The 55,784-nt window shown below is 60.3% G+C and carries 56 protein-coding genes and 2 pseudogenes (2 of these 58 running past the window's edge); 31 read left to right on the forward strand and 27 right to left on the reverse strand.

The features are described 5' to 3' along the window. The 6 genes in view from lptM to HYI44_RS04780 are tightly spaced (at most 13 nt apart) and all read left to right on the forward strand, a layout consistent with a single transcriptional unit that may run on beyond the window. On the forward strand, window positions 1–96 hold the 3' portion of the coding sequence (gene lptM, locus HYI44_RS04755) for an LPS translocon maturation chaperone LptM (RefSeq protein WP_045059691.1). It extends 81 nt beyond the left edge of the window; only the last 96 of its 177 coding nucleotides appear in the window; the start codon falls outside the window, past its left edge; its stop codon occupies window positions 94–96. Window positions 97–105: 9 nt separating this feature from the next. Further along, window positions 106–1,353 (forward strand): diaminopimelate decarboxylase, encoded by a 1,248-nt coding sequence (lysA, locus tag HYI44_RS04760; protein ID WP_122841017.1) that lies wholly within the window; start codon window positions 106–108, stop codon window positions 1,351–1,353. Between the two features lie 4 nt (window positions 1,354–1,357). Continuing rightward, window positions 1,358–2,188: a diaminopimelate epimerase gene (dapF, locus tag HYI44_RS04765; RefSeq protein WP_122841016.1), complete on the forward strand. Its 831-nt coding sequence runs from the start codon at window positions 1,358–1,360 to the stop codon at window positions 2,186–2,188. A gap of 13 nt (window positions 2,189–2,201) precedes the next feature. Beyond that, window positions 2,202–2,927, forward strand: a complete 726-nt coding sequence (locus tag HYI44_RS04770; protein ID WP_122841015.1) for a DUF484 family protein — start codon at window positions 2,202–2,204, stop codon at window positions 2,925–2,927. Between the two features lie 2 nt (window positions 2,928–2,929). Further along, entirely contained in the window at window positions 2,930–3,829 is a 900-nt protein-coding gene (xerC, locus tag HYI44_RS04775; RefSeq protein ID WP_045059695.1) for a tyrosine recombinase XerC, read from the forward strand. Next, window positions 3,826–4,533, forward strand: a complete 708-nt coding sequence (locus tag HYI44_RS04780) for an HAD family hydrolase (RefSeq protein WP_122841014.1) — start codon at window positions 3,826–3,828, stop codon at window positions 4,531–4,533. Before xerC ends, HYI44_RS04780 begins: the two co-directional genes overlap by 4 nt. Window positions 4,534–4,608: 75 nt before the next feature. Here the strand turns inward: HYI44_RS04780 and sutA are convergent, their stop codons facing one another. The 4 genes from sutA to glnK all read right to left on the reverse strand — a co-directional run bounded on the left by sutA (window position 4,609) and on the right by glnK (window position 7,388). Next, the gene (gene sutA, locus HYI44_RS04785; protein WP_045059697.1) at window positions 4,609–4,932 is read right to left on the reverse strand and encodes a transcriptional regulator SutA; all 324 of its coding nucleotides are present in this window, start codon (window positions 4,930–4,932) and stop codon (window positions 4,609–4,611) included. A 102-nt stretch (window positions 4,933–5,034) separates the two neighbouring features. Next, window positions 5,035–5,460 (reverse strand): secondary thiamine-phosphate synthase enzyme YjbQ, encoded by a 426-nt coding sequence (locus HYI44_RS04790; protein ID WP_225568883.1) that lies wholly within the window; start codon window positions 5,458–5,460, stop codon window positions 5,035–5,037. 214 nt (window positions 5,461–5,674) lie between these two features. Then, window positions 5,675–7,012: an ammonium transporter gene (locus HYI44_RS04795; RefSeq protein WP_122841012.1), complete on the reverse strand. Its 1,338-nt coding sequence runs from the start codon at window positions 7,010–7,012 to the stop codon at window positions 5,675–5,677. A gap of 37 nt (window positions 7,013–7,049) precedes the next feature. Further along, window positions 7,050–7,388 (reverse strand): P-II family nitrogen regulator, encoded by a 339-nt coding sequence (glnK, locus tag HYI44_RS04800; RefSeq protein ID WP_002555808.1) that lies wholly within the window; start codon window positions 7,386–7,388, stop codon window positions 7,050–7,052. 417 nt (window positions 7,389–7,805) lie between these two features. Here glnK and HYI44_RS04805 point away from each other — a divergent pair, with 417 nt between their 5' ends. Next, window positions 7,806–8,066, forward strand: a complete 261-nt coding sequence (locus tag HYI44_RS04805; RefSeq protein ID WP_122841011.1) for an accessory factor UbiK family protein — start codon at window positions 7,806–7,808, stop codon at window positions 8,064–8,066. A gap of 561 nt (window positions 8,067–8,627) precedes the next feature. After that, on the forward strand, window positions 8,628–9,149 hold the full coding sequence (locus HYI44_RS04810) for a Bro-N domain-containing protein (protein ID WP_225568884.1): 522 nt from the start codon (window positions 8,628–8,630) through the stop codon (window positions 9,147–9,149). Window positions 9,150–9,153: 4 nt separating this feature from the next. Here the strand turns inward: HYI44_RS04810 and HYI44_RS04815 are convergent, their stop codons facing one another. The 3 genes and pseudogenes from HYI44_RS04815 to HYI44_RS04825 form a co-directional block, all read right to left on the reverse strand. Beyond that, complete coding sequence (locus tag HYI44_RS04815) at window positions 9,154–9,417, reverse strand: helix-turn-helix transcriptional regulator (protein ID WP_225568885.1); 264 nt, start codon at window positions 9,415–9,417, stop codon at window positions 9,154–9,156. A gap of 311 nt (window positions 9,418–9,728) precedes the next feature. Beyond that, window positions 9,729–10,034 (reverse strand): HigA family addiction module antitoxin, encoded by a 306-nt coding sequence (locus HYI44_RS04820; RefSeq protein WP_045059703.1) that lies wholly within the window; start codon window positions 10,032–10,034, stop codon window positions 9,729–9,731. 8 nt (window positions 10,035–10,042) lie between these two features. Then, window positions 10,043–10,318 (reverse strand): annotated as a pseudogene (locus tag HYI44_RS04825) (type II toxin-antitoxin system RelE/ParE family toxin); the annotation flags it as partial. 221 nt (window positions 10,319–10,539) lie between these two features. Here HYI44_RS04825 and HYI44_RS04830 point away from each other — a divergent pair. Then, a complete protein-coding gene (locus HYI44_RS04830; RefSeq protein ID WP_225568886.1) occupies window positions 10,540–12,033 on the forward strand; it encodes a YifB family Mg chelatase-like AAA ATPase in 1,494 nt (497 codons plus the stop codon). 124 nt (window positions 12,034–12,157) lie between these two features. On the opposite strand, the gene HYI44_RS04835 is transcribed toward HYI44_RS04830, so the two are convergent. Both HYI44_RS04835 and HYI44_RS04840 read right to left on the reverse strand, forming a co-directional pair. Further along, window positions 12,158–14,134 (reverse strand): methyl-accepting chemotaxis protein, encoded by a 1,977-nt coding sequence (locus HYI44_RS04835; RefSeq protein ID WP_225568887.1) that lies wholly within the window; start codon window positions 14,132–14,134, stop codon window positions 12,158–12,160. A 185-nt stretch (window positions 14,135–14,319) separates the two neighbouring features. Beyond that, a complete protein-coding gene (locus HYI44_RS04840; protein WP_225568888.1) occupies window positions 14,320–15,240 on the reverse strand; it encodes a LysR substrate-binding domain-containing protein in 921 nt (306 codons plus the stop codon). A 159-nt stretch (window positions 15,241–15,399) separates the two neighbouring features. Here HYI44_RS04840 and HYI44_RS04845 point away from each other — a divergent pair, with 159 nt between their 5' ends. Next, on the forward strand, window positions 15,400–16,797 hold the full coding sequence (locus tag HYI44_RS04845; protein WP_122841003.1) for a NorM family multidrug efflux MATE transporter: 1,398 nt from the start codon (window positions 15,400–15,402) through the stop codon (window positions 16,795–16,797). A 45-nt stretch (window positions 16,798–16,842) separates the two neighbouring features. Here HYI44_RS04845 and HYI44_RS04850 read toward each other — a convergent pair whose 3' ends face one another. Further along, complete coding sequence (locus tag HYI44_RS04850; RefSeq protein WP_225568889.1) at window positions 16,843–18,513, reverse strand: putative bifunctional diguanylate cyclase/phosphodiesterase; 1,671 nt, start codon at window positions 18,511–18,513, stop codon at window positions 16,843–16,845. 264 nt (window positions 18,514–18,777) lie between these two features. Between HYI44_RS04850 and rep the strand changes: the two genes are divergently transcribed. After that, window positions 18,778–20,787, forward strand: coding sequence for a DNA helicase Rep (gene rep / locus HYI44_RS04855; protein ID WP_122841001.1), 2,010 nt, complete (start codon window positions 18,778–18,780; stop codon window positions 20,785–20,787). 70 nt (window positions 20,788–20,857) lie between these two features. Then, a complete protein-coding gene (locus HYI44_RS04860) occupies window positions 20,858–21,430 on the forward strand; it encodes a xanthine phosphoribosyltransferase (protein WP_016772573.1) in 573 nt (190 codons plus the stop codon). A gap of 129 nt (window positions 21,431–21,559) precedes the next feature. Here the strand turns inward: HYI44_RS04860 and HYI44_RS04865 are convergent, their stop codons facing one another. From HYI44_RS04865 to dadA, 6 genes are all read right to left on the reverse strand, one after another. Further along, window positions 21,560–23,482, reverse strand: coding sequence for an acetyl-CoA hydrolase/transferase C-terminal domain-containing protein (locus HYI44_RS04865; protein ID WP_205891726.1), 1,923 nt, complete (start codon window positions 23,480–23,482; stop codon window positions 21,560–21,562). Between the two features lie 212 nt (window positions 23,483–23,694). Beyond that, complete coding sequence (locus tag HYI44_RS04870) at window positions 23,695–24,108, reverse strand: c-type cytochrome (RefSeq protein ID WP_122840998.1); 414 nt, start codon at window positions 24,106–24,108, stop codon at window positions 23,695–23,697. 182 nt (window positions 24,109–24,290) lie between these two features. Then, entirely contained in the window at window positions 24,291–24,839 is a 549-nt protein-coding gene (locus HYI44_RS04875) for a cupin domain-containing protein (RefSeq protein WP_122840997.1), read from the reverse strand. 128 nt (window positions 24,840–24,967) lie between these two features. Continuing rightward, window positions 24,968–26,041 (reverse strand): alanine racemase, encoded by a 1,074-nt coding sequence (alr, locus tag HYI44_RS04880; protein WP_122840996.1) that lies wholly within the window; start codon window positions 26,039–26,041, stop codon window positions 24,968–24,970. An 87-nt stretch (window positions 26,042–26,128) separates the two neighbouring features. After that, window positions 26,129–26,482 (reverse strand): RidA family protein, encoded by a 354-nt coding sequence (locus HYI44_RS04885; RefSeq protein WP_045059176.1) that lies wholly within the window; start codon window positions 26,480–26,482, stop codon window positions 26,129–26,131. Beyond that, a complete protein-coding gene (gene dadA / locus HYI44_RS04890; RefSeq protein ID WP_045059199.1) occupies window positions 26,454–27,758 on the reverse strand; it encodes a D-amino acid dehydrogenase in 1,305 nt (434 codons plus the stop codon). Before dadA ends, HYI44_RS04885 begins: the two co-directional genes overlap by 29 nt. Window positions 27,759–27,915: 157 nt before the next feature. Here dadA and HYI44_RS04895 point away from each other — a divergent pair, with 157 nt between their 5' ends. Then, the gene (locus tag HYI44_RS04895; protein WP_010465173.1) at window positions 27,916–28,404 is read left to right on the forward strand and encodes an Lrp/AsnC ligand binding domain-containing protein; all 489 of its coding nucleotides are present in this window, start codon (window positions 27,916–27,918) and stop codon (window positions 28,402–28,404) included. Window positions 28,405–28,422: 18 nt separating this feature from the next. On the opposite strand, the gene HYI44_RS04900 is transcribed toward HYI44_RS04895, so the two are convergent. Then, entirely contained in the window at window positions 28,423–28,776 is a 354-nt protein-coding gene (locus tag HYI44_RS04900; RefSeq protein WP_045059177.1) for a YkgJ family cysteine cluster protein, read from the reverse strand. Between the two features lie 149 nt (window positions 28,777–28,925). Here HYI44_RS04900 and HYI44_RS04905 point away from each other — a divergent pair, with 149 nt between their 5' ends. Beyond that, a complete protein-coding gene (locus HYI44_RS04905; RefSeq protein WP_225568890.1) occupies window positions 28,926–30,239 on the forward strand; it encodes an NAD(P)/FAD-dependent oxidoreductase in 1,314 nt (437 codons plus the stop codon). 136 nt (window positions 30,240–30,375) lie between these two features. Here HYI44_RS04905 and HYI44_RS04910 read toward each other — a convergent pair whose 3' ends face one another. Beyond that, window positions 30,376–30,621, reverse strand: a complete 246-nt coding sequence (locus HYI44_RS04910) for a DUF1127 domain-containing protein (RefSeq protein WP_122840994.1) — start codon at window positions 30,619–30,621, stop codon at window positions 30,376–30,378. 178 nt (window positions 30,622–30,799) lie between these two features. Between HYI44_RS04910 and HYI44_RS04915 the strand changes: the two genes are divergently transcribed. Further along, window positions 30,800–32,233, forward strand: a complete 1,434-nt coding sequence (locus tag HYI44_RS04915; protein WP_225568891.1) for a PLP-dependent aminotransferase family protein — start codon at window positions 30,800–30,802, stop codon at window positions 32,231–32,233. Window positions 32,234–32,293: 60 nt separating this feature from the next. Beyond that, window positions 32,294–33,862, forward strand: a complete 1,569-nt coding sequence (locus tag HYI44_RS04920) for a phospholipase D family protein (protein ID WP_225568892.1) — start codon at window positions 32,294–32,296, stop codon at window positions 33,860–33,862. Between the two features lie 101 nt (window positions 33,863–33,963). On the opposite strand, the gene HYI44_RS04925 is transcribed toward HYI44_RS04920, so the two are convergent. Beyond that, window positions 33,964–35,106 (reverse strand): MFS transporter, encoded by a 1,143-nt coding sequence (locus HYI44_RS04925; protein ID WP_122840991.1) that lies wholly within the window; start codon window positions 35,104–35,106, stop codon window positions 33,964–33,966. Window positions 35,107–35,292: 186 nt separating this feature from the next. After that, entirely contained in the window at window positions 35,293–36,786 is a 1,494-nt protein-coding gene (locus tag HYI44_RS04930) for an aldehyde dehydrogenase (RefSeq protein WP_045059183.1), read from the reverse strand. Window positions 36,787–37,014: 228 nt separating this feature from the next. Here HYI44_RS04930 and HYI44_RS04935 point away from each other — a divergent pair, with 228 nt between their 5' ends. Then, window positions 37,015–37,377, forward strand: a complete 363-nt coding sequence (locus HYI44_RS04935; RefSeq protein WP_045059184.1) for a cupin domain-containing protein — start codon at window positions 37,015–37,017, stop codon at window positions 37,375–37,377. Between the two features lie 83 nt (window positions 37,378–37,460). On the opposite strand, the gene rpmG is transcribed toward HYI44_RS04935, so the two are convergent. Both rpmG and rpmB read right to left on the reverse strand, forming a co-directional pair. Further along, the gene (rpmG, locus tag HYI44_RS04940; RefSeq protein WP_007894709.1) at window positions 37,461–37,616 is read right to left on the reverse strand and encodes a 50S ribosomal protein L33; all 156 of its coding nucleotides are present in this window, start codon (window positions 37,614–37,616) and stop codon (window positions 37,461–37,463) included. A gap of 11 nt (window positions 37,617–37,627) precedes the next feature. After that, window positions 37,628–37,861: a 50S ribosomal protein L28 gene (gene rpmB / locus HYI44_RS04945; RefSeq protein ID WP_003176907.1), complete on the reverse strand. Its 234-nt coding sequence runs from the start codon at window positions 37,859–37,861 to the stop codon at window positions 37,628–37,630. A 446-nt stretch (window positions 37,862–38,307) separates the two neighbouring features. On the opposite strand from rpmB, the gene HYI44_RS04950 reads away from it, so the two are divergent. Then, window positions 38,308–39,894 carry an ABC transporter substrate-binding protein gene (locus tag HYI44_RS04950; protein ID WP_122840990.1) on the forward strand — a complete coding sequence of 529 codons (1,587 nt, stop codon included), beginning with the start codon at window positions 38,308–38,310 and terminating at the stop codon, window positions 39,892–39,894. Window positions 39,895–40,014: 120 nt separating this feature from the next. Here the strand turns inward: HYI44_RS04950 and radC are convergent, their stop codons facing one another. Then, window positions 40,015–40,689 carry a RadC family protein gene (radC, locus tag HYI44_RS04955; protein ID WP_122840989.1) on the reverse strand — a complete coding sequence of 225 codons (675 nt, stop codon included), beginning with the start codon at window positions 40,687–40,689 and terminating at the stop codon, window positions 40,015–40,017. Window positions 40,690–40,824: 135 nt separating this feature from the next. Here radC and coaBC point away from each other — a divergent pair, with 135 nt between their 5' ends. The 4 genes and pseudogenes from coaBC to argB all read left to right on the forward strand — a co-directional run bounded on the left by coaBC (window position 40,825) and on the right by argB (window position 45,168). Next, window positions 40,825–42,033, forward strand: coding sequence for a bifunctional phosphopantothenoylcysteine decarboxylase/phosphopantothenate--cysteine ligase CoaBC (gene coaBC / locus HYI44_RS04960; protein WP_122840988.1), 1,209 nt, complete (start codon window positions 40,825–40,827; stop codon window positions 42,031–42,033). A 5-nt stretch (window positions 42,034–42,038) separates the two neighbouring features. Continuing rightward, complete coding sequence (dut, locus tag HYI44_RS04965) at window positions 42,039–42,494, forward strand: dUTP diphosphatase (RefSeq protein WP_225568893.1); 456 nt, start codon at window positions 42,039–42,041, stop codon at window positions 42,492–42,494. A 352-nt stretch (window positions 42,495–42,846) separates the two neighbouring features. Further along, a pseudogene (locus tag HYI44_RS04970) lies at window positions 42,847–44,223 on the forward strand (phosphomannomutase/phosphoglucomutase); the annotation flags it as partial. Window positions 44,224–44,262: 39 nt separating this feature from the next. Beyond that, a complete protein-coding gene (gene argB / locus HYI44_RS04975) occupies window positions 44,263–45,168 on the forward strand; it encodes an acetylglutamate kinase (protein ID WP_045059191.1) in 906 nt (301 codons plus the stop codon). 101 nt (window positions 45,169–45,269) lie between these two features. Here the strand turns inward: argB and pyrE are convergent, their stop codons facing one another. Further along, complete coding sequence (gene pyrE / locus HYI44_RS04980) at window positions 45,270–45,914, reverse strand: orotate phosphoribosyltransferase (protein ID WP_045059192.1); 645 nt, start codon at window positions 45,912–45,914, stop codon at window positions 45,270–45,272. An 82-nt stretch (window positions 45,915–45,996) separates the two neighbouring features. Between pyrE and HYI44_RS04985 the strand changes: the two genes are divergently transcribed. Continuing rightward, entirely contained in the window at window positions 45,997–46,776 is a 780-nt protein-coding gene (locus tag HYI44_RS04985; RefSeq protein ID WP_007934608.1) for an exodeoxyribonuclease III, read from the forward strand. An 86-nt stretch (window positions 46,777–46,862) separates the two neighbouring features. Here HYI44_RS04985 and HYI44_RS04990 read toward each other — a convergent pair whose 3' ends face one another. Together HYI44_RS04990 and rph are read right to left on the reverse strand one after the other, a co-directional pair. Continuing rightward, on the reverse strand, window positions 46,863–47,231 hold the full coding sequence (locus HYI44_RS04990) for a DUF4870 domain-containing protein (protein WP_045059193.1): 369 nt from the start codon (window positions 47,229–47,231) through the stop codon (window positions 46,863–46,865). A gap of 29 nt (window positions 47,232–47,260) precedes the next feature. Next, complete coding sequence (gene rph / locus HYI44_RS04995; RefSeq protein WP_010465211.1) at window positions 47,261–47,983, reverse strand: ribonuclease PH; 723 nt, start codon at window positions 47,981–47,983, stop codon at window positions 47,261–47,263. Between the two features lie 271 nt (window positions 47,984–48,254). On the opposite strand from rph, the gene HYI44_RS05000 reads away from it, so the two are divergent. The 6 genes from HYI44_RS05000 (at window position 48,255) to HYI44_RS05025 (ending at window position 53,563) form a co-directional block, all read left to right on the forward strand. Then, window positions 48,255–49,118 (forward strand): YicC/YloC family endoribonuclease, encoded by an 864-nt coding sequence (locus tag HYI44_RS05000; RefSeq protein WP_122840985.1) that lies wholly within the window; start codon window positions 48,255–48,257, stop codon window positions 49,116–49,118. Window positions 49,119–49,131: 13 nt separating this feature from the next. Then, the gene (gene gmk, locus HYI44_RS05005) at window positions 49,132–49,752 is read left to right on the forward strand and encodes a guanylate kinase (RefSeq protein ID WP_122840984.1); all 621 of its coding nucleotides are present in this window, start codon (window positions 49,132–49,134) and stop codon (window positions 49,750–49,752) included. A 167-nt stretch (window positions 49,753–49,919) separates the two neighbouring features. Then, window positions 49,920–50,183, forward strand: a complete 264-nt coding sequence (rpoZ, locus tag HYI44_RS05010) for a DNA-directed RNA polymerase subunit omega (RefSeq protein ID WP_007894670.1) — start codon at window positions 49,920–49,922, stop codon at window positions 50,181–50,183. A 57-nt stretch (window positions 50,184–50,240) separates the two neighbouring features. Then, entirely contained in the window at window positions 50,241–52,346 is a 2,106-nt protein-coding gene (gene spoT, locus HYI44_RS05015; protein WP_045059196.1) for a bifunctional GTP diphosphokinase/guanosine-3',5'-bis pyrophosphate 3'-pyrophosphohydrolase, read from the forward strand. A gap of 25 nt (window positions 52,347–52,371) precedes the next feature. Continuing rightward, window positions 52,372–52,752: a RidA family protein gene (locus HYI44_RS05020; RefSeq protein WP_003437778.1), complete on the forward strand. Its 381-nt coding sequence runs from the start codon at window positions 52,372–52,374 to the stop codon at window positions 52,750–52,752. A 70-nt stretch (window positions 52,753–52,822) separates the two neighbouring features. After that, window positions 52,823–53,563 (forward strand): hypothetical protein, encoded by a 741-nt coding sequence (locus tag HYI44_RS05025; protein WP_122840982.1) that lies wholly within the window; start codon window positions 52,823–52,825, stop codon window positions 53,561–53,563. Window positions 53,564–53,669: 106 nt separating this feature from the next. Here the strand turns inward: HYI44_RS05025 and HYI44_RS05030 are convergent, their stop codons facing one another. After that, window positions 53,670–54,527: an SDR family oxidoreductase gene (locus tag HYI44_RS05030; RefSeq protein ID WP_122840981.1), complete on the reverse strand. Its 858-nt coding sequence runs from the start codon at window positions 54,525–54,527 to the stop codon at window positions 53,670–53,672. Between the two features lie 188 nt (window positions 54,528–54,715). Here HYI44_RS05030 and exbB point away from each other — a divergent pair, with 188 nt between their 5' ends. Together exbB and exbD are read left to right on the forward strand one after the other, a co-directional pair. Then, complete coding sequence (gene exbB / locus HYI44_RS05035) at window positions 54,716–55,693, forward strand: tonB-system energizer ExbB (protein WP_225568894.1); 978 nt, start codon at window positions 54,716–54,718, stop codon at window positions 55,691–55,693. A gap of 6 nt (window positions 55,694–55,699) precedes the next feature. After that, on the forward strand, window positions 55,700–55,784 hold the beginning of the coding sequence (gene exbD / locus HYI44_RS05040; protein ID WP_045057822.1) for a TonB system transport protein ExbD. It continues 344 nt past the right edge of the window; only the first 85 of its 429 coding nucleotides appear in the window; the start codon lies at window positions 55,700–55,702; its stop codon lies beyond the right edge, outside the window.

A 55,784-nucleotide genomic window follows, 5' to 3' on the forward strand; every position in this document is an offset into this window, starting at 1 on the left:
TACCTGCCTGACGATTCCCAGGATCCTGTCGAGCAGGCCAAGTCGTCGCAGCAGCAGCCTGCGTCGAAAGCCCACAAGCACGACGTCTACCAATAAGGGAACCTCATGGACGCTTTTAACTACCGTGACGGTGAGCTGTTCGCGGAAGGTGTTGCCCTGTCCGCCATCGCCGAGCGTTTTGGCACGCCGACTTACGTCTACTCGCGCGCGCACATCGAAGCCCAGTACCTGGCTTACGCCGACGCGCTGGCTGGCACGCCACACCTGGTGTGTTTTGCGGTCAAGGCCAACTCCAACCTGGGTGTACTGAATGTCCTGGCGCGTCTGGGCGCCGGTTTCGACATCGTCTCCCGTGGTGAGCTGGAACGTGTGCTGGCCGCTGGCGGCAGCGCTGACAAGATCGTGTTCTCCGGAGTCGGCAAGACCCGTGACGATATGCGCCGCGCCCTGGAAGTCGGCGTGCACTGCTTCAACGTCGAATCCACCGACGAGCTGGAACGGCTGCAAGTCGTGGCAGCCGAGCTGGGCGTTCGCGCGCCGATCTCGCTGCGCGTCAACCCGGACGTCGATGCCGGCACTCATCCCTACATCTCCACAGGGCTGAAGGAAAACAAATTCGGCATCGCCATCGCCGACGCCGAAGACGTGTATGTCCGCGCCGCTCAACTGCCAAACCTGGAAGTGGTCGGCGTCGATTGCCACATCGGCTCCCAGCTGACCACCCTGCCGCCGTTCATCGACGCCCTCGATCGCCTGCTGGGCCTGGTCGACCGTCTCGGCGATTGTGGCATCTACCTGCGTCACATCGACCTCGGTGGTGGCCTGGGTGTGCGTTATCGCGATGAAGAGCCGCCATTGGCTGCCGACTACATCAAGGCCGTGCGCGAGCGTCTGGACGGCCGCGATCTGGCGCTGGTGTTCGAGCCGGGCCGCTTCATCGTGGCCAACGCCGGCGTGCTGCTGACCCAGGTCGAGTACCTCAAGCACACCGAGCACAAGGACTTCGCCATCGTCGATGCCGCCATGAACGACCTGATCCGCCCGGCGCTGTACCAGGCCTGGATGGACGTCACCGCAGTGCGCCCGCGCGACACCGCTGGCCGCGCCTACGACATCGTCGGGCCGATCTGCGAGACCGGCGACTTCCTGGCCAAGGATCGTCAGCTGGCCCTGGAAGAAGGTGACCTGCTGGCCGTACATTCGGCGGGCGCCTATGGGTTTGTCATGAGTTCGAACTACAACACTCGCGGCCGCGCCGCTGAAGTGTTGGTGGACGGTGATCAGGCATTTGAAGTGCGTCGCCGTGAAACGGTAGCCGAGTTGTTCGCTGGCGAAAGCCTGCTGCCGGAGTAAGACCATGCTGCTGCGTTTTACCAAGATGCACGGCCTGGGCAACGATTTCATGGTCCTCGACCTGGTCAGCCAGCACGCGCACATTTTGCCCAAGCACGCCAAGCAATGGGGCGACCGGCACACCGGCATCGGTTTCGACCAGTTGCTGATCGTCGAAGCCCCGAGCAACCCGGACGTGGACTTCCGCTATCGGATCTTCAACTCCGACGGCTCCGAAGTGGAACAGTGCGGCAACGGTGCGCGCTGTTTCGCCCGCTTTGTGCTCGACAAACGCCTGACCGCAAAACGGCAGATCCGCGTCGAGACCAAGAGCGGCATCATCGAACTGGATATCCGCAGCGACGGACAGATCAGCGTGAACATGGGCGCGCCGCGCCTGGTGCCGGCCGACATCCCGTTCGAAGCGCCTGAGCAGGCGCTCAGCTACCAGATCGAAGTGGACGGTACCGAGGTCGAGCTCGCCGCCGTGTCCATGGGCAACCCCCATGCGGTACTGCGGGTCAACGATATCAACAATGCACCGGTGCATGAACTGGGACCGAAGATCGAACATCACCCGCGCTTTCCGGCACGGGTGAACGTCGGCTTCCTCCAGGTCATCGACCGCAACCGCGCGCAACTGCGCGTCTGGGAACGCGGCGTCGGGGAAACCCAGGCCTGCGGTACCGGTGCCTGCGCAGCCGCAGTGGCCGCGATCAGCCAGGGGTGGATGGATTCGCCGCTATTGATCGACCTGCCCGGCGGGCGCCTGTCCATTGAATGGGCAGGCCCTGGCCAACCGGTGATGATGACCGGCCCGGCAGTTCGTGTTTACGAAGGACAAGTACGTCTTTGAGTGAGTCAATCCGATGACCGACAAGCCCCAGGTACCCGCCCTACAGCCCGACGAATCCCCTTCCGAAAGCCTTGAGGCGGCGGCAATTGCCGCGTACCTGGAGGCTCATCCGGATTTCTTCATCGAGCACGAAGAACTGCTCCCAGCCTTGCGCATTCCGCATCAGCGCGGCGACACCATCTCGCTGGTCGAACGCCAGATGACCATTCTGCGCGACCGCAACATTGAACTGCGACATCGCCTGTCGCACTTGATGGACGTGGCCAGGGACAATGATCGTCTCTTCGACAAGACCCGGCGCCTGATTCTCGCCCTGATGGATGCTGCCAGCCTCGAGGATGTGGTGATCAGCGTCGAGGACAGCCTGCGCCAGGACTTCCAGGTGCCCTTTGTCAGCCTGATCCTGCTCGGTGACAACCCGATGCCGGTCGGCCGCTGGGTGACCCATGCCGACGCCCAGGCCGCCATTGGTGGGTTGCTGTCCGAGGACAAGAGCGTCGCCGGCAGCCTGCGTGAGCACGAGCTGGATTTCCTCTTCGGCGAGGAGCAACGCAAGCAGATCGGTTCGACCGCTGTCGTCGCGATCAGCCATCAAGGCATCCACGGCGTATTGGCCATCGCCAGCCGTGATCCGCAGCACTACAAAAGCTCGGTAGGAACGCTGTTCCTCAGCTACATCGCCGAAGTCATGGGCCGCGTGCTGCCACGGGTCAACAATCCGCTGCGCTCGGTACGCTGATCGTGGAGCGACAACTGGACGCTTACTGCGAACACCTGCGCAGTGAGCGGCAGGTGTCGCCTCACACGCTGCAGGCCTATCGTCGCGACCTCGACAAAGTGCTGGGCTGGTGCGTCAAACAGAACATCGCCAGCTGGGCGGCCCTGGACATCCAGCGCCTGCGAGGCCTGATCGCCCGCCTGCACTCCCAGGGCCAATCATCCCGCAGCCTCGCGCGCCTGCTGTCGGCAGTGCGCGGGCTCTATCACTACCTGAACCGCGAAGGGCTGTGCGATCACGACCCGGCCAATGGCCTGGCACCGCCCAAGGGCGAGCGTCGCCTGCCCAAGACCCTGGACACCGATCGGGCATTGCAACTGCTCGAGGGTGGGGTGGAAGATGATTTTCTGGCACGCCGCGATCAGGCGATCCTGGAGTTGTTCTACTCCTCCGGCCTGCGGCTGTCGGAGCTGACCGGGCTCAACCTCGATCAACTGGACCTGGCCGACGGTATGGTCCAGGTGCTCGGTAAAGGCAGCAAGACCCGACTCTTGCCCGTCGGCGCGAAAGCCCGTGAAGCGCTGGAGTTGTGGCTGCCATTGCGCGCCATGGCCAACCCCGCAGATGACGCGGTGTTTGTCAGCCAACAGGGCCGGCGCCTTGGTCCACGGGCGATTCAGGTTAGGGTGAAAGCCGCCGGTGAACGCGAGTTGGGGCAGAACCTGCACCCCCACATGCTGCGGCACTCCTTCGCCAGCCACCTGCTGGAGTCTTCGCAGGACCTGCGCGCCGTGCAGGAACTACTCGGCCACTCGGACATCAAGACCACCCAGATCTATACCCACCTGGACTTCCAGCACCTGGCGACGGTCTACGACAATGCCCACCCACGGGCTAAACGCATTAAGGGCGATGATTCATGACGATCCAATTGATCACTTTCGACCTCGACGACACCCTGTGGGACACCGCCCCGGTGATTGTCAGCGCCGAAGCCGTGTTGCGCCAATGGCTCACCGAACACGCGCCGAACCTGGGCGCCGTACCGGTCGAGCACTTGTGGGCCATTCGCGAGCGCATCCTGGGCAACGAACCCGGCCTCAAGCACCGCATCAGCGCCCTGCGCCGCCGTGTCCTGTTCCATGCTCTGGAGGACGCTGGCTACACCCACGCAGAAGCCTCTGATCTGGCTGACCAGAGTTTTGAAGTGTTTCTGCATGCGCGCCACCAGCTGGAAATCTTCCCCGAAGTAGCGCCGACCCTGGAGACGCTGGCCAGGCACTACGCCCTCGGGGTCGTGACCAACGGCAATGCCGACGTTCGACGGCTGGGGCTGGCGGATTATTTCAAGTTCGCCTTGTGTGCCGAGGACATCGGCATCGCCAAGCCCGACGCGCGCCTGTTTCATGAGGCGCTTCAACGTGGAGGTGCGACGGCGCAGACCGCCGTGCACATCGGCGATCATCCGGGCGACGACATTGCCGGAGCACAACAGGCAGGACTGCGGGCCATCTGGTTCAACCCGGCGGGCAAGGTGTGGGAAGCCGAAAAGGCCCCGGACGCCGAAATCCGCAGCCTGACCGAGTTGCCGGCGTTGCTGGCGCGGTGGAGTGCGACAAAAATTTGAGGCGCGGCTTTTGATTTTCAGGCATGAAAAAGCCCGCAGCGACGGCGGGCTTTTTCAGCAAGCAAGGGCAAGCGCCTAGATAGGCCGGCTGCCGTACTTGTTGTCAGGCTTCTTGGGAGGATCGGCGACCACATTGGCCTCCACTTCCTGCACCTTGCCGCCTTTGGCCAGGAACTCTTCCATGGCTTTGGCGAGCGCATCGCGCTCTTTGTTTTTCGCTTCGACGCTCGGCAGCTCATCGACCGAAACCGCAGCCTTGGCCTTGCCTTTGGCGGTCGGAACGGGCGTTTCACCGCCGTCGTCTTCAGCGACGTCTTCCGCCGCTGCTTCCAGACCTTCTTCGGTTTCGTCGTCGTCGCCTACTTCGAGGTCGTCGTTTTCCAGATCATCGTCGCTCATGTTCTACCTCATGACTTGCGAAAAGCAGATTAGTTATAGCCCAGCTTTGCCGCCTGTCGACGGCTGCCAGAAAAAATTCAACCGCCATTGATGACCAATGGCTTATGCCCCTTCACCGTGCAAGGTGGCGAGGACTTTACGAGCACCGCCATGATCACGGTGCTCGCCCAGATAAACGCCTTGCCAGGTTCCCAACGCCAGTCGGCCTGCCGAAATCGGCAAACTGAGCTGACAGCCGAGCACGCTGGCCTTGAAATGCGCCGGGAGGTCGTCCAGGCCTTCGTCGTTGTGCTCAAAGCCGTCTGTTCCTTGTGGGATCAGACGATTGAAAAATCGTTCGAAGTCGCGACGTACCGCCGGATCGGCGTTCTCGTTGATGGTCAACGACGCCGAGGTGTGCTGCAGCCACAAGTGCAACAGACCGACCCGGCATGCCCTGAGTTCAGGCAAACCGGCGAGTAACTCGTCCGTTACCAGATGAAAGCCCCGGGGCCTCGCCCGCAAGGTAATCAGAGTCTGTTGCCACATACAGTTCTCCGCACGTTCGGGGCGCATTCTAGCGCGCTCTGGGAAAAAACAAAGGCCCTAATATTCCTTCGTTGTTGTAAGCCATTGGCCGCACAAAATCGCTCGGTACAAAGGTAGCCAAAGCTCGAGGAAAAAACCTTTCAGCTTCCCTTCCAGTGACAAATCCGGGGCAAAAAAATGCCCGGCGAACCGGGCATTATTTTTTGCGCAAAACTTACAAGTTGTAGCCTCGCTCGTTGTGCAGGGCCAGGTCGATACCCACCGCCTCTTCTTCCTCAGTCACTCGCAGACCCATGACGGCGTCCAGGACCTTGAGGATGATGTAGGTGATGATCGCGGTGTAGATCACTGTGAAGCCTACACCTTTGAGCTGGATCCAGACTTGTGCGCCGATATCGGTCACAGTGCCGAAACCACCCAGGGCCGGTGCGGCGAACACACCGGTGAGGATCGCGCCGAGAATACCGCCGATACCGTGCACACCAAAGGCGTCCAGGGAGTCGTCGTAGCCGAGTTTGCGTTTCAGGGTGGTAGCGCAGAAGAAGCACACCACGCCTGCAGCCAGGCCGATCACCAGGGCACCCATCGGGCCCACGGTACCAGCGGCCGGAGTGACAGCCACCAGACCGGCTACGACACCCGAGGCAATACCCAGTGCGCTAGGCTTGCCGTGGGTGACCCACTCGGCAAACATCCAGCCCAGGGCGGCGGCAGCGGTAGCGATCTGGGTAACCAGCATCGCCATGCCCGCAGTACCGTTGGCAGCAGCCGCAGAGCCGGCGTTGAAGCCGAACCAGCCGACCCACAGCATCGCAGCACCCATCAGGGTGTAGCCGAGGTTGTGCGGAGCCATTGGCGTGGTCGGGAAACCTTTGCGCTTGCCCAGTACCAGGCAGCAGATCAGGCCAGCCACACCGGCGTTGATGTGCACCACGGTGCCGCCCGCGAAGTCGAGCACGCCCCAGTCCCACATCAGGCCGCCGTTGCCGGACCAGACCATGTGCGCGATCGGTGCATACACCAGGGTGAACCAGATGCCCATGAAGATCAGCATGGCGGAGAATTTCATCCGCTCGGCAAAAGCACCGACGATCAACGCAGGCGTGATGATGGCGAACGTCATCTGGAAGGTGATGAACACCGCCTCAGGGAACAGCGCCGCAGGACCGGTCAGGCTCGATGGCGTGACACCGGCGAGGAACGCCTTGCCCATGCCGCCGAAGAACGAGTTGAAGTTGACGACGCCCTGCTCCATGCCGGTGGTGTCGAACGCAATGCTGTAGCCATAAATGACCCACAGGATGCTGATCAGACCGGTAATGGCGAAGCATTGCATCATCACGGAAAGAATGTTTTTGGAGCGAACCATGCCGCCGTAGAACAGCGCGAGGCCGGGAATGGTCATGAACAGCACGAGGGCTGTAGAGGTCAGCATCCAGGCGGTGTCGCCGGAATTGAGGACTGGGGCCGCCACTTCGTCTGCCGCCATAGCCAGGCTGGGCATTACGAGGGACAACAGGGCTCCTAGCCCTGCGAATTTACGCAGAGTCATATTGTTTTCTCCTGGGGCGTTGGGTTTGTGGCGGCTTTTAGATTGCGTCGGTATCGGTTTCGCCGGTACGGATGCGAATCGCCTGTTCCAGATTGACCACGAAGATCTTGCCGTCACCGATCTTGCCGGTGTTGGCTGCCTTGGTTATCGCCTCGATAACCCGATCAAGATCCTTGTCGTCAATGGCGACATCGATCTTCACCTTTGGCAGGAAATCGACCACGTATTCCGCGCCGCGATACAGCTCGGTGTGACCCTTCTGCCGACCGAAGCCTTTGACCTCAGTAACGGTAATGCCCTGCACGCCGATCTCGGACAAAGACTCGCGCACGTCGTCCAGTTTGAACGGCTTGATGATGGCAGTGACTAGCTTCATGAAAACTCTCTCCCGAATTGGTGGACTTGCCCCAGGAAAACAAACCCGACTCAAGTCTAAGCGCAGTGCCTGGCTTTGTAACGCATCGTCGGCCCTACCTGCCCGTCCGACGCCAGTTAACCGCTCCTGGCGAAACACTTCCCCGTTTCGCCCGGCGCACTGCATTCGTCACAGCGACTGCATCAGTGCATGGGTTACTAGGCTCTTAGCAGAAAGCTTGCCATCTCTTGAAAAGCGCCTGAATTCAACCCCTTGGCCGGGCGTGCATCCGAATGGGCAAAAAACATGCGACGTATACGCACAACAACGGTGCGATACCGTTCGTCCCCATGCGCGAAAACCGTGCATCCCCGTGCTCGGGATTGACTATAGACACTGCGTGATACACTGCTCGCCATTGTTTCCAGGACCTTTCCCATGCTCGCGCCCAAAGACTTCCTCGACGCCCTCACGGGTACCGCCTCGCGCCTTTTCAGCGGCGACACGCCATTGCCGAAAAGCGAAATCGAAAGCCAGTTCAAGGCATTGTTGCAGAGCGGCTTCAGCAAGCTGGACCTGGTGAGCCGTGAAGAATTCGATAGCCAGATGGTCGTACTGGCACGCACCCGGGCGCGCCTGGAAAGCCTCGAAGCGAAAGTGGCCGAGATGGAAGCGAAGCTCAACCCGCCAACCGAGTAAACACCGCAAATCCCCTGTGGGAGCGGGCATATTCGCGAAAAGGCCCGCCTCCCCTCCCAGCCCGAATCAGCTCCTTGCGTAGGAGCTGCCGAAGGCTGCGATCTTTTGATCCCAGGGTTTGGCGACCTGGAAGCCAAAGGTGCACTACGATCATCGGCCCCAGTCATGGCGGTTGTGCGTGGGAGACCTTCGGGTCTGCCGGGTTCCTTTTGCTCCGGTTCGCCAACCCGCGTACAACTGCCACCCATTCGTTTGGCGATGACGGCTGGCAGCCCATTGAGCAGATTTCAGATTGCGCCATACAACACGATCTCCTAAGCTCGCCTCTGCTGAACATTCAGCACTGGGTTTGGCGACCCGGAACGCATGCCATGCACAACCATCAGATCCGACATCGGGAACGTGTTTCCGTGGCTCGAATTATGGCGGCTGTGCGTGGGAGACCTTCGGGTCTGCCGGGTTCGCATGCACCGGCTCGCCAACCCACGTACGGCTGCCACCCTTATCGTTTGGCGACGGTTAGTGGCAGTTTCCTCCGCAAGCGAATTTGGGTACTGCACCATGGATGAACATTATCTGAGCCCCCACGTCTTCACACGCCACAAACGCCCTCTCCACGCCCTTCTGCTGGAAAACCAGCCTTGGTTCAGCGCCCGGGACCTCGGTCGATTACTACGGCTTTCCCTCGACGAACGTACACTTCGTAAACTCGATCCCGACCAGCACCAGTACGCACAGATACTGTTCAATGGCAGCCTCGAAAACACGCTGCTGATCAGTGAATCCGGCGTCTACGCGCTACTGATCTATCACTACTGCCCCGAGTACAGAAGCCTGCGCGAATGGCTGACCCACGACGTGGTACCCGCCCTTAGGGACGCCCGACAACCCGATAGCCCGGAACGTCCAACCCTGAGCCGGCTGATCTGGCCAGATATGTCCTTGAGTTTGCTGCACTGGAACAACCAGCCGTGGATTCGGCTGCAGGATGTGCCGCATCTGCTGCCTGATGAAGAACCGGTGCAACACGCCGTCAACGTGCCGTGGTGGAAAAAAGCCTCGCGAGCATTGCAGTCGCTATAGGCAGCTAACCACGCTCGATCTCGTCGCTGAGCGCGTCGTAATGCGATTGCAGATTCAGCCAGAAATCGGGCGTGGTATCGAAGTGAACAGCCAGCTTCCTGGCCAGGTCCGGACTGACGCCTGCGCTTTGCGCGACAAGCCTTGTCAGCGCTACCTCATAACCTGAACGCTGGCCTGCAAGATCAGCCCCCGCGACAGCCGATGGTTCAAGAAGCTCTTCCTCTGGAGCTTCTGCGGAACAAATCGAGCGCATTCCATTACTGTCCATCTTCCCTTCTCCGGGTGGCTTGATCTGCAATGATCATAAGCAGCACCCCCCAGCAAACAAGAGCGCCCCGACGGTTCAGGCAATGCCCTTCAAACATTTCAGAACGGTCCTACAAAAACTGCGTGCTGGAGCGGATTTCGTCCCTCGTTTTGCTCCGCTAACTTCACATTCGCTGACCAGCTTCACTGGTCGTCCCCCGGCACGGTGTGGTCAATGCAACGTGGTGCAAGTGTGCTTCGCGGCTAACCCACGCTTTCTGAACAACAAAAAACCCACGCTTATGGCGTGGGTTTCGTTTAACCCCAGAGGAATCAGGCGCAGTGCGGAAGACGCTCAACCTGATCCCGAATCGCCGCCCCCCTTTCAATCTCGGCTCTACGCAAATCGTAAGTCGATTGCAGGTTCAGCCAAAACTCGGGGGTTGTGCCCAAGCAGATAGATAGCCTGAGCGCCATATCAGCGCTGACGCCTCGACGCTGAAGCACAATGTCATTCACCGTCGGAGTCGAAACGCTCAACGCTCGGGCCAAGGCTGCCGCCGTAAGGCTCAGAGGCTCAAGGTATTCCTCTTTGAGGATCTCGCCAGGGTGAACCGGGCGCATACCATTCTTAGTCATTACTCACCTCAGTGATAATCGACGATTTCGACATTCGCTGGTCCGTTAGGACCCCATACAAAGCAAATTCGCCATTGAGCATTGATACGGATGCTGTACTGACCTTTTCGACTCCCATCCAGCGCCTCCAGGCGATTGCCTGGTGGTGATCGAAGGTCCGTCAGAACGGCAGCAGCATCAAGCATCGTCAGTTTTCGCTCCACGACACCCAGAATGGCTGACCACATACGGGTCTTACCGTTGCGAAACAGGTACTCGGTCTCAGAACACTTAAAGCTAACGACATTTAAAGCTTAACGTTATGCATTAATGTTCGGTGTATAACCTGATTTCACTTATGCAAATGCGCCAAGACGGTTCTTGGTACTTCCCACCTCCTTACGCTTCCCCCTACCAGAAAGACGCTCGCAACATCCTGCGAAGCTTTCCCTGTCCCGTAGACACAATCCCCGTCTACCCTTGAAACCACCGCAGGAAGCGGTCTCCGTCAGCTCAAGGAACGACCATGTCCCTCTCCATCGTCCACAGCCGCGCCCAGATCGGCGTGGATGCACCCGCCGTCACCGTGGAAGTCCATCTCGCCAATGGCTTGCCGTCACTGACGATGGTCGGCTTGCCCGAAACTGCAGTGAAGGAAAGCAAAGACCGGGTGCGCAGTGCGATTATCAATTCCGGGCTGCAGTTTCCCGCGCGCCGCATCACGCTCAATCTCGCCCCGGCGGATTTGCCCAAGGATGGTGGTCGGTTTGATTTGGCGATTGCCTTGGGGATTCTGTCGGCCAGCGTTCAGGTGCCAGCGCTGACACTGGATGACGTGGAATGCCTGGGGGAACTGGCGTTGTCGGGAGCGGTGCGGGCGGTGCGCGGCGTATTGCCCGCCGCCCTGGCGGCGCGCAAGGCGGGTCGAACGTTGCTGGTACCGCGGGCGAACGCCGAAGAGGCCTGCCTGGCATCGGGCCTGCAGGTGATTGCCGTGGATCATTTGCTGGAGGCCGTGGCTCATTTCAACGGGCACCAGCCCATCGCTCCATACGTGTCCGACGGCTTGATGCACGCCAGCAAACCCTACCCTGACCTGAGTGAAGTACAGGGCCAGCTCGCGGCCAAACGGGCGCTGCTGATTGCCGCAGCAGGCGCTCACAACCTGCTGCTCAGTGGGCCGCCGGGAACAGGCAAAACACTGCTGGCGAGTCGACTGCCGGGGCTGCTGCCACCCTTGGCCGAAAGCGAGGCGCTGGAAGTCGCGGCCATTCAGTCGGTGGCCAGTTGCGCGCCCCTGAGTCACTGGCCGCAACGTCCTTTTCGCCAACCTCACCACTCAGCGTCGGGCCCGGCGCTGGTGGGTGGCGGGTCAAAGCCTCAGCCCGGGGAAATCACCCTCGCCCACCATGGCGTGCTATTCCTTGATGAACTACCGGAGTTTGATCGCAGGGTTTTGGAAGTGTTGCGTGAGCCTATGGAGTCCGGCCATATCGTGATATCCCGGGCCAGGGATCGCGTGCGCTTTCCGGCGCGTTTTCAACTGGTCGCGGCGATGAATCCCTGTCCCTGTGGATATCTTGGCGAACCAACGGGCAAGTGTTCATGCACCCCGGACATGGTCCAGCGCTACCGCAACAAACTGTCCGGCCCGCTGCTGGACCGCATCGATCTGCACCTGACCGTGGCGCGGGAAGCCACAGCGCTGAACCCTTCAGCGAAACCCGGCGATGACTCCGCCAGCGCGGCAGTGCTGGTAGCCGACGCCAGGGAACGGCAGCACAAGCGCCAGGGCTGCGCCAACGCCTTTCTCGACCTGCCAGGCCTGCGCAAACACTGCAAGTTATCCACAGCCGATGAAACCTGGCTGGAATCCGCCTGCGAAAGATTGACCCTGTCGCTACGCTCGGCCCATCGGCTGCTCAAGGTAGCGCGCACCTTGGCGGACCTTGAGCAGATCGATGCCATCCAACGCGAACACTTGGCTGAAGCACTTCAATACAGGACGTCGACCGCCTAGTCAGTAAGCGTTTTTTTCAGAAAGCATCATTTTCTAAGCGTTTTTTGCTGGGATAAGTCCTTTTGGGATAAAACCTGATCCCGCAACGCGATGCCCGACTCGCGATGGCCATAGCCGGGGCACCTCAGCGAAACCGGTCAACCTCCTGCCGCAACTCCGCCGCCAGGCTCTCCAGCTCCTTGGCCGTCACGGCCAGGTGCGACACCACCTCGCGCTGCTCGCTGTTGGCCAGCGCAATGCTTTGCAGGTTGCTGCTGAGCAACGTCGCGGTGCTGCTTTGTTCCTGGGTGGCCGTGGTGATTGCCGAAAACTGCTGGCCAGCCGAGCGACTCTGCTCATCGATCCGCGCCAGGGCCGAGGCGACATTGGCGTTGCGCGACAAGCCTTCCTGCATCAGCACCTTGCCCTGCTCCATGGTGCTGATGGCGTTGCCGGTTTCCTGCTGGATGCTCTGGATCATCAGCGAGATTTCATCGGTTGCCTGGCGAGTACGGGAAGCCAGATTGCGCACTTCATCGGCCACCACCGCAAAGCCCCGGCCTTGCTCGCCGGCGCGGGCGGCTTCAATGGCCGCGTTGAGTGCCAGCAAATTGGTCTGCTCGGCGATTGAGGTGATCACCCCGACGATGCCGCCAATTTCCTGAGAGCGCTGGCCCAGTGTGTTGATGACCGTCGCCGTGCTGTTCAGCGCGCCCGCAATTTGTTCAAGAGACGAAGACGCTTCGTCCATCGACGTACGACCGATCCGGGTTTGCTGTGCGTTTTCCTGAGCCAGCACCTGCGTGCTGCCCATGTTGTCGGCGATGTTCAGGGAAGTGGCACTGAATTCCTCCACCGCGCCAGCCATGCTGGTGATCTCGCCCGACTGCTGCTCCATGCCTTCGTAAGCACCACCGGACAAACCAGACAAGGCCTGGGCACGGCTGTTGACCTCTTGCGAGGCTTTGCGGATGTGCTCGACCATGGTCGACAGGGCCTGGCTCATCTGGTTGAAGGCACGGGCCAACTGGCCGATTTCATCATGGCTCGAGACATTCAGGCGCACGCTCAGATCCCCCGCGCCCAGCGCCTCGGCCTGACGCACCAGATCACCCAGTGGCGCCAGCTTGCTGCGCAACAACCAGACCGCCGCGCCCACGGCGATCAGCATGGCCAGCAGGCTGCCAATCGCCAATTGAATGCCGACACTCCAGGTCACGGCGCGAATTTCCGCTTGGGGCATGCTCGCCACCACTGACCATGGGCCACCCTCGAACGGTACGGCGACGCTGTAAAAGTCTTCGGATTTGTCGCTCCAGAACTCACCTTTACCAGGCGTTTTTGCCAGCGCGGCAAGGGTCGGCGCCGCCTGCTCCAACGCCTGCACGCCCGCAATCGGCACCAGCCATTTGCCCTGTTCGTCGAGTAACGCCAGGGAGCCGGTCTGGCCGATGCGGAAGCGTTTGAGATTGGCAAATTGCGCGTTCTGCGCGTCGGTGTAATCGAACCCTACAAACAGCACCGCAATCACCCTGCCGCCGCTGTCGCGTACGGGGGTGTACTGAGTCATGTAGGACCGTTCAAACAACAGGGCCCGGCCGACGTAGCTCTGCCCCGCCATCAGGCGCGCATACGCCGGGTGCGCGTGATCGAGCAGCGTGCCAATGGCGCGCGTGCCGTCCTGCTTGCTCAGGGAAGTGCTGACCCGGATGAAGTCGTCGCCGTTACGCACGAACAACGTGGCAACCCCGGCGGTCATCTGCTTGAACTCGTCCACTTCCTGGAAGTTGTTGTTCAGCACTTCGCTGCCCAGGTGCAAGCCTGGGGTCTGCACGCCCGCGACCGTCACCGGCTGCTCCGGGTGCAGACTCAGGCCGGCGCTGAAGCGCTTCTCGAACAAGCCGCTGAGGCGCTGGGTACTCTCACGCAGCGTACCGTGGAAGGTGCTCAATTGATCGGCCAGCAGCCTTGCTTCGCTGGCCAGGTGTTCCTCGCGGGTGGCAAGGTTGGCGGTGTCCAGCGAGCGCAGGGCAAACACAGTGCTGCAGCTGATGACGATCGCCAGTATCACGGCAAGCGCGATACCCAGCTGTGAGGCGATGCGGGCGCGAGGTTGAGACATGACAGCTCCTGGCCAAGCGTCCGAATCCTCCTTGATCGGGCTGCACACTCAGCGACATTTCTAATAATGGGGTTACGTCGAACCTGCACGAAGGTTCCACCTGCATCTCTTCGGCGGTAAACCTGAATACTTGAGCCGAATACCGGGATACTGCCGGAGCCTGTCGCTGCACAGGCTCTATCGATTCAGCTCAGGTGCTCGACGTCCGGCAACTCCATGGCCCTGACCTCGCCCTGCAGGAAGTCACTGAGGCGGCGCATCCGTTCACCGCCCGGCCGGGTTTTCGGCCAGACCAGGTAATATTTCTCACCGCTGGCGACGGCAGTCGGCCACGGCAAACTCAGGCGCCCCTGAGCGACATCCTCGGCCACCATCAACAAGTCGCCCATCGACACGCCGTAGCCACGGGCGGCGGCGATCATGCCCAGCTCCAGCGTATCGAACACCTGCCCGCCCTTGAGCGACACCTGTTCAGCCAGGCCCATGCGTTCCAGCCAGTTGCGCCAGTCGCGGCGGTCCGGTGTGGGGTGCAGCAGTTCGGTATTGGCCAGGCGCGTCACGTCCCAAGGCTGCTCGCTCAGCAGGTTCGGCGCACCGACCGGGATCAGTTCTTCGGGGAACAGATAACTGGCCTCCCAGTCAGGTGGGAAATGGCCGTTGCTCAACAGCACGGCACAGTCGAAGGGCTCGTCGTTGAAGTCCACCGAATCGACGTCCATCCAGGCGCTGGTGAGCTGCACCTCATTGCCCGGTTGCAGGTGACGGAAGCGGCTCAGGCGCGCCAGCAACCAGCGCATGGTCAGGGTCGAAGGCGCCTTCATGCGCAGGATGTCATCTTCGGCGCGCAGGGTGTTGCACGCCCGCTCCAGGGCGGCGAAGCCTTCGCGGATGCCGGGCAGCAACAACCGGGCCGATTCGGTCAGTTGCAGGTTGCGGCCACTGCGGTGAAACAATCGGCAGGCAAAGTGCTCTTCGAGCGTACGAATATGCCGACTGACCGCGCTCTGGGTGATCGACAGCTCTTGCGCGGCACGGGTAAACGAACTGTGGCGAGCGGCCGCTTCGAAAGCACGCAGGGCATACAACGGAGGAAGACGACGAGACATTCAGAAAGCTCCTACAGCGCAATGGCAACAACTTAGCAGAAACTCGTCCATGATGAGTTTTAGTCATGCCATCCATCCTTTTTATCCCTTTGTGGAAATCCTCCAGAGCGCCGAAAATCGACGGTCTACTGTTCCCTCTGAAAATCGAGCGTGATGATCATGAAGCATCCAGCGCGTATTGAACTCTGGGCCATTCTGCGGCTGGCGGGGCCGCTGATTGCCTCGCAGTTGGCGCATATGCTGATGGTCCTCACCGACACCTTGATGATGGCGCGCATTAGCCCCGAGGCGCTTGCCGGCGGCGGCCTGGGTGCGGCCACCTACTCTTTTGTGTCGATTTTCTGCATTGGGGTGATTGCGGCAGTCGGCACCCTGGTAGCTATCCGTCAGGGTGCGGGCGATATCGTTGGCGCCGCCCGGCTGACCCAGGCAGGTTTGTGGCTGGCGTGGCTGATGGCACTGGCCGCCGGCCTGTTGCTGTGGAACCTCAAGCCCGTGCTGCTGCTGTTCGGCCAGACCGAAAGCAACGTCCATATGGCCGGGCAATTCCTGATGATCCTGCCGTTCGCCCTGCCCGGCTACTTGAGCTTCATGGCCCTGCGCGGCTTCACCAGTGCGATCGGCCGGGCGACACCGGTGATGGTGATCAGCCTCGCCGGCACGGTGGCGAACTTCCTGCTCAACTATGCGTTGATCACCGGCATGTTCGGCCTGCCCAAGATGGGGCTGGTGGGGATAGGGCTGGTCACGGCCATCGTCGCCAACCTGATGGCGTTGGCGCTGGCCCTGCATATTCGGCGGCATAGGGCGTATGACGCTTATCCATTGCGTGAAGGCCTGTCGCGGCCCAACCGTCAGTACCTGAAGGAGCTGTGGCGGCTGGGCCTGCCCATCGGCGGCACCTACGCGGTGGAGGTCGGGCTGTTTGCCTTCGCGGCGCTGTGCATGGGCACCATGGGCAGCACGCAACTGGGTGCGCACCAGATTGCCCTGCAGATCGTTTCGGTGGCCTTCATGGTGCCGGCCGGCATGTCCTACGCGATCACCATGCGCATCGGCCAGCACTACGGTGCCGGGCAACTGCTGGATGCACGGCTGGCAGGACGGGTTGGTATTGTGTTCGGAGCGGCGGCGATGCTCGGCTTCGCGATGGTTTTCTGGCTGCTGCCGCATCAATTGATTGGCTTGTTCCTGGACCATAATGATCCAGCGTTCCGCCCGGTCATCGAATTGGCCGTGAGCCTGTTGGCCGTCGCCGCCTGGTTCGAGCTGTTCGACGGCACGCAGACCATCGCCATGGGCTGCATACGCGGGCTCAAAGATGCCAAGACCACCTTCCTGGTTGGATTGGCCTGCTACTGGCTGATCGGCGCGCCGGCAGCCTGGTGGATGGCATTCCATCTCGACTGGGGCCCAACGGGCGTCTGGTGGGGCCTGGCGCTGGGTCTGGCGTGTGCGGCAGTGAGCCTGACGCTGGCGTTTGAGTGGAAGATGAAGCGCATGATTCGGCGTGAGCCTGCGGTGCAGGCCAGTTTCAGGGTGATTCAACCGGATTAAGATCAAAAGATCGTCCAAACGCTCGGGCCGCGTTCGGACGATCTTTTAAATGGCCTCCACAACGGCCTGTTGGCTGGAACCGAAGGTCAGGTATTCAACGAGCTCCACCAACGGCAACGGCTTGCTGATCAGGTACCCCTGCACCTGATCACAGCCAAAACCACGCAACAGATCCAGCTGCTCCGGGGTTTCCACGCCTTCGGCCACCACTTCAAGATTGAGGTTGTGCGCCAGGTTGATCATCGCGTGCACCAGTTTGCGATTCTCCTCGCGCTCTTCCATCCCGCCGACAAAACTCTTGTCGACCTTCAGCAAGGCGATCGGCAGGCTGTTGAGGTGCACGAATGACGAGAAGCCGGTACCGAAGTCATCCAGGGAAAAGCGCACGCCCAGGCGCCCGAGGGCATCCATGGTCTGCTTGACCAGATCGCTGCGGCGCATCACTGCGGTCTCTGTCAGTTCGAATTCCAGCCACTGCGCCTCGACTCCGCGCTCGATGATCAGGCGGCTGAGGGTGGGCAGCAACTGGCTGTCCTGGAACTGCCGAAACGACAGGTTGATCGCCATGTGCAGCGCCGGCAGCCCGCGCTCGCGCAGGGCCTGCATGTCACGCAGTGCACGGGAAATCACCCAGTAACCCAGGGGCACGATCAAGCCGCTCTGCTCGGCCAAGGGCACAAATTCGCTTGGCGGCAGCAAACCGCGCTCGGCATGACGCCAGCGCACCAGCGCTTCGAGGCCGACGATCTGCCCGTCTTCGAGGTTCAGCCGCGGCTGGTAGTGCAGCTCCAGCTCATCCCGGCGCAATGCCCGTCGCAGTTCGCTTTCCAGGTCGGCCATGCTGCGCGCATTGCGATTGATGCGTTCGTTAAAGATATGAAAGGTGCAGCCCTGGGTGCTCTTGGCCTGCTGCATGGCGATGTGCGCGTGCCACATCAGCGGGTCGGCGCCGGCCTGGGCGCGAGCATGGGCGATGCCCAGGCTGGACCCGATCAACAGGCTTTCGCCGTCGACCCAGTAGGGTTCGGCCAGTGCTTCGGTGATACGTTCGGCCATCCACTCGGCGCGCTGGGGTGCCCGGCGGGTGTCTATCAGCAGCGCAAACTCGTCGCTGCCCAACCGCGCCAGCTGATCACCCACCTCCAGCTGGCTTTTGAGCCTGGCAACGACTTGCAGGATCAACCGGTCGCCCGCCTGATGCCCCAACGCGTCGTTGGCGTGACGAAAGTTGTCGAGGTCCAGGTGCCCGAGTGCCAGGCCACGGCCATCGTTTTCCACCAGCCGGGCCGCCAGCAGGGTCTGAAAACCCTGGCGATTGGCGATGCCGGTCAAGGGGTCCTGCTCGGCCAGACGCTGCAGGGTGGTCTCCAGCAGCCCCCGTTCGCGCACATGGCGCAGACAGCGCTGCAACATGCCTGTATCAAGCAGATCGCGCACCAACCAGTCACTCACGCCATCGGGCGGCGACGCCGGCTCGTGTTCGAGCAGCAACACCGTTGGCAAGGTGCAACGACCGGGAAGTGGCTGCAAAGCAGGAATCGTCAACAACACCGCGCTGCGGTTGTCATCGAACAGACTGCTGACAGACTCCCAATTCGGAGCGCTGATGAGCACGGCCGAGCTCCCCATTGGAGCCAGACACTCGCGCAACAACGCTGTCCACGCTGGCTCTTCTGCCAGTAGCAGCAAACGCAAGGGTTCGACAGGCGAAGACAAGCTAGCTCCCTAGACTCTGCAGTGGTGTACGCGCCGGGCATTATGCCGGGCCGCCAACCAATGACCAAATGACATCAGTTATCAGACGTGGCTTTTGTATCAGGAATTACGAACATTAGACGCAAATACCTCACGTATCCTGCGTGAAAGTAACAAAACCGGCAAATACAGTTAGCGTGGTGCGTCACAAGTCGGAGAGAGCAGCACAAATTGCTGAGCCTGTTAAAATGCCGGCCCATTTCGCAAACGACTCCCTGATTCCGTATGTCCCGACTCAATCCCCGGCAGCAAGAAGCCGTGAGCTATGTCGGCGGCCCTCTTTTGGTGCTCGCCGGCGCAGGCTCCGGCAAGACCAGCGTGATCACGCGCAAAATTGCGCACCTGATCCAGAACTGCGGCATCCGCGCCCAGTACATCGTCGCCATGACCTTTACCAACAAGGCTGCGCGCGAGATGAAGGAACGGGTCGGCACCCTGCTCAAGGGCGGCGAAGGCCGCGGCCTGACGGTGTGCACCTTCCACAACCTGGGCCTGAACATCATCCGCAAGGAACATGTTCGCCTGGGCTACAAGCCCGGCTTCTCGATTTTTGACGAAACCGACGTCAAATCCTTGATGACCGACATCATGCAGAAGGAATACGCGGGCGACGACGGCGTCGACGAGATCAAGAACATGATCGGCTCGTGGAAGAACGACCTCATCCTGCCTGCCGAGGCCCTGGAAAACGCGCGCAATCCCAAGGAGCAGACCGCCGCCATCGTCTATACCCACTATCAACGTACGCTCAAGGCGTTCAACGCGGTGGATTTCGACGACCTGATCCTGCTGCCGGTAAAGCTGTTCCAGGAACACGCCGACATCCTCGAAAAGTGGCAGAACAAGGTCCGCTACCTGCTGGTGGACGAGTACCAGGACACCAACGCCAGCCAGTATTTGCTGGTGAAACTGCTGATCGGTACGCGCAACCAGTTCACCGTGGTGGGCGACGACGACCAGTCGATCTACGCCTGGCGTGGCGCGCGGCCGGAAAACCTGATGCTGCTCAAGGACGATTATCCGTCCCTGAAAGTGGTCATGCTCGAGCAGAACTACCGCTCCACCAGCCGCATCCTGCGCTGCGCCAACGTGCTGATCTCCAACAACCCCCACGAGTTCGAAAAGCAGCTGTGGAGCGAGATGGGCCACGGCGACGAGATCCGCGTGATCCGCTGCCGTAACGAAGACGCCGAAGCCGAGCGCGTGGCCGTGGAACTGCTGACCCTGCACCTGCGCACTGACCGGCCCTACAGCGATTTCGCGATCCTGTACCGCGGCAACTACCAGGCCAAGCTGATCGAGCTGAAACTGCAACACCACCAGATTCCGTATCGGTTGTCGGGCGGTAATAGCTTCTTCGGGCGCCAGGAAGTGAAGGACCTGATGGCCTACTTCCGCCTGATCGTGAACCCGGACGACGACAACGCCTTCCTGCGAGTGATCAACGTCCCACGCCGGGAAATCGGCTCGACCACCCTGGAAAAACTCGGTAACTACGCCACTGAACGCAAGATCTCGATGTACGCGGCCACCGACGAAATCGGCTTGGGCGAACACCTGGATACGCGGTTCACCGATCGCCTGTCGCGCTTCAAGCGCTTCATGGACAAGGTCCGCGAGCAGTGTGCCGGCGAAGATCCGATTTCGGCGCTGCGCAGCATGGTGATGGACATTGACTATGAGAACTGGCTGCGCACCAACAGCTCCAGCGACAAGGCGGCCGATTACCGGATGGGCAACGTCTGGTTCCTGATCGAGGCATTGAAAAACACCCTCGAGAAGGACGAAGAAGGCGAGATGACCGTCGAAGACGCCATCGGCAAACTGGTGTTGCGCGACATGCTGGAACGTCAGCAGGAAGAGGAAGACGGCGCCGAAGGTGTGCAGATGATGACCTTGCATGCCTCCAAGGGCCTGGAATTCCCCTACGTGTTCATCATGGGCATGGAAGAGGAAATCCTACCCCACCGCTCCAGCATCGAAGCCGACACCATCGAAGAAGAACGCCGCCTGGCCTACGTGGGCATTACCCGCGCGCGCCAGACCCTGGCCTTCACCTTCGCGGCCAAGCGCAAGCAATATGGCGAGATCATCGACTGTGCGCCGAGCCGCTTCCTCGATGAGCTGCCGCCGGACGACCTGGCGTGGGAAGGCAATGACGACACCCCCGTTGAAGTCAAAGCCGTTCGCGGCAATACCGCATTGGCGGATATACGGGCAATGTTAAAGCGCTAGAATCGAATACTTTTTAACCAAACACTTTTTGACAAGCTAGGCGCATCTCGCGCCAGTAGAGGAAAGCTTCATGGAAGCACTGCACAAGAAAATCCGCGAAGAAGGCATCGTGCTTTCCGATCAGGTCCTGAAGGTTGACGCCTTTTTGAACCACCAGATCGACCCGGCCCTGATGAAGCTGATCGGCGACGAATTTGCCGCGCTGTTCAAGGACTCGGGTATCACCAAGATCGTCACCATTGAAGCCTCGGGCATTGCGCCGGCGATCATGACCGGGCTGAACCTCGGCGTGCCAGTGATCTTCGCTCGCAAGCAACAGTCCCTGACCCTGACCGAAAACCTGCTGTCAGCGACCGTTTACTCGTTCACCAAGAAGACCGAAAGCACCGTGGCGATCTCCCCGCGCCACCTGACCAGCAGCGACCGCGTGCTGATCATTGATGACTTTCTGGCCAACGGCAAGGCGTCCCAGGCGCTGATCTCGATCATCAAGCAAGCCGGTGCGACCGTGGCCGGCCTGGGGATCGTGATCGAGAAGTCGTTCCAGGGCGGGCGGGCCGAGCTGGATTCGCAGGGTTATCGCGTCGAGTCGCTGGCGCGCGTGCAGTCGCTGAAGGATGGCGTGGTAACCTTCATCGAGTAACCTGCGGCATTGTGTTCTCTCTGTGGGAGCCAGCCTGCTGGCGATGGCATCTTGTCAGTCAACATCTTAGTGACTGACAGACAGCCATCCCCAGCAGGCTGGCTCCCACAGTGGGTCTTGTGTTGGGCGTTATTGCGAGGTGGCCTTGAGGCCGGTGAGCAACAACCGCTGGAACAGATCCTCTTTCAATCCGTCCGGGTTAGTCAGCTGCATCCGTTCCAGGTGCACCGGAAACTGCGACGCCTCTGGCGCATCCAGCGCCGCCTTGCCCAGCTCCAGGATTTCCGCCAGCTTGAACTTGCTCTTCAACCAGTTCAAAGCCCGCAACAAATCCCGCTCCACCTCAGTGAAATCGCACCCCAGCGGATATTCCGGGAACAACTGCGGATGCCGCGCCTGAATCGCCTGCAGCCGTTGCGGTGTATTGTCGGCAAATCGCGGATCGATGCGGAAGTCTTTCGGCAACTTGCCCACCTTCTGCGCCTGCTCGATCAGCCCCGGCTGAAAGCGCGAGTCGCTGATATTCAGCAGCGCCTCGATCACCGCCGCATCGGTTTTGCCACGCAGATCGGCAATGCCGTATTCGGTCACCACGATATCGCGCAGGTGCCGCGGAATGGTGCAATGGCCATATTCCCAGACGATGTTTGAACTGACCTCCCCACCCGCCTCGCGCCAGCTGCGCAGGATCAGCACCGAGCGCGCGCCTTGCAGTGCATGACCCTGGGCGACAAAGTTGTACTGGCCGCCCACGCCGCTGAGCACGCGCCCGTCCTCCAGCTGGTCGGCCACGCCGGCACCCAGCAGGGTCATGGTGAAGACCGTGTTGATGAAACGAGCATCCAGGCGTTGCAGACGCTTGAGCTCCTCCTGACCGTATAGCTCATTGATGTAGCTGATGCGGGTCATGTTGAATTCGAGCCGTTTGCTCTGCGGCAACTCGCGCAGGCGCTCGTAGAAGCTGCGCGGCCCGAGGAAAAACCCGCCATGCACCGAGATGCCATCGGTCTGTGCGGCCTCATCCAGTGTGCCGGCATTGGCCTGTTGCTGAGTCGGCACATCCGGGTAGACCTTACGCCGCACGATCCCGGCATCCGCCAGCACCAGCAGGCCGTTGACGAACATTTCGCTGCAACCGTACAAGCCTCTGGCGAACGGTTCGATACCGCCTTCGCGCTCGATCAGTTGCGCCCACTGGCTGAGATTGATGTCTGCTAACAGCGCTTTGTAGCCGTCACTGTCGGCCTGACGCGCGAGCAACGCCGCGGTCAGCGCATCGCCCATCGAGCCGATGCCGATCTGCAACGTACCGCCGTCGCGCACCAGTGCGCTGGCGTGCAGCCCGATGAAATGGTCCTGCAAGCCCACCGGCATGTTGGGTGTGGAGAACAGCGTGGTGTCGTCCTTGGCATCGATCAACAGGTCGAAGACATCGATACCGATTTCAGCGTCGCCTGGCATATAAGGCAAATCGTTATGCACCTGCCCGACCACCAGGATCGTCTCCCCCGCTGCCCGGCGTTTTTCCACCATGGGCAGCAAGTCGAGGGTGATGTCTGGATTGCAGCTCAGGCTCAGGCGATCGGGATGCTCGCTGTGGCTGGCCACAAGCTGGGCGATCAGGTTCAAGCCGGCGGCATTGATGTCCCGCGCGGCGTGGCTGTAGTTGCTGCTGACGTAATCCTGCTGCGCCGATTCGCTGTGGAGCAGGCTGCCTGGCTGCATGAAGAACTGCTGCACATGCACGTTGGCCGGCAGGCTGTCCTTGAGCAAATCCGCGAGGAAATCCAGTTCCGGATAATCGCCGAACACCCGCTCGATGAAAGGCTTGAGGAAGCGCCGCTGCAAGCCATCGCCCAGCACCGGTCGGCCCAGGCACAACGCGGTGTAGACGGTCAGCTGGCGTTCGGGCAGCTGCGCCACACGGTGATACAGCGCATTGACGAAATGGTTGGGTTTGCCCAGGCCCAGGGGAAGGCCCATGTGAATGTGCGCCGGTAACCGTGCCAGGACGTCATCGACCGCTTGCTCGATAGAACACAGCTGAACCATCTGATCTTCCCTTACATTCCGTGAGTCAGGGTTGGACCGAGCTTGCCTGCTCTTTGCTGCATTGAACAGTCTGGAACAGTGGAAAATTGGCGGAGCACGCTTGCGCGGGGCGTCAGGTCACCGGCGTCATCGTTGACGATCATCGCGAGCAAGCTCGCTCCTACAGGCACAAAAAAGCCGCCCGAAAGCGGCTTTTTGCTGAAGATGAACGCTTATTTCAAGCCGGACATTTTCTCGATGGCGCCTTTGAGATCTGCATCGGAGCAGTCGGCACAGGTGCCTTTTGGCGGCATTGCGTTAATCCCGGTGATCGCTTTGGCCAGGATGCCGTCGAGGCCGCCCTGGTGATCCGCACGTTCCTTCCAGGCTGCAGTGTCACCAATTTTTGGTGCGCCCAGCAGGCCGGAGCCGTGGCAAGCGTTGCAATGTTTTGCAATGATCGAGTCAGGGGTCTTGGCATCACCGCCGCCGGCAGAAGCAGCGACTTCCATGCCTTTGCACTCTTGACCTGTTACACAGACCTTGCCTACGGGTTCAAGGCGCTTGGCAATATCGTCATTCGTCGCAGCTTGAGCGCTGACAGCCCATAGGGCCAGTACGGTTGCTGGTACAGCCAGCATTTTCATAATTAGGTTCACGCGTTCACCCTCAATGGTGGCTAGTCACGCCCACGGCCACGGTTCGCAGGCGGGCGCAAGTATAACGGTAAGCCCGCCACACTGAAACAACCCCAAAGTCGAAGGGGTCTTGTTCCATGGCGTTAAAACGCTTCGGGCGCCTCGGCGGTACTGGCAGGACGCCTCTTGCGTCAGAAATTCGCCGGTGTCGCTGCGCTGATTAGTCGCGCCGGCGCATCGAACGGATTACGGAAACGGTGCGGCTTGGTACTTTCAAAGTAGTAGCTATCGCCCGCTTCGAGCACAAATGTTTCAAGCCCGACCACCAATTCCAGTCGACCCTCAAGCACAATCCCGGTCTCCTCACCTTCATGGGTGAGCATCTCGTCACCGGTGTCGGCGCCCGGCGGGTAGATTTCGTTGAGGAACGCAATGGCGCGACTCGGATGAGCCCGGCCGACCAGCTTCATGGTCACTGCACCATCGGAGATATCGATCAGCTCATTGGCTTTGTAGACGATCTGGGTCGGTTTTTCCTGCAGGATTTCTTCGGAAAAGAACTCGACCATGGACATGGGAATACCGCCCAACACCTTGCGCAACGAACTGATCGAGGGGCTGACGCTGTTCTTCTCGATCATCGAGATGGTGCTGTTGGTAACACCCGCGCGCTTGGCGAGCTCACGCTGGGAAAGCCCCTTGAGCTTACGGATGGATTGCAGTCGTTCACCGACGTCCAATGCAGGAGCCTCCAGGAATTCAGGTTGTTGGAATATTGAGCGTTATCATGGCGACAGCGTTCAGTATTTACAACACTTGGACCTGAATCCTGTTGGGCGAGGCGATATTGTGCACACCGTGCCTTGCGTCAAACCCCGGAATAGAGCTTTGGCACCCGACGCAAATTGCAGAATATCTGGTAAGGAATCGTGTCAGCGGCCGCTGCGACTTCGCTGGCAAGGACGTTCCTGCCCCACAGTTCGACGGTTGAGCCGAGGCCAGCCTGTGGCACGTCGGTCAGGTCGATGCACAACATGTCCATCGACACCCGGCCAATCAACTGGCTGCGCTGCCCGGCGACCATGACCGGCGTGCCGGTGGGTGCCTGGCGCGGATAACCATCGGCGTAACCCATGGCTACCACGCCAACGCGCATCGGCCTCGGGGTGACAAAACGGGCGCCATAGCCAATCGGCTCGCCGGCCGGAAGCTCACGCACACAGATGACTTTCGACTCGAGGGTCATCACCGGTTGCAGGCGCGAGGCCACCGTGTTGGCTTCTTCGAACGGCGTCGCGCCGTACAGCATGATGCCTGGGCGTACCCAGTCGCTGGGAACCTGCGGCCAGCCCATCACCGCTGGGGAATTGCGCAGGCTGATTTGCGCCGACAACCCCTGGCGGGCCGCCTCAAACACCGCGACTTGTTCAGCACTGGATTGATCATGCAACTCGTCAGCACGGGCGAAGTGGCTCATCAGCACAATCTTCGCGACCTTGCCGCTGGCGAGCAGCCGCTGATACGCCGCCTGGTAGTCCGCCGGATGCAGGCCGACCCGGTGCATGCCCGAGTCAAGCTTGAGCCATACCGTGATCGGCTTACTTACAGAGGCTTTTTCGATGGCTTCGAGTTGCCACAGCGAATGCACAACACACCAGAAATCGTGCTCGACGATCAGCGACAGCTCATCGGCTTCGAAAAAGCCTTCGAGCAACAAGACCGGCGCGCGAATGCCTGCAGCCCGCAATTCCAGAGCTTCTTCGATGCAGGCCACGGCAAACCCGTCCGCCTCGGCTTCAAGGGCCTGGGCACACCGTACCGCGCCATGACCGTAGGCATCGGCCTTGATCACTGCGAGGGCTTTGGCCCCCGTGACTTCACGGGCCAGTTGGTAGTTGTGGCGCAGGGCTTGAAGGTCGATCAGGGCACGGGCAGGACGCATGGCGGCAGACTTCTGGTCGGTCAGTGGACGAAAAACCGGCGCGGCTGGTGGCGTACACCGCCAGTCGCACCGGGAGAGGGATCTTGCTTAAGGCAGAGCGGCCACCACCGACAGCTCAACCAGGATTTGCGGTTCGCACAGCTTCGACTCGACCGTGGCACGGGCTGGGGCGACGCCCTTTGGCAGCCACTTGTCCCACACCGAGTTCATGCCGGCGAAATGCGCGTCGATGTCTTTCAGGTAAATCGTGACCGACAACAGGCGGCTCTTGTCGGTCCCCGCCAGATCGAGCAAACGCTCGATATTGGCCAGTGTTTCGCGGGTCTGCTGTTCAATCCCGGCACTCATATCATCGCCGACTTGCCCTGACAGGTACACGGTACCGCTATGGACGACGATCTGGCTCATGCGCTCATTGGTGAGCTGGCGCTGGATTGACATGTTTTGCGGACTCCTGAATTTTGTGGCCATAACGAGAAATATCGAGGCCTTCGGCACTGATCTGCGGCGTTTTTTTCGCCATCAGATCGGCCAGCAAGCGACCGGAACCGCACGCCATGGTCCAACCCAGGGTGCCGTGACCGGTGTTCAAAAACAGATTGCTGAACGGGGTAGCGCCCACGATCGGCGTACCGTCCGGGGTAGTCGGACGCAAGCCGGTCCAGAAACTTGCCTGGGCCAGATCGCCGCCCTGAGGATAGAGGTCGTTGACAATCATCTCCAGGGTTTCACGCCGACGCGGGTTAAGCGACAGGTCAAAACCGGCAATCTCCGCCATGCCGCCGACCCGGATGCGGTTGTCGAAACGGGTGATCGCGACCTTGTAGGTCTCGTCGAGAATGGTCGAGGTCGGCGCCATGGCCGGGTTGGTGATCGGCACGGTCAGGGAGTAACCCTTGAGCGGATACACCGGGGCCTTGATGCCCAGCGGCTTGAGCAGCTGCGGCGAGTAGCTGCCGAGCGCAAGTACGTAGCGGTCAGCGGTTTCCAGCTTGCCGTCGATCCACACGCCATTGACGCGGTCGCCGGCGTAGTCGAGCTTTTGGATGTCCTGACCAAAGCGGAATTCAACGCCCAATTTCACGGCCATTTCGGCCAGGCGGGTGGTGAACATCTGGCAGTCGCCCGTCTGGTCGTTCGGCAGGCGCAAGGCACCGGCGAGGATATCGGTAACGCTGGCCAGGGCCGGTTCGACCCGGGCGATGCCAGCGCGATCGAGCAATTCGAACGGTACGCCGGACTCTTTGAGGACGGCGATGTCTTTTGCCGCGCCATCCAGTTGCGCCTGGGTACGGAACAGTTGAGTCGTGCCGAGGCTGCGACCTTCGTAGGCAATGCCTGTTTCGGCGCGCAATTCGTCGAGACAGTCACGGCTGTACTCGGAAAGGCGGACCATGCGCTCCTTGTTCACCGCATAACGGCTGGCGGTGCAGTTGCGCAGCATTTGCGCCATCCACAAGTACTGGTCGATGTCGGCGGTGGCCTTGATCGCCAACGGGGCGTGGCGTTGCAGCAGCCACTTGATCGCCTTGAGCGGTACACCCGGTGCCGCCCACGGCGAGGCATAACCCGGCGACACCTGGCCGGCGTTGGCGAAACTGGTCTCCATGGCAGCGGCCGGCTGACGATCCACGACCACCACTTCAAACCCGGCTCGAGCCAGATAATAAGCACTGGCGGTACCGATGACGCCGCTACCCAAGACCATAACGCGCATTTTCATATCCCTCATCGCGGCACGCCGCTGACGTTTGTTGTGTTCGAGCAATGATGTGCGCAGTGTAAAAAAGATTAGGCAGTGCTTTTCACTATATAAGTGCCTATATTTGGCGACAATTCTCGGCAAAAACCCTTTTCACGGAGGCGCATCCCCTATGCGTACCAACACTCAGACCAAACGTGAGCTGGACAAGATCGACCGCAACATCCTGCGGATCCTCCAAGCGGACGGGCGCATCTCGTTTACCGAGCTGGGGGAGAAGGTCGGGCTCTCGACTACGCCCTGCACCGAGCGTGTCCGGCGCCTGGAGCGCGAAGGGATCATCATGGGCTATAACGCCCGCCTGAATCCGCAGCACCTCAAGGGGAGCCTGCTGGTGTTCGTCGAGATCAGCCTGGACTACAAATCCGGAGATACATTCGAGGAGTTTCGCCGTGCCGTGCTGAAACTGCCGCACGTGCTGGAGTGCCACCTGGTGTCAGGAGATTTCGACTATCTGGTGAAGGCGCGGATTTCCGAGATGGCTTCGTACCGCAAACTGCTGGGAGACATCCTGCTCAAGCTGCCGCATGTGCGCGAGTCCAAGAGCTACATCGTGATGGAAGAGGTGAAGGAGAGCCTGTGTTTGCCGATTCCGGATTGATCTTTTGACTTTCGACGTTTAAACCAGCACCTGTCGGGTCGACGCCATGTACTCATGAATCTGCTTCTCCACCCGTGGATGAATCAACTCCACAGGCCCACGCCCATTGGGGCACGGCAAGGTTTTGGTGGTGCCAAACAGCCGGCAGATCAGCGGCCGCTCGCCATACACCGTGCAACCATTCGGGCCCAGGTGCACACAGTTGAGCTCATCCATTGCCGCGTCCTGTTCGGCGCGGGTCTTGCGCGGCAGGCGGGACATTTCTTCCGGCGAGGTGGTCACCGGCCCACAGCAGTCATGGCAGCCGGGCACGCACTCGAACGAGGGTATCTGCTGGCGCAGGGCGCGAATTTTCTGACTGTTGCAGCTCATCGAAACAGTGACCAAAGCAGCGGAATAGAGCGCAATTGTGCAGCAAAAGCGCCCATCCAGACAGCGCGAGCCGACCAGTGTTGCCCGGCCTTGAAGGTCCGGCTTATGCTCGGTCAAATTTTCCAGACACCCGAATCAGGAACACGCACATGAATGCCCGTGCTCAGCAACCGGTCGCGAGCCACCAGCACACGCGCTCTTACTACGCCGCCAGCAGCCTGGCGCAACCTGATCATCCGATGTTGCAGGGCGACGTGTTGGCTGACGTCTGCGTGGTTGGCGGGGGCTTCTCCGGGCTGAACACGGCACTGGAATTGGCCGAGCGCGGCTTCAATGTGGTGCTGCTCGAAACCCATAAGATTGGCTGGGGAGCCAGTGGCCGCAACGGCGGGCAGCTGATTCGCGGAGTGGGCCACGGGATCGACCAGTTCGCCAACGTGATCGGCGCCGACGGCGTGCGCCAGATGAAACTCATGGGCCTGGAGGCGGTGGACATCGTCCGCCAGCGGGTCGAACGCTTCCAGATTCCGTGCGACCTGACCTGGGGTTATTGCGACCTCGCCAACAAGCCCGGTGATCTGCAAGGTTTCGCCGAAGATGCCGCCGAGTTGCATGAGCTAGGTTATCGCTACGAAACCCGGCTGTTACAAGCCGAAGAAATGCACACGGTGGTGGGCTCCAATCGGTATGTGGGCGGCCTCATCGATATGGGCTCCGGGCATCTGCACCCGCTCAACCTGGCGCTCGGCGAAGCGGCTGCCGCGCAGCAATTGGGCGCCCGGTTGTTTGAGCAGTCGGCGGTGACCCGCATCGAGTATGGCCCGCAAGTCAAAGTCCACACGCTCCACGGTTCTGTCCGCGCCAAGACCCTGGTCCTGGGATGCAACGCCTACCTCAACGGTCTCAACCCTGAACTCAGCGGCAAAGTGCTGCCTGCGGGCAGCTACATCATCGCCACCGAACCCCTGAGCGAAGAGCAGGCTCATTCACTGCTGCCGCAGAACATGGCGGTGTGTGATCAACGGGTGGCGCTGGACTACTACCGGCTCTCGGCGGATCGGCGCCTGCTGTTTGGCGGCGCCTGCCATTACTCGGGGCGCGATCCAGGCGACATCGCGGCTTACATGCGACCGAAGATGCTCGAGGTCTTCCCACAGTTGGGGAGCGTGAAGATCGATTATCAATGGGGCGGCATGATTGGCATCGGTGCCAACCGCCTGCCGCAAATAGGCCGGCTCAAGGATCAGCCGAACGTGTATTACGCCCAGGCCTATTCGGGTCATGGGGTGAACGCGACCCACCTGGCGGGCAAGCTGCTCGCCGAGGCCATCAGCGGCCAGCAGGGGGGTGGGTTCGATCTGTTTGCCAAGGTGCCGCACATGACGTTCCCTGGCGGCAAGCATTTGCGTTCGCCGTTGCTGGCGTTGGGAATGTTGTGGCATCGGCTGAAAGAGTTGGTCTGATCATTTGTCTGTGTACTTTCGGCCCTCATCGCGGGCGAGCCTTGCTCCCAGAGGTTCGGCGACAATTATGTGATTGACTCCATACCTGTGGGAGCAAGGCTTGCCCGCGATGAGGCCGATGAGAACAGTGCACATCTCAGATCCGCCAAAACGGTTTGAGCCCCTCCTCCCGCGCCTGCTCCGGACTCAGCCCGATATCCCGAAGCTGCTCCGCCGAAAGTCCCAGCAACGCCTTGCGCGTGTGCAGACGATGCCAGAACAGATCCCAGCGACTCAGGCCGGACGGCGCGTTGCGCATGTTCGCCTCGCGCGTGCCGTTTTCCTGCCCTTTCGCCAGTTCCTGACTGTGTAACGTCAGCCGCACATCGCTTAAGCCGTTCATCGTGTTGACTCCTGTTTACTTGGGTAGCAAGAGGTTTGATGATGCGCGGACGAGCAAAACCGTGACAGATCCAAACTTTGGGTATTAAATCCATACAGATTGGACGAATTGGCTCTGAATTGTCGAATTTCAGCTGATCTGTACTGGTCGACCGAACAATCCATAGCGAGACTGCGCCATGACCCTCTACGTCAACCTTGCCGAATTGCTCGGCACGCGTATTGAACAGGGCTTCTATCGCCCCGGCGATAGGCTGCCTTCGGTGCGGGCGCTGAGTGTCGAGCACGGGGTGAGCCTGAGCACGGTTCAACAGGCTTATCGCGTCCTCGAGGACAGTGGCCTGGCGATGCCCAAGCCCAAGTCGGGCTACTTTGTGCCCGCCAGCCGGGAGCTTCCGGAGCTGCCAGCGGTAGGCCGGCCGGCGCAGCGGCCGGTGGATATTTCCCAGTGGGACCAAGTGCTGGAGCTGATTCGCGCAGTACCGCGCAAGGATGTGGTGCAACTGGGGCGTGGCATGCCCGACATCACCACCCCGACCATGAAACCGTTACTGCGCAACCTTGCACGCATCAGCCGGAGCCAGGACATGCCCGGCCTGTATTACGACAACATCCACGGCACACTCGAGCTGCGCGAACAGATTGCACGGCTGATGCTCGATTCCGGCTGTCAGCTAAGCGCCAGCGATCTGGTCGTCACCACTGGCTGCCATGAAGCGTTATCCACCAGTATCCGGGCGATTTGCGAGCCGGGAGACATTGTGGCGGTGGATTCGCCGAGTTTTCATGGCGCCATGCAAACCCTCAAGGGCCTGGGCATGAAGGCCCTTGAAATCCCGACTGACCCTATCACCGGGATCAGCCTGGATGCGCTGGAACTGGCATTGGAACAGTGGCCAATCAAGGTCATACAGTTGACCCCCAACTGCAATAACCCGCTGGGCTACATCATGCCGGAGTCGCGTAAACGCGCATTGCTGACGCTCGCCCAGCGCTTCGACGTGGCAATTATCGAGGACGATGTGTATGGCGAACTTTCCTACACCTACCCGCGACCGCGCACCATCAAATCCTTCGATGAAGACGGCCGCGTCCTGCTGTGCAGTTCCTTCTCCAAGACCCTGGCGCCGGGTCTGCGCATTGGCTGGGTAGCGCCCGGACGGTATCTGGAAAGGGTGCTCCACATGAAATACATCAGCACCGGTTCTACGGCGCCGCAGCCACAGATCGCCATCGCCGAATTTCTCAAGTCCGGGCATTTCGAGCCGCATCTGCGCCGCATGCGCAGCCAATACCAACGCAACCGCGACCTCATGATCGACTGGGTTACGCGCTACTTCCCTGCGGGCACTCGCGCCAGCCGGCCGCAAGGCAGTTTCATGCTGTGGGTCGAGTTGCCGGACGGCTTCGACACCCTGAAACTGAATCGCGCCTTGCACGATCAGGGCGTACAGATTGCCGTGGGCAGCATTTTCTCCGCCTCCGGCAAATACCGTAATTGCCTGCGGATGAATTACGCTGCCAAACCAACACCGCTCATCGAAGAAGCGGTGCGAAAGGTCGGCGCGGCGGCGATCAGGCTGCTGGCGGAAACTGATCACATCCACGACTGACCTTTCTGCCTAAACCAGCGTCCATATGCCGTCCCCAGCCGCCAATCGGATCGATCCTACGTGAGAGTCAGACACCCCCTGCTCGCTCTTGTGCTCCTCGCCTCGCTCCTGGGAGGCTGCGCCAGCCTGGATGTGACACGCGAACCCAGCCAGGCCCTGCCCGCGAGCGATTCGGCGTTCGGCCGGTCGATCCAGGCCCAGGCAGCACCTCATGAAGGCAGGTCAGGTTTTCGCCTGCTGTCCAACAGCAGTGAAGCGTTCATGGCGCGCGCAGAGCTGATCCGCAATGCCCAGAGCAGCCTCGACCTGCAGTACTACATCGTCCACGACGGTATCAGCACGCGAATGCTGATCGAAGAGCTGCTCAAGGCGGCAGACCGTGGTGTGCGGGTCAGAATCCTTCTCGACGACACCACCAGTGATGGTCTGGACTGGGTGATCGCGACCCTGGCGGCGCACGAGCACATTCAGATCCGCCTGTTCAACCCGCTCCACCTGGGCCGCTCCACGGGCGTGACGCGCAACATGGGCCGCCTGTTCAACCTTTCGCAACAGCACCGACGCATGCACAACAAGCTGTGGCTGGCGGACAACAGCGTGGCCATCGTCGGCGGGCGCAATCTGGGCGATGAATACTTCGACGCCGAGCCCAACCTCAATTTCACCGACATCGACATGCTCAGCGTCGGCCCGGTGGCCGAACAGCTGGGGCACAGCTTCGATCAGTACTGGAACAGCGCGCTGAGCAAACCGATCGACCAGTTCCTGTCGAGCCGGCCGACGCACAAAGACCTGCAAGACACCCGCACCCGGCTTGAGCAATCCCTGGAAGAAACCCGCAAGCAGAATCACGCGCTCTACCAGCATTTGATGACCTACAACACCGATCCGCGCATGGACATCTGGCGCCGGGAGCTGATTTGGGCCTGGAACCAGGCGCTGTGGGATGCGCCAAGCAAGGTGTTGGCAAAAGGCGAGCCAGATCCGCAGCTGCTGCTGACCACTCAGTTGGCGCCGGAATTGAACGGGGTGAGCAAGGAGCTGATCCTGATTTCGGCTTACTTCGTGCCGGGCCAGCCGGGCCTTGTATACCTGACCGGTCGGGCCGATGCGGGCGTCTCGGTGACCTTGCTCACCAACTCACTGGAAGCCACCGATGTGCCGGCGGTGCACGGCGGCTACGCGCCGTACCGCCGAGCGTTGCTTGAACACGGCGTGAAGTTGTTCGAGTTACGCCGTCAGCCGGGCGAAGGCGGCGGTAGCGGCCCACACATTTTCTCCAGCAAGTCCTACCGCGGCTCCGACTCCAGCCTGCACAGCAAGGCGATCATTTTCGATCAGCAGAAGTCGTTTATCGGATCCTTCAACTTCGACCCGCGCTCGGTGCTGTGGAATACCGAAGTCGGCGTACTGGTCGACAGCCCTGAACTCGCTGCGCATGTGCGCAAATCGGCGCTGGAGGGCATGGCGCCGGCCTTGAGTTACCAGGTGAAACTGCAGGACGATCAGATCGTCTGGGTGACCGAAGATGACGGCAAGATGCACGTGCTGACCAAAGAACCTGGCAGCTGGTGGCGTCGCTTCAATGCATGGTTCAGCACGGCCGTAGGCCTGGAGCGGATGTTGTAGAACGGCAAAAAATCGCAGCCTTCGGCAGCTCCTGCGATTGAAAATGCAATTTCCTGTAGGAGCTGCCGAAGGCTCGGGCCGCGTTCGGACGATCTTTTGATCTAAGCCGGTTGCACGGCACCAAACGCCCCCTGCCGCGACAGCAGAATCACCAACCCGAACGCTCCTGCTGCCATCAACAGCGGCAACGCATGACCACTGATCCACTGGCTGCCGGCCCCGGCAACCAGTGGCCCGACCAGACAGCCGATCCCCCACAACTGGGCAATATGCGCATTGGCGCGCACCAGCGCATCGTCCCGATAGCGCTCGCCAATGAGGATCAGCGACAAGGTGAACAAGCCGCCCGCGCTCGCGCCAAACAGCACCCACAATGGCCAGATCAGCAGGGTGTCGATCAGGAACGGAATCGCCAGGCTCGACACCAGCAGGATCACCGCACACCCGGTAAACAGCGTGCGCCTGGACAACCGATCCGCCAGTGCACCGATCGGCAACTGCAGCAGTGCATCCCCCACCACCACCGTACTGACCATCGCCAGGGCGATTTCCGTGGTGAAGCCCTGACGCAGGCAATAAACCGGTAGCAAGGTCAAAATCATCGCTTCAAACGCTGCAAACAGCGACACCGCCCAGGCGATCGCCGGCAAACCGCGGCAAAAACCCAACAAGTCCCTGAAAGTCACACTGCACGCTTCGCTGCTGGGTGCCCCGCTGCGGCCCAGCAACAACAACGGCGCAATCATCAGCAGGGCGACCCCGACCCAGAATCCGTAATCATGATCGGTGCCTACGGCCCCCAGCAGCAACGGGCCGGCCAGCTGGCTCAACGCATAGGCGCTGCCATACAGCGCGACCAGGCGTCCGCGCCATTGCTCGATAACCAGCTGATTGATCCAGCTTTCACCGAGGATAAACACCAGGGTCAGGATCACCCCGATCATCAGCCGCAACGCCAGCCATACCGGATAACTCGGCAACAACGCCAGCAAGCCAATGGACAGCGCCCCCGCCCACAGGCAAAGACGCATCAGGTTGGCCGTGCCGAAACGCGCTGCCAAGTGACTGGAAATCTTCGCCCCCAGCAACACGCCGATCGCCGGCATTGCCGCCATCACACCGATCGCAAAAGACCCATATCCCCAGCTTTCCAGGCGAAACGACACCAGCGGCATGCTGACGCCCAGGGCCAGGCCAACACTCAAGACAGACGCCAACACGGCGAAATACGTCGCCCAACGCATGGTCCACGCTCCTGTGGATATTATTTTTAACTAACAACACAAAACACTGTGGGAGCGGGCTTGCCCGCGATGGCGCCCTGACATTCAACATGGGTTGGCTGTCAGATTGCTATCGCGGGCAAGCCCGCTCCCACAGGGGATCAGAGTCGTTCAAGAGCCCGATAGGTCATCAGGCTCCACACAGACTTACAGCTTGATCCAGGTCGCCTTCAACTCGGTGTACTTGTCGAACGCATGCAGCGATTTGTCGCGACCATTACCCGATTGCTTGAAGCCGCCGAACGGCGCGGTCATGTCGCCGCCGTCATATTGGTTGACCCAGACGCTACCGGCACGCAACGCCTTGGCGGTCAGGTGTGCCTTGGAGATGTCCGCAGTCCATACCGCTGCAGCCAGGCCGTACGGCGTGTCGTTGGCGATTTGCACCGCTTCCTCGGCGCTGTCGAAGGTGATGACCGACAGCACTGGGCCGAAGATCTCTTCCTGGGCGATTTTCATCGCATTGCTCACGCCGTCGAAAATCGTCGGTTCAACGTAAGTACCACCGGTTTCCTGAAGGATTCGCTTGCCGCCCGCCACCAGTTTGGCGCCGTCGGCATGACCGGATTCGATGTAGGACAGCACGGTGTTCATTTGCTGGGTATCTACCAGCGCACCGACGTTGGTCGCAGGGTCCAGCGGGTTGCCCGGCTTCCAGGTCTTCAGCGCCTCGATCACCAGCGGCAGGAACTTGTCCTTGATCGAACGCTCGACCAGCAGGCGCGAACCGGCGGTGCAAACTTCTCCCTGGTTGAAAGCGATGGCGCCAGCCGCCGACTCGGCAGCGGCTTGCAGGTCCGGGGCATCGGCGAAAACGATGTTGGGGCTCTTGCCGCCCGCTTCCAGCCATACGCGCTTCATGTTCGACTCGCCCGAGTAGATCAGCAGCTGCTTGGCAATCTTGGTCGAACCGGTGAACACCAGCGTGTCGACATCGTTGTGCAGGGCCAGCGCCTTGCCGACGGTATGACCGTAGCCCGGCAGGACGTTCAGCACGCCTTTGGGAATACCGGCCTCAACGGCCAGCGCCGCGATGCGGATGGCAGTCAGCGGCGATTTTTCGGACGGCTTGAGAATCACCGAGTTACCGGTGGACAACGCCGGGCCGAGCTTCCAGCAGGCCATCATCAGGGGGAAGTTCCACGGCACGATGGCACCGACAACGCCAACCGGCTCACGAGTGACCAGACCCAGTTGATCGTGCGGAGTGGCAGCGACTTCGTCGTAGATCTTGTCGATGGCTTCACCGCTCCAGCTCAGGGCTTGCGCCGCGCCAGGAACGTCGATGTGCAGGGAATCGCTGATCGGCTTGCCCATGTCCAGGGTTTCAAGCAGGGCCAACTCTTCGGCGTGCTGTTTAAGCAAGCCGGCAAAACGAATCATGGTGGCTTTGCGTTTGGTCGGCGCCAGGCGCGACCACACACCGGAATTGAAAGTGGCGCGAGCGTTTTCAACAGCGCGCTGGGCGTCGGCGGCGTCACAGCTGGCGATCTTGCCCAGCAGGCGGCCATCTACCGGGCTGATGCACTCGAAGGTCTCGGCAGAGACCGCATCGGTGTATTCACCATTGATGTAGGCACGGCCTTCGATCTTCAGATCGCGAGCCCGTTGTTCCCAATCGGCACGAGTCAGGGTGGTCATACGAGTGTCCTCCTCTTGTTGAATACGAGCGCCCTGCGTTCTTCGCGGACGTTCTCAGGAATTCCGCCCGGCCATCCCGCATGTTCGGCCCAAGGCAACCGCCACCCTAAACCAGCGGCAGGTGAAGTTTCAATATATTTGACATAAGGCCGGCAAACGGCCTTGCGATGTTCATTTTAATAAACATAGACTTCGGGCTTTCCAACGCAATCACTGGGGATTACAACAATGAACATCCAGGACATCGCCGATTTCAGCCAGGCCGACATCCAGCCCGATCGCTATCGGCCGGACGACGCCAGAATCCTCAAGGGCGATCCCGAGCAAGCCGTGTACAACCACTACAACAGCCCTTGCGGCCAGCTGAGTGCAGGTGTGTGGGAGGGTGCAGTTGGCCAGTGGCTGGTGAATTTCACCGAACACGAGTACTGCGAAATCGTTCAAGGCGTTTCAGTGCTGCGCGACAATGACGGCAACAGCAAAACCGTGCGTGCGGGAGATCGTTTTGTCATCCCGGCAGGCTTCAAAGGCACCTGGGAGGTGCTGGAGCCGTGCCGCAAGATCTACGTAGCGTTCGAACAGAAGGCCTGAGGATTCAGGCTGCCTATGGTAAGGCAACAAAAAAGGCCCGTATCTCGCGATAGGGGCCTTTTTCGTAAGAGAGAGAAAATCAATTACTTGATTTTGCCTTCTTTGTAGATCACGTGCTTGCGAACAACCGGATCAAATTTCTTGATCTCGATTTTGTCCGGAGTAGTACGCTTGTTCTTGTCGGTAGTGTAGAAGTGACCAGTACCGGCGCTCGAAATCAAACGAATCAATTCACGCATGATTAGCTCCCTTAGATCTTGCCAGCGGCGCGGATTTCGGCCAGCACGACAGTGATGCCACGCTTGTCGATGATGCGCATGCCTTTGGCAGATACGCGCAGACGCACGAAACGTTTCTCTTCTTCAACCCAGAAGCGGTGATGCTGCAGGTTCGGCAGGAAACGACGACGGGTTTTGTTATTTGCGTGGGAAATGTTATTCCCAGTCACCGGACCCTTACCGGTAACTTGACAGACTCTCGACATGCCTCAGCCCTCTAAAACCACATGCCCAACCCGGCATGGGTTGGCCGCTTAATCTCTCAGTCATTTGGCGCCAGGCGCCGCGTTTCTTTAAGGGTCTTACCGGCTACACCTACAAGTGAAGGAACCGGGCCCCTAGAAAAGAGCGCTGCTTTATACCAGAAAGACCGCAGAGCAACAACATTCCGTGTGCCTTGAGCCGATAAAAACCGTGTTTTTCAGGCTTTGAGCGCCTTGGATAAAGGCTGTGGCGGATATTGACCGCTCGTCGCAGAGAATCAGCCGACGGCCCGTTTCGCGGTTTCACAGATCGCCGCACACGGAAATCAGTCGCACATAGTCTCCCTAAAATGAAAATGGGGATAGTCATTTGCAAAGGAGCCATCTAGGGTAAGCCTTTTCCAGACTGCACTTGCAGATGGGCCTTCGATCTGTAAAGGAAACCGACCATGCGCCTCGCTGCCCTACCGTTGTTGCTCGCCCCTCTCCTGCTGGCCCCGCACGCCATGGCTGCGGCCCTGAGCGTCTGCACCGAGGCCAGCCCTGAAGGGTTCGACGTGGTGCAATACAACTCGCTGACCACCACCAATGCATCAGCCGATGTGCTGATGAATCGCCTGGTGGACTTCGATACGGCCAGCGGCAAAGTGGTTGCGGGCCTTGCCGACAGCTGGGAAGTTTCTGCGGACGGCCTGAGCTACGTGTTCAAATTACATCCTCAGGTGAAATTCCACCGCACCGACTATTTCACGCCCACCCGGGAGCTGACTGCCGAAGATGTGAAGTTCAGTTTCGATCGCATGCTGGACCCGGCAAACCCTTGGCACAAAGTGGCGCAGAGCGGCTTCCCGCATGCACAGTCGATGCAACTGCCGGCGCTGATCAAGAAGATCGATGCGCTGGACCCGCTTACAGTGCGCTTCACCCTCGACCACCCGGATTCGACCTTCCTGCCGACCCTGAGCATGGGCTTCGCTTCGATCTATTCCGCCGAGTACGCGGACAAGCTGATGAAAGCCGGCACGCCGGAGAAGCTCAACAGTCAGCCCATCGGCAGCGGCCCGTTCGTCTTCACGCGCTTTCAGAAAGACGCCTCCATTCGCTACAAGGCCAACCCGGATTACTTCCGTGGCAAGCCCTCGGTTGATCCGCTGATATTTGCCATCACCCCGGACGCCAACGTTCGCCTGCAGAAGCTGCGCCGCAACGAGTGCCAGATCGCCCTGTCACCCAAACCGCTGGACGTACAGGCCGCGCTGAAAGAGCCGACCCTTAAAGTGGAAAAGACCGACGCCTTCATGACGGCATTCGTCGCCATCAACAGCCAGCATCCGCCGCTGGACAAGGTTGAAGTGCGCCAGGCGATCAACCTCGCCTTCGACAAGGCCAATTACGTCAAGGCGGTGTTCGAAGACACGGCCGAACCCGCCGCCGGGCCCTACCCGCCTAATACCTGGAGTTACGCCAAAGGCTTGCCGGGCTACGCCCACGACATTGCGAAGGCCAAGGCATTGATGGCCAAGGCCGGGCTCAAGGACGGCTTCCAGACCACCATCTGGACCCGCCCTTCCGGCAGCCTGCTGAACCCCAACCCAAGTCTCGGCGCGCAGATGCTGCAGTCGGACCTGGCGGAAATTGGCATCCAGGCCGAGATTCGCGTGATCGAATGGGGCGAGGTCATCCGACGCGCCAAGGCGGGCGAGCATGACCTGCTGTTCATGGGCTGGGCGGGTGACAACGGCGATCCGGACAACTTCCTGACACCGCAGTTTTCCTGCGCGGCGGTCAAGTCCGGCACCAACTTTGCCCGCTACTGCAACCAGGACCTGGACAAGCTGATCAGCGCCGGCAAGACCACGTCCGAGCAGGGTGTGCGCACCAAGCTGTATGAACAGGCCCAGGCGCAAATCCAGCAACAGGCTCTCTGGCTGCCACTGGCGCACCCCACCGCCTTTGCCTTGCTGCGCAAAAACGTCGAGGGGTATTCGGTGAGCCCGTTTGGTCGCCAGGATTATTCGAAGGTAAGCGTGAAGTAACCGCACCACCGCACACCCCGTGGGAGCAGGCTTGCCAGTGATGGCGGTGGATCAGGCATGAATTCGCTGACTGAACTGACGCTATCGCTGGCAAGCCAGCTCCCACAGGGTTTAGCGCCACTACATCCAGCCGTACTCGGCCATCGACAACGGATCCCCATCGCCCACGATGAAATGATCGAGTATCCGCACATCAATCAGCTGCAGGGCCTCCTGCAGCCGCCTGGTCAGCTGGCGGTCCGCCTGGCTGGGGGCGGCGTTGCCCGAGGGATGGTTGTGGCACAGGATGAGCGCAGCGGCGTTGTTGGCCAGTGCGCGCTTGACCACCTCCCGGGGATGGACGGCGGTACTGTCGATGGAGCCGCGAAACAACGCTTCGAAGGTCAGCACCTGGTGCCGCGAGTCCAAAAACAGACAACCGAACACTTCCTGTTGCTCGTGGCGCAGCATCGATTTCAGATAATCGCGAACGGCCTGGGGGTTTTCCAGCGCCGAACGCACACGCAACCGTTCCGCCAGATGCCGCCGGTTCATTTCCTGCACCGCCTGCAGTTGCGCAAATTTTGCCGGCCCCAGCCCCAATTCCGCACTGAACGCCGGCTGATCGGCCTCCAGTAACGCCCGCAGGCTGCCAAACTTGCCCAGCAGGTGACGCGCCAGGTCCACGGCGCTTTTGCCCGCTGCACCTGTTCTCAAAAATATGGCCAGCAACTCTGCATCCGAAAGGCTCGCCGAGCCCTGCTCAAGCAGCTTTTCCCGGGGTCGCTCGGCCGCCGGCCAATCACGAATACTCATAGCACCTCCCTGTCTGTGGGCGCCGCTGTTCCATAGCGGTCGCTGTGATATCTTAGCCCATCTTTTTTGCGGGCGAATTCATCCCTGGGGAGGGGGTTTCGCCATGCAGTCACCAACGAATTGAAAGGCTGACCTATGCAGCGGCTGTATCGGAAACGCATTGTTCTGGGCGTCGGCGGCGGCATCGCTGCCTACAAGAGCGCCGAGCTGGTTCGCCGACTGATCGACCAGGGCGCCGAAGTGCGCGTGGTCATGACCCGTGGTGGCAGTGAGTTCATCACACCGTTGACCATGCAGGCCCTGTCCGGCCATCCGGTGCACCTGGATCTGCTGGACCCCGCAGCCGAAGCGGCGATGGGCCACATCGAACTGGCCAAATGGGCCGACCTGGTGCTGATCGCCCCCGCCACGGCGGACCTGATCGCGCGCCTGGCCCAGGGCATTGCCGATGATTTGCTGACCACACTGGTGCTGGCCACCGACGCTGTGGTGGCCGTTGCCCCGGCCATGAACCAGGCCATGTGGCGTGACCCTGCGACCCAGAGCAACCTGCAACTTCTGGAAAGCCGCGACCTGAAAGTCTTCGGCCCCGCCTCGGGCAGCCAGGCCTGTGGCGACGTCGGCATGGGACGGATGCTCGAAGCCAACGACCTTGTACAGTGCGCGGCGGACTGCTTCCAGCGCCAGGCATTAACCGGCAAGCACGTGCTGATTACCGCTGGCCCGACTCAGGAAAACATCGACCCGGTGCGCTACATCACCAACCACAGCTCGGGCAAAATGGGCTTTGCACTGGCTGAAGCGGCCGTCGAAGCGGGGGCTCGGGTAACCCTGATCACCGGCCCGGTGCACCTGCCAACCCCTGATCGCGTGACCCGAATCGATGTGGTCAGCGCCCGCGACATGCTCGCGGCCTGTGAAGCGGCGATCCCCTGCGACCTGTTCATCGCCTCGGCAGCAGTAGCGGACTACCGACCCGAGGTAGTCGCACCACAAAAACTTAAGAAAGATCCTACGAGCGGCGACGGCTTGTTACTACAAATGGTGCGCAATCCAGACATTCTGGCCTCGATTGCCACCCGCACCGATCGACCATTCAGTGTCGGTTTCGCCGCCGAGACCGAACACCTGCTCGATTACGCCGCGCGCAAACTCAAGGACAAGAACCTCGATTTGATCGTCGCCAACGACGTTGCGAACCCGAGCATCGGCTTCAACAGCGAAGAAAACGCCTGCAGCGTGATCGATCGCGAGCTCCATGCCACACTTTTCGCCCAGACCAGCAAGAGCAAGATTGCTCGTCAGCTGATCACTTTTATCGCCGAACGTCTGAATCAGGTTTAATTTACATGCACGCTTTGCAAGCCAAGATCCTCGACCCCCGCATCGGTACCGAATTTCCGCTGCCGCAGTACGCCACACCAGGCTCCGCCGGCCTGGACCTGCGCGCCATGCTGGAACAGGACACCGTCATCAAGCCGGGCGAAACCCTGCTGATTCCTACGGGCCTGTCGGTCTATATCGGCGATCCGGGCCTCGCGGCACTGATTCTGCCGCGCTCCGGGCTGGGCCATAAGCACGGCATCGTGCTGGGCAATCTGGTCGGTCTGATCGACTCCGACTACCAGGGCCCACTGATGGTGTCCTGCTGGAACCGCGGCCAGACCGATTTCAACATGGTAGTGGGCGAACGCCTGGCCCAATTGGTTCTGGTGCCCGTGGTTCAGGCGCACTTCGAAATGGTTGAAGAATTCGTGGAAACCGAACGCGGCGCTGGCGGGTTCGGTCACTCGGGTAGCCACTGATCCGCTGAAGCCCTCCCCCGTAGGAGCTGCCGAAGGCTGCGATCTTTTGATCTTGATCTTAAACAGCAAAATCAAAAGATCGCAGCCTTCGGCAGCTCCTACAGGGGGAGGCGAAAGCCAGCTCCTTCGACACAAATTGCAGCCGTCATTGGGAAGGTTTACCACTGAATATCAAGGGATTGGCCGGCCAAATGCTCTCTGATAGCGCGGTCATGGCCTTTTCGCACCACGAACTCTCTGTGGAAAACGCCGTCATACCCTTCAGTTTGAACCGGCCAACGAATATTTCGCAGGCCAGTCCAGCCACTTTCGAGATGGAGCATTTCTACAGATGAGCAACCCAGCCCAAGTCGCACCGAAATTCCCCGACAGCATTTTCCGCGCCTACGACATTCGCGGCACTGTCCCGGAATTTCTCAACGCTGAGACCGCTTATTGGCTCGGCCGCGCCATCGGAGCCCAGAGCCTGGCGCAAAACGAGCCCAATGTTTCGGTCGGCCGCGATGGTCGCCTGTCGGGCCCTGAGTTGGTCGAACAATTGATCAAGGGCCTGGCTGACAGCGGCTGCCACGTCAGCGACGTAGGCCTGGTACCGACGCCTGCGCTGTACTACGCAGCCAACGTACTGGCTGGCAAATCCGGAGTAATGCTGACGGGTAGCCATAACCCGTCGAACTACAACGGCTTCAAGATCGTCATCGCTGGCGATACCCTGGCCAACGAGCAAATCCAGGCCCTGCATGACCGCCTCAAGACCAACAACCTGACCAGCGGCAAAGGCAGCATCACCCAGGTCGAAATTCTCGATCGCTACAACACCGAAATCGTCCAGGACATCAAGCTGGCCCGCCGCCTGAAAGTTGTCGTGGACTGCGGTAATGGCGCCGCCGGCGTGATCGCCCCGCAACTGATCGAAGCGCTGAACTGTGAAGTGATCCCGCTGTTCTGCGAAGTAGACGGCAACTTCCCGAACCACCATCCGGACCCGGGCAAGCCTGAAAACCTCATCGACCTGATCGCCAAGGTCAAGGAAACCAACGCCGACCTGGGCCTGGCTTTCGACGGCGATGGCGACCGCGTTGGCGTAGTGACCAACACCGGCAGCATCGTCTATCCGGACCGCCTGTTGATGCTGTTTGCCCGCGACGTGCTGGAGCGCAACCCTGACGCCGAGATCATCTTCGACGTCAAATGCACCCGTCGCCTGACGCCGCTGATCAAGGAGTATGGCGGTCGTCCGTTAATGTGGAAGACCGGTCATTCGTTGATCAAAAAGAAAATGAAACAAACCGGCGCCCTGTTGGCCGGTGAAATGAGCGGGCACATCTTCTTCAAGGAGCGCTGGTTCGGTTTTGACGACGGCATCTACAGCGCCGCGCGTCTGCTGGAGATCCTCAGCAAGGAAAAATCCACGGCGGAAGAGCTGTTCGCGACCTTCCCGAACGATATTTCCACGCCTGAAATCAATATCCATGTGACCGAAGAGAGCAAATTCAGCATCATTGATGCATTGCACGACGCGAAGTGGGGTGAAGGCGCCGACCTGACCACCATCGACGGCGTGCGAGTCGACTACGCCAAAGGCTGGGGCCTGGTGCGCGCATCCAATACCACACCGGTGCTGGTGCTGCGCTTCGAGGCCGATGACGAGGCTGAACTGCAGCGCATCAAGGACGTATTCAAAGTCCAGCTGAAGCGTGTTGCACCTGATCTCCAACTACCGTTTTGATTTATTGAAGCGCCATTTATCGAAGTGCCGGAGCCCTGAATGACCCTCGAACGCGAAGCCGCCGCCAATACCGCCAAGGTCCTGTCCGAAGCGTTGCCTTACATCCGCCGCTATGTCGGCAAGACGCTGGTGATCAAATACGGCGGCAACGCGATGGAGAGCGAGGAGCTGAAAACCGGCTTCGCCCGCGACATCGTGCTGATGAAAGCCGTAGGTATCAACCCGGTGGTCGTGCATGGCGGCGGCCCGCAAATCGGCGATCTGCTCAAGCGTCTGTCGATCGAGAGCCACTTCATCGATGGCATGCGCGTGACCGACGCGCAAACCATGGACGTTGTTGAGATGGTCCTCGGCGGGCAGGTCAACAAGGACATCGTCAATCTGATCAACCGTCATGGCGGCAGCGCTATCGGCCTGACCGGTAAAGACGCCGAGCTGATTCGTGCGAAGAAACTCACCGTCACCCGCCAGACGCCGGAGATGACCCAACCGGAAATCATCGACATCGGCCAGGTAGGCGAAGTCGTCGGGATCAACACCGACTTGCTGAACCTGCTGGTCAAAGGCGATTTCATCCCGGTGATCGCCCCTATCGGCGTCGGTGCCAACGGCGAGTCTTACAACATCAATGCTGACCTGGTGGCCGGCAAGGTGGCCGAAGCGCTGAAGGCCGAGAAGCTGATGCTGCTGACCAACATCGCGGGCCTGATGGACAAATCGGGCACGGTCCTCACCGGCCTGACAACCCAACAGGTCGACGAGCTGATCGCGGACGGCACGATCTACGGTGGCATGCTGCCGAAGATTCGCTGTGCGCTGGAAGCAGTCCAGGGCGGGGTCGGCAGTTCGCTGATCATCGACGGTCGGGTGCCGAATGCCATCCTGCTGGAGATCTTCACCGATACTGGCGTTGGCACTCTGATCAGCAATCGCAAGCGTCCGTAAGCGATAGCACACACAAAAAGACCCCGCTCGGCCTGGCTGAGCGGGGTCTTTTTTTGCCTGCAATCCCTGCTGGATTTGTAGAACCCTTTGTCGGAGCTGCGCTACACGCCGAATTGGGCGCGATACGCTTCCACGGCTGGCAAATGCTGCTTGAGCTGCGGGTCGTCCGCCAAAAACTCCAGCACCTGGTTCAGCGAAACGATGCTGATCACCGCAATACCGAAGTCACGCTCAACTTCCTGAATCGCTGACAACTCACCATTGCCCCGCTCCTGACGGTTCAGCGCAATCAATACGCCGGCCGCCTTGGCACCGTCCTGGGAAGCGATGATCTGCATCACTTCGCGGATCGCGGTGCCGGCGGTGATCACGTCGTCGATGATCAGCACTTCGCCCGTCAATGGCGCACCGACCAGGCTACCGCCTTCGCCGTGAGCCTTGGCTTCCTTGCGGTTAAAGCACCATGGCAGGTCACGGTCATGGTGCTCGGCCAGGGCCACGGCAGTGGTGGCCGCCAAAGGGATGCCCTTGTAGGCCGGACCGAACAGCACGTCGAACGAAATACCGCTCTCAATGATGGCCGCCGCATAGAAACGACCCAGCTGCGCCAGGGCCGAGCCCGAATTGAACAGGCCGGCATTGAAGAAGTAAGGACTGGTGCGCCCGGACTTCAGGGTGAACTCGCCGAAGCGCAAAACGCCGCGATCGATGGCAAAACGAATGAAATCGCGCTGATACGCTTGCATGAAAAAAACCCCAAATACCACGGATTTAGCTAATTAGGTTGACGCCGTGTATCATACACGCACGCGATTTTTGGGGCCATTTATGCGGATCATCAGTGTGAACGTCAATGGTATTCAGGCTGCAGTGGAGCGAGGGTTGCTCAGTTGGCTGCAAGCACAGAATGCCGACGTCATCTGCCTGCAGGACACCCGCGCCTCCGCCTTTGAACTGGACGATCCAGCCTTCCAACTGGATGGCTACTTCCTTTATGCCTGCGAAGCCGAAGTTCCCGCCCAGGGTGGCGTGGCTTTGTATTCGCGGTTGCAGCCGAAGGCAGTCATCAGCGGTCTCGGTTTCGAGACGGCCGACCGCTACGGGCGCTACCTGCAAGCCGATTTCGACAAGGTCAGCATCGCGACCTTGCTGCTCCCTTCGGGGCAGAACGGCGATGAAGACTTGAACCAGAAGTTCAAGCTAATGGACGATTTCGCCCGTTATCTGGATAAACAGCGGCGCAAACGTCGCGAGTACATTTATTGTGGCTCGCTGTACGTGGCGCAACAGAAGCTGGATATCAAGAACTGGCGCGACAGCCAGCAATCCCCGGGTTTCCTGGCGCCTGAGCGTGCCTGGATGGACGAGATTGTCGGTAACATGGGTTATGTCGACGCCCTGCGCGAAGTCAGCCGCGAAGGCGACCAGTACAGCTGGTGGCCGGACAACGAACAAGCTGAAATGCTCAACCTCGGCTGGCGTTTCGACTACCAGCTGCTGACCCCGGGCCTACGCCGCTTCGTACGCAGCGCACGCCTGCCGCGTCAGCCACGGTTCTCGCAGCACGCACCGCTGATCGTGGACTACGACTGGACGCTGACTATCTAGGCGTCGTTTCGCAGACACAAAAAAGCCGACAGCGATGTCGGCTTTTTTGTGCGCAATGATTTTCAATGTGGGAGCTGTGTTGATCGTTATTTGATCAAACGCCAGGTAAAGGGATACCGGTAAGGCAGCCCTTCATTGGCTTTGACGCCAGCAATGATCGTCAGCACCAAGGCACCGATTGCCACCAGCCCCAACAGGAAGAACCCGACAATCACCACCATCAACAGAAAACAGATAGCCGATGCAATGGCGACGGTGATCTGGAAGTTCAGCGCCTCCTTGCCCTGCGCATCGACGAACGGGTCCATTTCACGTTTCATCTGCCAAAGAATCAGCGGGCCGATGAGCGTGCCAAATGGAATCCATATCCCCAGCAGGGCGGACAGGTGACAAAACATCGCCCATTGCCGAACTTCCTTGCTCGGGACGGGAAGCAGCTGTTGTTCGTCACTCATGGCGTCCTCCTTGCTGGGAACGGGTCCGATCAGTCGGCCAATGCAGCTTTCTGCAGTTCGAAGATTTCGGTCATGCCTTTCTTCGCCAGTTCCAGCATAGCGTTCAACTCTTCTGGCTGGAATGGCGCGCCTTCAGCAGTGCCCTGCACCTCGATGAAGCCACCGGTGCTGGTCATTACCACGTTCAGGTCAGTCTCGGCAGCCGAGTCTTCCAGGTAGTCGAGGTCGAGCACAGGCTCGCCCTGGTACATGCCAACCGAAACGGCAGCGATCATCTGCTTGAGCGGGTCGCCGCCCTTGAGGCCGCCGCGTTTCTTGATGACTTTCAGGGCATCGACCAGCGCGACCATGGCGCCGGTGATGGATGCGGTGCGAGTGCCACCGTCGGCCTGGATGACGTCGCAATCGACGTACAGGGTCACGTCGCCCAGCTTGGACATGTCCAGCGAAGCGCGCAGCGAGCGACCGATCAGACGCTGGATTTCCAGGGTGCGACCGCCTTGTTTGCCGCGGCTCGCTTCACGCTGGTTACGTTCGCCAGTGGCCCGTGGCAGCATGCCGTATTCGGCGGTCAGCCAGCCCTGGCCCTGACCCTTGAGAAAGCGCGGCACGCCGTTTTCGACGCTGACCGTGCAGATGACCTTGGTATCACCAAACTCGACCAGCACAGAACCCTCGGCGTGTTTGGTGTAGTTGCGGGTAATGCGGATCGAGCGGAGCTGATCGGCAGCGCGACCACTTGGACGTTTCATAGGGAATACCTGTACTGGGGACGGAAAACTGCCGAGCATTATAGAGCCGCGCGCCGGGCGTGGGCACTTCTAAAAAATCCGCCCGACGATTGAGGCACTGACTCAAGCTTAGAACAGTGCTTTACCGACGGCCTGCAGCTCTTTGTCACGCGGTGTGTTTGGGCCCATACGCCCCACTGCGCTACAATCCTGCGCCTTTGCTGCCTGTCGGCTTAAATTCATAGATAGCGGGTTCTGGGTAACGCTGGGATCTGCATTGCGAGGTACCTCCATGGTGCACAGCATGACCGCTTTCGCCCGCGTCGAAAAAGCCGGCACCCAGGGTACCCTGAGCTGGGAGCTGCGCTCGGTCAACAGCCGCTACCTGGAACCGCATCTGCGCCTGCCGGAGTCGTTCCGCGACCTCGAAGGCGCGGTCCGCGAGTCGCTGCGACAGGGCCTGTCCCGGGGCAAGCTGGAGTGCACCCTGCGCTTCACCGAAGAAAACACCGATAAACCCCTGCAAGTAGATCGCGAGCGCGCCGCCCAACTGGTTGCCGCCGCCGAGACCATCGCCGGCCTGATCAAGAATCCGGCGGCGCTGAACCCGCTGGAAGTGCTGGCCTGGCCCGGCGTACTGGTGGGCAACGCGGACGACCCGCAAGCGTTGAACGCCGAGGCACTGGCGCTGTTCAACGAAGGCCTCAAGGAACTCAAGGCCGGCCGTGAGCGCGAAGGCGCGGAATTGGCACGCTTGATCAACGAACGCCTGAGCGCGATTGAAGGCGACGTCGTGACCCTGCGCGAACTGGTCCCGCAGATGCTCGCCACCCAGCGCCAAAAAGTCCTCGACCGCTTCGCCGACATGAAAGCCGAGATGGACCCTCAGCGCCTGGAGCAGGAAATGGTCATGCTCGCTCAAAAGAGCGACGTCGCCGAAGAACTGGACCGCTTGAGCACTCACATCATCGAAGTTCGCCGGGTGCTCAAATCCGGTGGCGCGGCCGGTCGGCGCCTGGACTTCCTGATGCAGGAACTCAACCGCGAGGCCAACACATTAGGCTCCAAGGCCTTCGACCCGCGCAGCACGCAGGCTGCGGTCAACCTCAAAGTGTTGATCGAGCAGATGCGCGAACAAGTGCAGAATATTGAGTAAGGCTACCCCTGACATGACCCACAGCACCGGCACCCTGTACATCATTTCCGCCCCTTCGGGCGCGGGCAAGAGCAGCCTGGTCAAGGCCCTCACCGACGCCGACCAGGATATCCGCGTCTCCGTCTCCCACACCACCCGCGCCATGCGCCCGGGTGAAGTGGACGGCGTGAACTATCACTTCGTCTCGCGCGAAGCATTCGTGAAGATGGGTGAACATGGTGACTTCCTGGAGCGCGCCGAAGTGTTCGGCAATCTCTATGGCACCTCGCAGAGCCATCTGCAGCAAACCCTGGACGCAGGTCACGACCTGATTCTGGAGATTGACTGGCAAGGCGCCGAACAAGTGCGCAAGTTGATGCCCCAGGCGCGCTCGATCTTCATCCTGCCGCCCTCCCTGGAGGCCTTGCACCAGCGCCTGACCAATCGCGGCCAGGACAGTGACGAGATTATTGCTGGGCGGATGCGTGAAGCCGTCAGCGAGATGAGCCACTACGTGGAATACGACTACCTCATCATTAACGACAATTTCGCCCATGCGCTGGACGATTTGAAAGCGATTTTCCGGGCCAACCAGCTGCATCAGAAGCGTCAGCAGCAGCGCAATGGAAAACTTTTGGCCGAATTGCTCGGCTAAACAGCTCTTCCCAAAACCGCTGCGGGGGCTTTACATTGGCACTTGCAGCGCGTTGAAGAGCTTGGTCAAAAAATCAGCGCTTCCCTAAACGCTGGTGATTTTTTAAACTGTTGAGTCCGCTCGCCCAACCGGGCAGCGCGCATATTGCATTCGCTCCGAGGAATACCATGGCCCGCGTAACCGTTGAAGACTGCCTGAACCACGTGGAAAACCGCTTTGAGCTGGTCATGCTGTCCACCAAGCGTGCCCGTCAACTGGCCACCGGCGGCAAAGAGCCTCTGGTCCAGTGGGAAAACGACAAGCCTACCGTTGTAGCCCTGCGTGAAATCGCGGAAGGCTTGATGAGCTACGAGTTCATTGCCAACGCTGAAATCGTCGAAGACGAACCGCTGTTCGCAGCGTTCGAGGACGAGTCCAACGAGGCCGTCTAAGCCTATGCCTGGTCGACGTAGCACGGCGCGGGGTCACAGCGAACGGCAGGAGTCATCATGCCGAGCATAGACGCCCTCGCCGATCGCTTATCGACCTATCTTGGCAAGGACCAGGTCAACCTGGTCCGCCGAGCGTACTTCTACGCCGAACAAGCCCACGATGGCCAACGCCGACGCAGTGGCGAGGCGTACGTCACGCACCCCCTCGCGGTGGCGAATATTCTTGCCGACATGCATATGGACCATCAGAGCCTGATGGCGGCCATGCTGCATGACGTGATCGAAGACACCGGTATTGCCAAGGAAGCGCTGCAAGCGCAGTTCGGCGAAACCGTGGCCGAACTGGTCGACGGGGTCAGCAAACTGACCCAGATGAACTTCGAGACCAAAGCTGAAGCCCAGGCGGAAAACTTCCAGAAGATGGCCATGGCCATGGCTCGGGACATCCGCGTCATCCTGGTCAAGCTGGCCGACCGCCTGCACAACATGCGCACGCTGGAAGTGCTGTCCGGCGAAAAACGCCGGCGCATCGCCAAGGAAACCCTGGAAATCTATGCACCCATTGCCAATCGGCTGGGCATGCATGCCATCCGCATAGAATTCGAAGACCTCGGCTTCAAGGCCATGCACCCGATGCGTTCTGCGCGGATCTACCAGGCGGTCAAGCGCGCCCGGGGCAATCGCAAGGAAATCGTCAACAAGATCGAAGAGTCGCTGAGCCATTGCCTGGCGATCGACGAGATTCAGGGCGAAGTCAGCGGCCGCCAGAAACACCTTTATGGCATCTACAAGAAAATGCGCGGCAAGCGTCGGGCCTTCAACGAGATCATGGACGTGTATGCGTTCCGGATCATCGTCGACAAGGTGGATACCTGCTACCGCGTGTTGGGTGCTGTTCATAATTTGTACAAACCGCTGCCTGGACGCTTCAAGGACTACATCGCGATTCCCAAGGCCAACGGTTATCAGTCGCTGCACACAACGTTGTTCGGCATGCATGGCGTACCAATCGAGATCCAGATCCGCACCCGCGAAATGGAAGAGATGGCCAACAACGGCATCGCTGCCCATTGGCTGTACAAATCCAGCGGCGACGAGCAGCCAAAAGGCACTCACGCCCGCGCGCGGCAGTGGGTAAAGGGCGTGCTGGAAATGCAGCAACGCGCCGGCAACTCGCTGGAATTCATTGAGAGCGTGAAGATCGACCTGTTCCCGGACGAGGTCTACGTGTTTACGCCCAAAGGCCGGATCATGGAGCTGCCCAAAGGCTCCACGGCGGTCGACTTCGCCTACGCGGTGCACACCGACGTAGGTAACAGCTGCATTGCCTGCCGGATCAATCGTCGTCTCGCACCGCTGTCCGAACCGCTGCAAAGCGGCTCCACGGTCGAGATCGTCAGTGCTCCCGGTGCTCGGCCGAATCCGGCGTGGCTCAATTTCGTGGTGACCGGCAAGGCGCGAACGCACATCCGCCATGCGCTGAAACTGCAACGCCGCTCCGAATCCATCAGCCTGGGCGAACGCCTGCTGAACAAGGTACTCAACGGCTTCGACAGCTCGCTGGAAAAAGTCCCGGCCGAACGGGTCAAGGCGATGCTCACGGAGTACCGTCTCGAACTGATCGAAGACCTGCTCGAAGACATCGGCCTGGGCAATCGCATGGCTTACGTAGTCGCCCGACGCCTGCTAGGCGAAGGCGAGCAATTGCCAAGCCCGGAAGGCCCGCTGGCGATCCGCGGCACCGAAGGCCTGGTACTCAGCTATGCCAAGTGCTGCACGCCGATCCCGGGCGACCCGATTGTCGGTCACCTGTCGGCGGGCAAAGGCATGGTCGTGCACCTGGACAACTGCCGCAACATCAGCGAAATCCGCCATAACCCGGAAAAATGCATCCAGCTTTCGTGGGCCAAGGACGTCACCGGGGAATTCAACGTCGAGCTGCGCGTCGAGCTGGAACACCAGCGCGGCCTGATCGCGCTGCTGGCCAGCAGCGTGAACGCGGCCGACGGCAATATCGAGAAAATCAGCATGGACGAACGCGATGGTCGCATCAGCGTGGTCCAACTGGTGGTCAGCGTGCACGACCGCGTGCACCTGGCCCGTGTGATCAAGAAACTGCGCGCATTGACCGGGGTGATTCGCATCACTCGCATGCGCGCCTAAGCCAACCTATTACAAGGAGTCATTCATGACCAAGACTGTTATCACCAGCGACAAGGCCCCGGCTGCCATCGGTACTTACTCCCAGGCGATCAAGGCTGGCAACACCGTCTACATGTCGGGTCAAATTCCGCTGGACCCAAAAACCATGGAACTGGTTGAAGGCTTCGAAGCCCAGACCATTCAGGTATTCGAGAACCTGAAGTCTGTCGCTGAAGCAGCGGGCGGTTCGTTCAAGGACATCGTCAAGCTGAACATCTTCCTGACCGACCTGAGCCACTTTGCCAAGGTCAACGAGATCATGGGCAAGTACTTCGAGCAGCCTTACCCTGCCCGCGCCGCCATTGGCGTGGCCGCCCTGCCAAAGGGTTCGCAGGTTGAAATGGATGCCATTCTGGTCATCGAGTAATGCATCTGGCGCAGCCTCCCAAGGCTGCGCCGCTGATGTCGTAAAGAAAGCGTTCTGAAAGGATTCCACCATGCGCCATGCGCTAGCCCTCTCGCTGGTCGCCCTGTTCCTGGGCGGATGTGCCAGCAACCCTGCCGATCGTGACATCAGCGGCACCTGGATCAATCAGGTGGCCATCGATGCAGCCGCCAAAGGCAGCCCATTACGTGAAGCGCTCCAGGCTTATGGCCCGAATCTGGAATGGGACGTTAACACCAGGGCCGCACAGGCTCGCTACACCAACGGTTTTGAAAACGTCGACGGCAAGTTGCTCGGCGAAGAGTCCGGCGCCTGGAAAGTCGATTTTTATGGCAGCTCTGCCAGCGTGCTCAAGCGTGACGGCAAGCAACTGAGCCAGGCCGCCAGCGACAATGAACCCGAGCAGGTCTTTGACCGCGCGGTGATCCCTGTGCCGGAAGGCGCACCGCTGGGCGCCAGTTTCGAGCGTGCGCTGTATACCGCCTACATGGGTGGCAGCTGGCAGGTCGTCAGTGGCCCAGGGGAAGGCAATACCGTGCAGTTCCAGGCCGATGGCCAAGTGGCCGGCCTGCCCGGCGCCGATCGCTACGCCCTGTGCCTGGCGGGTGATTGCGCGTCGATGAGCGGCGGCAACGACAACATGTGGCTGCAACAGAATGGCCAGGGCAACACCTGGATTTTTGCGCGCAAGGGCAAGGAAATGGAGATTTTCCAGGCCACCAACACTGCCAGGGAAGACGAGATGCCCCAGTTCACACCGGGCGAGCGCAAGTGGTTGCTCGAAAAGCAGTAACACCGCGAAACCTTGCAGGAGCCGGCTTGCTGGCGATAGCGTCCGTCCAGCCAATGAACCCATTGCCTGATCCAGCGCATTCGCCAGCAAGCCGGCACCCAAAAAGTCAGCAGCGACCCTCAAGAATCGCCGCATACCCCTCACGATAACTCGGGTACTTCGGCTCCCAGCCCAGAGCTTTCGCTCGCGCATTACTGCACCGCTTGCTCCCCGCCCGACGCACGCTCGCGTCCTCGGCCCATTCGGTCACACCCAGATACTCGCGCAACCAGCCCACCACCTCGGCAAGCGGCGCCGGTGAGTCATCGACACCGATATAGATGTCATCGAGGCCCACACCCTGCTGATCCTGTTCCAGCAGAAACGCCAGCAACCCCGCCGCATCGTCGGCGTGGATCCGGTTGCCATACAACGGCGGGTCGATCGCTACGCGATAGCCGCGACGAACCTGGGTCAGCAGCCACTCACGGCCCGGACCATAAATACCGGTCAGGCGCACGACACTCGCGGGAATGCCGCTCTGGAGCGCTACTTGCTCCGCCTCCAGCATCAGCCGGCCGGAATAACCGCCAGCTACGGTGGGTGACGTTTCATCGACCCAGTCCCCGTCCTGCTGGCCATAAACACTGCTACTGGAAACAAACAGCAGTCGATCCGGCACCTGCCCATAGTCGTCCAGCCAGCTCAGTACATTCTGCAAACCCTGCACGTAAGCAGCGCGGTAGCCCGCCTCATCGTGATCGGTGGCTGCGGCGCAATACACCAGGTAATCCACCGCACCAATCGGCCAGGTCGCCGGGCAGTCTTCGTTAAACAAGTCACCGGCCACGCCAATCACGCCCTCAGGCAAACGAGAAACATCCCGGCGCAGACCGTGAACTTCCCAGCCGCGAGCCAGCAATTGCGTGGCCAGGCGGCTACCCACATCACCGCAACCGGCAATCAAAACAGAAGGCGCGGACATCAGAAAACTCCTCTGGCAAAGGCACAGACTAGCGTCGGCAAAGGACGAGCGGCTAGTAATGCAGGAAAAAAGATACTCTATTACTTTTGTTAACAAGAATTACTTGCAATAATGCCCGCCACTTTTGTTCTCGGCCTCGCGAGGCCTGGAAGAACATTTACCGTCTTTCTCTCTCAGGTCCGGCCAGCATGACACGCAATCAATCTCCCGCTTCGCCAACCAAACGACCTCGCGCCTGGAGCGCAATGGCTGCACTGTTGCTCAGCGTAATGCTGGTCCCGACTGCTGCTTACGCCGACGCCCAGTCGCCTGCCACCCCGGCAGCCGCCGAGGCACCTGCAGCCGCGCCGGCTCCCGATGCCCCGGCCACCACACCGGTTGTCACCGACCCGGCCCAGGCAGTAGACACCACAGCCGCAGGCGCTCCGGAAGTACTTGAAGCCGACAACACCCTGGGCATGGCCCACGACCTGTCGCCATGGGGCATGTACCAGAACGCCGACATCATCGTGAAAATCGTGATGATCGGCCTGGCCATCGCGTCGATCATCACCTGGACCATCTGGATCGCCAAGGGTTTCGAGCTGATGGGCGCCAAGCGTCGTCTGCGCAGTGAAATCGTCCACCTGAAAAAGGCCACCACCCTCAAGGAAGCCAGCGCCACGGCGACCAAGCCAGGCACGCTCGCCAATGTACTGGTGCATGACGCCCTGGAAGAGATGCGCCTGTCGGTCAACAGCCGCGAAAAAGAAGGTATCAAGGAGCGCGTCGCGTTTCGCCTAGAGCGCCTGGTCGCGGCCTGCGGTCGCAACATGAGCAGCGGCACCGGCGTGCTTGCCACCATCGGTTCCACCGCGCCATTCGTCGGCCTGTTCGGCACCGTGTGGGGCATCATGAACAGCTTCATCGGCATCGCCAAAACCCAGACCACCAACCTTGCAGTAGTGGCACCCGGCATCGCCGAAGCCCTCCTGGCCACGGCATTGGGCCTGGTTGCAGCGATTCCTGCGGTCGTGATCTACAACGTCTTCGCCCGCTCCATCGCCGGTTACAAGGCACAAGTCTCGGATGCCTCGGCTGAAGTCCTGCTGCTGGTCAGCCGCGACCTCGATCACCTGCCGACCACCGAGCGCTCCGCGCAACCCCACGTGGTCAAAGTAGGGTAATCAGCCATGGGCTTGCATTTGAAAGAAGGCGCAGACGACGATCTGGCCGAGAATCACGAAATCAACGTCACGCCGTTTATCGACGTGATGC

This window comes from Pseudomonas sp. Y24-6, from assembly GCF_020295325.1.
In the GTDB taxonomy this organism is placed as follows: Bacteria; Pseudomonadota; Gammaproteobacteria; order Pseudomonadales; family Pseudomonadaceae; genus Aquipseudomonas; species Aquipseudomonas gregormendelii.

Coding starts and splice junctions, on each gene's coding strand:
- lysA (WP_122841017.1), top strand. CDS start 106: ATGGACGCTTTTAACTACCGTGACGGTGAGCTGTTCGCGGAAGGTGTT.
- dapF (WP_122841016.1), top strand. CDS start 1,358: ATGCTGCTGCGTTTTACCAAGATGCACGGCCTGGGCAACGATTTCATG.
- HYI44_RS04770 (WP_122841015.1), top strand. CDS start 2,202: ATGACCGACAAGCCCCAGGTACCCGCCCTACAGCCCGACGAATCCCCT.
- HYI44_RS04780 (WP_122841014.1), top strand. CDS start 3,826: ATGACGATCCAATTGATCACTTTCGACCTCGACGACACCCTGTGGGAC.
- sutA (WP_045059697.1), bottom strand. CDS start 4,932: ATGAGCGACGATGATCTGGAAAACGACGACCTCGAAGTAGGCGACGAC.
- HYI44_RS04790 (WP_225568883.1), bottom strand. CDS start 5,460: ATGTGGCAACAGACTCTGATTACCTTGCGGGCGAGGCCCCGGGGCTTT.
- HYI44_RS04795 (WP_122841012.1), bottom strand. CDS start 7,012: ATGACTCTGCGTAAATTCGCAGGGCTAGGAGCCCTGTTGTCCCTCGTA.
- glnK (WP_002555808.1), bottom strand. CDS start 7,388: ATGAAGCTAGTCACTGCCATCATCAAGCCGTTCAAACTGGACGACGTG.
- HYI44_RS04805 (WP_122841011.1), top strand. CDS start 7,806: ATGCTCGCGCCCAAAGACTTCCTCGACGCCCTCACGGGTACCGCCTCG.
- HYI44_RS04810 (WP_225568884.1), top strand. CDS start 8,628: ATGGATGAACATTATCTGAGCCCCCACGTCTTCACACGCCACAAACGC.
- HYI44_RS04815 (WP_225568885.1), bottom strand. CDS start 9,417: ATGGACAGTAATGGAATGCGCTCGATTTGTTCCGCAGAAGCTCCAGAG.
- HYI44_RS04820 (WP_045059703.1), bottom strand. CDS start 10,034: ATGACTAAGAATGGTATGCGCCCGGTTCACCCTGGCGAGATCCTCAAA.
- HYI44_RS04830 (WP_225568886.1), top strand. CDS start 10,540: ATGTCCCTCTCCATCGTCCACAGCCGCGCCCAGATCGGCGTGGATGCA.
- HYI44_RS04835 (WP_225568887.1), bottom strand. CDS start 14,134: ATGTCTCAACCTCGCGCCCGCATCGCCTCACAGCTGGGTATCGCGCTT.
- HYI44_RS04840 (WP_225568888.1), bottom strand. CDS start 15,240: ATGTCTCGTCGTCTTCCTCCGTTGTATGCCCTGCGTGCTTTCGAAGCG.
- HYI44_RS04845 (WP_122841003.1), top strand. CDS start 15,400: ATGAAGCATCCAGCGCGTATTGAACTCTGGGCCATTCTGCGGCTGGCG.
- rep (WP_122841001.1), top strand. CDS start 18,778: ATGTCCCGACTCAATCCCCGGCAGCAAGAAGCCGTGAGCTATGTCGGC.
- HYI44_RS04860 (WP_016772573.1), top strand. CDS start 20,858: ATGGAAGCACTGCACAAGAAAATCCGCGAAGAAGGCATCGTGCTTTCC.
- HYI44_RS04865 (WP_205891726.1), bottom strand. CDS start 23,482: ATGGTTCAGCTGTGTTCTATCGAGCAAGCGGTCGATGACGTCCTGGCA.
- HYI44_RS04870 (WP_122840998.1), bottom strand. CDS start 24,108: ATGAAAATGCTGGCTGTACCAGCAACCGTACTGGCCCTATGGGCTGTC.
- alr (WP_122840996.1), bottom strand. CDS start 26,041: ATGCGTCCTGCCCGTGCCCTGATCGACCTTCAAGCCCTGCGCCACAAC.
- HYI44_RS04885 (WP_045059176.1), bottom strand. CDS start 26,482: ATGTCAATCCAGCGCCAGCTCACCAATGAGCGCATGAGCCAGATCGTC.
- dadA (WP_045059199.1), bottom strand. CDS start 27,758: ATGCGCGTTATGGTCTTGGGTAGCGGCGTCATCGGTACCGCCAGTGCT.
- HYI44_RS04895 (WP_010465173.1), top strand. CDS start 27,916: ATGCGTACCAACACTCAGACCAAACGTGAGCTGGACAAGATCGACCGC.
- HYI44_RS04900 (WP_045059177.1), bottom strand. CDS start 28,776: ATGAGCTGCAACAGTCAGAAAATTCGCGCCCTGCGCCAGCAGATACCC.
- HYI44_RS04905 (WP_225568890.1), top strand. CDS start 28,926: ATGAATGCCCGTGCTCAGCAACCGGTCGCGAGCCACCAGCACACGCGC.
- HYI44_RS04910 (WP_122840994.1), bottom strand. CDS start 30,621: ATGAACGGCTTAAGCGATGTGCGGCTGACGTTACACAGTCAGGAACTG.
- HYI44_RS04915 (WP_225568891.1), top strand. CDS start 30,800: ATGACCCTCTACGTCAACCTTGCCGAATTGCTCGGCACGCGTATTGAA.
- HYI44_RS04925 (WP_122840991.1), bottom strand. CDS start 35,106: ATGCGTTGGGCGACGTATTTCGCCGTGTTGGCGTCTGTCTTGAGTGTT.
- HYI44_RS04930 (WP_045059183.1), bottom strand. CDS start 36,786: ATGACCACCCTGACTCGTGCCGATTGGGAACAACGGGCTCGCGATCTG.
- HYI44_RS04935 (WP_045059184.1), top strand. CDS start 37,015: ATGAACATCCAGGACATCGCCGATTTCAGCCAGGCCGACATCCAGCCC.
- rpmG (WP_007894709.1), bottom strand. CDS start 37,616: ATGCGTGAATTGATTCGTTTGATTTCGAGCGCCGGTACTGGTCACTTC.
- rpmB (WP_003176907.1), bottom strand. CDS start 37,861: ATGTCGAGAGTCTGTCAAGTTACCGGTAAGGGTCCGGTGACTGGGAAT.
- HYI44_RS04950 (WP_122840990.1), top strand. CDS start 38,308: ATGCGCCTCGCTGCCCTACCGTTGTTGCTCGCCCCTCTCCTGCTGGCC.
- radC (WP_122840989.1), bottom strand. CDS start 40,689: ATGAGTATTCGTGATTGGCCGGCGGCCGAGCGACCCCGGGAAAAGCTG.
- coaBC (WP_122840988.1), top strand. CDS start 40,825: ATGCAGCGGCTGTATCGGAAACGCATTGTTCTGGGCGTCGGCGGCGGC.
- dut (WP_225568893.1), top strand. CDS start 42,039: ATGCACGCTTTGCAAGCCAAGATCCTCGACCCCCGCATCGGTACCGAA.
- argB (WP_045059191.1), top strand. CDS start 44,263: ATGACCCTCGAACGCGAAGCCGCCGCCAATACCGCCAAGGTCCTGTCC.
- pyrE (WP_045059192.1), bottom strand. CDS start 45,914: ATGCAAGCGTATCAGCGCGATTTCATTCGTTTTGCCATCGATCGCGGC.
- HYI44_RS04985 (WP_007934608.1), top strand. CDS start 45,997: ATGCGGATCATCAGTGTGAACGTCAATGGTATTCAGGCTGCAGTGGAG.
- HYI44_RS04990 (WP_045059193.1), bottom strand. CDS start 47,231: ATGAGTGACGAACAACAGCTGCTTCCCGTCCCGAGCAAGGAAGTTCGG.
- rph (WP_010465211.1), bottom strand. CDS start 47,983: ATGAAACGTCCAAGTGGTCGCGCTGCCGATCAGCTCCGCTCGATCCGC.
- HYI44_RS05000 (WP_122840985.1), top strand. CDS start 48,255: ATGGTGCACAGCATGACCGCTTTCGCCCGCGTCGAAAAAGCCGGCACC.
- gmk (WP_122840984.1), top strand. CDS start 49,132: ATGACCCACAGCACCGGCACCCTGTACATCATTTCCGCCCCTTCGGGC.
- rpoZ (WP_007894670.1), top strand. CDS start 49,920: ATGGCCCGCGTAACCGTTGAAGACTGCCTGAACCACGTGGAAAACCGC.
- spoT (WP_045059196.1), top strand. CDS start 50,241: ATGCCGAGCATAGACGCCCTCGCCGATCGCTTATCGACCTATCTTGGC.
- HYI44_RS05020 (WP_003437778.1), top strand. CDS start 52,372: ATGACCAAGACTGTTATCACCAGCGACAAGGCCCCGGCTGCCATCGGT.
- HYI44_RS05025 (WP_122840982.1), top strand. CDS start 52,823: ATGCGCCATGCGCTAGCCCTCTCGCTGGTCGCCCTGTTCCTGGGCGGA.
- HYI44_RS05030 (WP_122840981.1), bottom strand. CDS start 54,527: ATGTCCGCGCCTTCTGTTTTGATTGCCGGTTGCGGTGATGTGGGTAGC.
- exbB (WP_225568894.1), top strand. CDS start 54,716: ATGACACGCAATCAATCTCCCGCTTCGCCAACCAAACGACCTCGCGCC.